Origin of the sequence: Sporichthya sp., assembly GCF_013815995.1 — a bacterium.
Lineage (GTDB): Bacteria > Actinomycetota > Actinomycetes > Sporichthyales > Sporichthyaceae > Sporichthya.
In genome coordinates this window covers 1-45,404 of sequence record NZ_JACDFE010000006.1, presented here as the reverse complement: position 1 = coordinate 45,404, position 45,404 = coordinate 1, and the positions used below count along the sequence as shown (strand labels likewise).

54 protein-coding genes, 1 tRNA gene and 3 pseudogenes are annotated in these 45,404 nt (G+C 69.2%); 21 read left to right on the top strand and 37 right to left on the bottom strand.

Annotated features, from left to right (window positions below):
* Positions 1-123 precede the first annotated feature (123 nt).
* Both H0X00_RS01725 and H0X00_RS01720 read right to left on the bottom strand, forming a co-directional pair.
* Complete coding sequence (locus H0X00_RS01725; RefSeq protein WP_293766949.1) at positions 124-306, bottom strand: RGCVC family protein; 183 nt, start codon at positions 304-306, stop codon at positions 124-126.
* 85 nt (positions 307-391) lie between these two features.
* The gene (locus H0X00_RS01720; RefSeq protein ID WP_293766947.1) at positions 392-1,282 is read right to left on the bottom strand and encodes an alpha/beta hydrolase; all 891 of its coding nucleotides are present in this window, start codon (positions 1,280-1,282) and stop codon (positions 392-394) included.
* A 170-nt stretch (positions 1,283-1,452) separates the two neighbouring features.
* Here H0X00_RS01720 and H0X00_RS01715 point away from each other — a divergent pair, with 170 nt between their 5' ends.
* From H0X00_RS01715 to H0X00_RS01695, 5 genes are all read left to right on the top strand, one after another.
* Positions 1,453-2,109, top strand: a complete 657-nt coding sequence (locus H0X00_RS01715) for a TetR/AcrR family transcriptional regulator C-terminal domain-containing protein (RefSeq protein ID WP_293766945.1) — start codon at positions 1,453-1,455, stop codon at positions 2,107-2,109.
* A gap of 59 nt (positions 2,110-2,168) precedes the next feature.
* Entirely contained in the window at positions 2,169-3,491 is a 1,323-nt protein-coding gene (locus tag H0X00_RS01710) for a cytochrome P450 (protein ID WP_293766942.1), read from the top strand.
* Between the two features lie 246 nt (positions 3,492-3,737).
* On the top strand, positions 3,738-4,319 hold the full coding sequence (locus tag H0X00_RS01705; RefSeq protein WP_293766940.1) for a hypothetical protein: 582 nt from the start codon (positions 3,738-3,740) through the stop codon (positions 4,317-4,319).
* Between the two features lie 89 nt (positions 4,320-4,408).
* On the top strand, positions 4,409-4,930 hold the full coding sequence (locus tag H0X00_RS01700; RefSeq protein ID WP_293766938.1) for a hypothetical protein: 522 nt from the start codon (positions 4,409-4,411) through the stop codon (positions 4,928-4,930).
* A gap of 7 nt (positions 4,931-4,937) precedes the next feature.
* Positions 4,938-5,447: a hypothetical protein gene (locus H0X00_RS01695; RefSeq protein WP_293766935.1), complete on the top strand. Its 510-nt coding sequence runs from the start codon at positions 4,938-4,940 to the stop codon at positions 5,445-5,447.
* Positions 5,448-5,468: 21 nt separating this feature from the next.
* On the opposite strand, the gene H0X00_RS01690 is transcribed toward H0X00_RS01695, so the two are convergent.
* The gene (locus H0X00_RS01690; RefSeq protein ID WP_293766933.1) at positions 5,469-6,836 is read right to left on the bottom strand and encodes a cystathionine beta-synthase; all 1,368 of its coding nucleotides are present in this window, start codon (positions 6,834-6,836) and stop codon (positions 5,469-5,471) included.
* 212 nt (positions 6,837-7,048) lie between these two features.
* Between H0X00_RS01690 and H0X00_RS01685 the strand changes: the two genes are divergently transcribed.
* Entirely contained in the window at positions 7,049-8,035 is a 987-nt protein-coding gene (locus H0X00_RS01685) for an SGNH/GDSL hydrolase family protein (protein ID WP_293766931.1), read from the top strand.
* Here H0X00_RS01685 and H0X00_RS01680 read toward each other — a convergent pair.
* Positions 8,032-8,310 carry a hypothetical protein gene (locus H0X00_RS01680; RefSeq protein WP_293766929.1) on the bottom strand — a complete coding sequence of 93 codons (279 nt, stop codon included), beginning with the start codon at positions 8,308-8,310 and terminating at the stop codon, positions 8,032-8,034. The two genes, H0X00_RS01685 and H0X00_RS01680, sit on opposite strands and share 4 nt — an antisense overlap.
* A 319-nt stretch (positions 8,311-8,629) precedes the next feature.
* On the opposite strand from H0X00_RS01680, the gene H0X00_RS01675 reads away from it, so the two are divergent.
* A complete protein-coding gene (locus H0X00_RS01675) occupies positions 8,630-8,860 on the top strand; it encodes a DUF4287 domain-containing protein (RefSeq protein ID WP_293766926.1) in 231 nt (76 codons plus the stop codon).
* Positions 8,861-8,944: 84 nt separating this feature from the next.
* On the opposite strand, the gene H0X00_RS01670 is transcribed toward H0X00_RS01675, so the two are convergent.
* The 3 genes from H0X00_RS01670 to H0X00_RS01660 all read right to left on the bottom strand — a co-directional run bounded on the left by H0X00_RS01670 (position 8,945) and on the right by H0X00_RS01660 (position 10,707).
* Positions 8,945-9,745 (bottom strand): Bax inhibitor-1/YccA family protein, encoded by an 801-nt coding sequence (locus H0X00_RS01670; RefSeq protein ID WP_293766924.1) that lies wholly within the window; start codon positions 9,743-9,745, stop codon positions 8,945-8,947.
* A gap of 157 nt (positions 9,746-9,902) precedes the next feature.
* Positions 9,903-10,172, bottom strand: a complete 270-nt coding sequence (locus tag H0X00_RS01665; RefSeq protein WP_293766922.1) for a hypothetical protein — start codon at positions 10,170-10,172, stop codon at positions 9,903-9,905.
* Between the two features lie 202 nt (positions 10,173-10,374).
* A complete protein-coding gene (locus tag H0X00_RS01660; RefSeq protein WP_293766920.1) occupies positions 10,375-10,707 on the bottom strand; it encodes a hypothetical protein in 333 nt (110 codons plus the stop codon).
* Positions 10,708-10,991: 284 nt separating this feature from the next.
* Here H0X00_RS01660 and H0X00_RS01655 point away from each other — a divergent pair, with 284 nt between their 5' ends.
* Both H0X00_RS01655 and H0X00_RS01650 read left to right on the top strand, forming a co-directional pair.
* Positions 10,992-12,068: a DUF1524 domain-containing protein gene (locus tag H0X00_RS01655; RefSeq protein WP_293766918.1), complete on the top strand. Its 1,077-nt coding sequence runs from the start codon at positions 10,992-10,994 to the stop codon at positions 12,066-12,068.
* A 158-nt stretch (positions 12,069-12,226) separates the two neighbouring features.
* Positions 12,227-12,811, top strand: a pseudogene (locus H0X00_RS01650) (substrate-binding domain-containing protein); the annotation flags it as partial.
* A gap of 145 nt (positions 12,812-12,956) precedes the next feature.
* Here the strand turns inward: H0X00_RS01650 and H0X00_RS01645 are convergent.
* The 14 genes from H0X00_RS01645 to H0X00_RS01580 all read right to left on the bottom strand — a co-directional run bounded on the left by H0X00_RS01645 (position 12,957) and on the right by H0X00_RS01580 (position 27,093).
* A complete protein-coding gene (locus tag H0X00_RS01645; protein ID WP_293766916.1) occupies positions 12,957-13,118 on the bottom strand; it encodes a hypothetical protein in 162 nt (53 codons plus the stop codon).
* Positions 13,119-13,286: 168 nt separating this feature from the next.
* Positions 13,287-13,529, bottom strand: a complete 243-nt coding sequence (locus H0X00_RS01640) for a hypothetical protein (RefSeq protein ID WP_293766914.1) — start codon at positions 13,527-13,529, stop codon at positions 13,287-13,289.
* A gap of 327 nt (positions 13,530-13,856) precedes the next feature.
* Positions 13,857-14,984, bottom strand: a complete 1,128-nt coding sequence (locus H0X00_RS01635; RefSeq protein WP_293766912.1) for a phosphotransferase family protein — start codon at positions 14,982-14,984, stop codon at positions 13,857-13,859.
* 1 nt (position 14,985) lies between these two features.
* A complete protein-coding gene (locus H0X00_RS01630) occupies positions 14,986-16,026 on the bottom strand; it encodes a hypothetical protein (protein ID WP_293766909.1) in 1,041 nt (346 codons plus the stop codon).
* A 62-nt stretch (positions 16,027-16,088) separates the two neighbouring features.
* Positions 16,089-17,678 (bottom strand): NAD(P)/FAD-dependent oxidoreductase, encoded by a 1,590-nt coding sequence (locus H0X00_RS01625; protein WP_293766907.1) that lies wholly within the window; start codon positions 17,676-17,678, stop codon positions 16,089-16,091.
* 41 nt (positions 17,679-17,719) lie between these two features.
* Positions 17,720-18,418, bottom strand: a complete 699-nt coding sequence (locus H0X00_RS01620; RefSeq protein WP_293766904.1) for an ABC transporter ATP-binding protein — start codon at positions 18,416-18,418, stop codon at positions 17,720-17,722.
* Positions 18,415-19,221 carry an ABC transporter ATP-binding protein gene (locus H0X00_RS01615; RefSeq protein ID WP_293766901.1) on the bottom strand — a complete coding sequence of 269 codons (807 nt, stop codon included), beginning with the start codon at positions 19,219-19,221 and terminating at the stop codon, positions 18,415-18,417. The genes H0X00_RS01620 and H0X00_RS01615 overlap by 4 nt, the downstream gene beginning before the upstream one ends.
* Entirely contained in the window at positions 19,212-20,669 is a 1,458-nt protein-coding gene (locus H0X00_RS01610) for an ABC transporter substrate-binding protein (protein WP_293766898.1), read from the bottom strand. The genes H0X00_RS01615 and H0X00_RS01610 overlap by 10 nt, the downstream gene beginning before the upstream one ends.
* A 51-nt stretch (positions 20,670-20,720) precedes the next feature.
* Entirely contained in the window at positions 20,721-22,670 is a 1,950-nt protein-coding gene (locus tag H0X00_RS01605) for an ABC transporter permease (protein WP_293766896.1), read from the bottom strand.
* Positions 22,667-23,176, bottom strand: a complete 510-nt coding sequence (locus tag H0X00_RS01600; protein ID WP_293766894.1) for a hypothetical protein — start codon at positions 23,174-23,176, stop codon at positions 22,667-22,669. The genes H0X00_RS01605 and H0X00_RS01600 overlap by 4 nt, the downstream gene beginning before the upstream one ends.
* Positions 23,173-23,520 carry a hypothetical protein gene (locus tag H0X00_RS01595; RefSeq protein WP_293766893.1) on the bottom strand — a complete coding sequence of 116 codons (348 nt, stop codon included), beginning with the start codon at positions 23,518-23,520 and terminating at the stop codon, positions 23,173-23,175. The genes H0X00_RS01600 and H0X00_RS01595 overlap by 4 nt, the downstream gene beginning before the upstream one ends.
* Positions 23,508-24,923, bottom strand: coding sequence for a hypothetical protein (locus H0X00_RS01590; protein ID WP_293766891.1), 1,416 nt, complete (start codon positions 24,921-24,923; stop codon positions 23,508-23,510). Before H0X00_RS01590 ends, H0X00_RS01595 begins: the two co-directional genes overlap by 13 nt.
* A complete protein-coding gene (locus H0X00_RS01585; RefSeq protein WP_293766889.1) occupies positions 24,920-25,795 on the bottom strand; it encodes a hypothetical protein in 876 nt (291 codons plus the stop codon). The genes H0X00_RS01590 and H0X00_RS01585 overlap by 4 nt, the downstream gene beginning before the upstream one ends.
* 458 nt (positions 25,796-26,253) lie before the next feature.
* Complete coding sequence (locus tag H0X00_RS01580) at positions 26,254-27,093, bottom strand: hypothetical protein (protein WP_293766887.1); 840 nt, start codon at positions 27,091-27,093, stop codon at positions 26,254-26,256.
* 132 nt (positions 27,094-27,225) lie between these two features.
* On the opposite strand from H0X00_RS01580, the gene H0X00_RS01575 reads away from it, so the two are divergent.
* The 3 genes from H0X00_RS01575 (at position 27,226) to H0X00_RS01565 (ending at position 29,180) form a co-directional block, all read left to right on the top strand.
* Positions 27,226-27,906, top strand: coding sequence for a TetR/AcrR family transcriptional regulator (locus H0X00_RS01575; RefSeq protein WP_293766885.1), 681 nt, complete (start codon positions 27,226-27,228; stop codon positions 27,904-27,906).
* A 298-nt stretch (positions 27,907-28,204) separates the two neighbouring features.
* Positions 28,205-28,603, top strand: coding sequence for a site-specific integrase (locus H0X00_RS01570; RefSeq protein WP_293766883.1), 399 nt, complete (start codon positions 28,205-28,207; stop codon positions 28,601-28,603).
* Positions 28,604-28,646: 43 nt separating this feature from the next.
* On the top strand, positions 28,647-29,180 hold the full coding sequence (locus tag H0X00_RS01565) for a hypothetical protein (protein ID WP_293766881.1): 534 nt from the start codon (positions 28,647-28,649) through the stop codon (positions 29,178-29,180).
* Positions 29,181-29,446: 266 nt separating this feature from the next.
* Here the strand turns inward: H0X00_RS01565 and H0X00_RS01560 are convergent, their stop codons facing one another.
* The gene (locus tag H0X00_RS01560; RefSeq protein WP_293766879.1) at positions 29,447-30,058 is read right to left on the bottom strand and encodes an ABATE domain-containing protein; all 612 of its coding nucleotides are present in this window, start codon (positions 30,056-30,058) and stop codon (positions 29,447-29,449) included.
* 102 nt (positions 30,059-30,160) lie between these two features.
* Between H0X00_RS01560 and H0X00_RS01555 the strand changes: the two genes are divergently transcribed.
* The 5 genes from H0X00_RS01555 (at position 30,161) to H0X00_RS01535 (ending at position 34,181) form a co-directional block, all read left to right on the top strand.
* The gene (locus H0X00_RS01555; RefSeq protein WP_293766877.1) at positions 30,161-30,730 is read left to right on the top strand and encodes a TIGR03086 family metal-binding protein; all 570 of its coding nucleotides are present in this window, start codon (positions 30,161-30,163) and stop codon (positions 30,728-30,730) included.
* Positions 30,731-30,744: 14 nt separating this feature from the next.
* Positions 30,745-31,332, top strand: a complete 588-nt coding sequence (locus H0X00_RS01550; RefSeq protein ID WP_293766875.1) for a peroxiredoxin-like family protein — start codon at positions 30,745-30,747, stop codon at positions 31,330-31,332.
* Positions 31,333-32,271: 939 nt separating this feature from the next.
* Positions 32,272-32,898, top strand: a complete 627-nt coding sequence (locus H0X00_RS01545) for a DUF305 domain-containing protein (RefSeq protein WP_293766872.1) — start codon at positions 32,272-32,274, stop codon at positions 32,896-32,898.
* A 103-nt stretch (positions 32,899-33,001) separates the two neighbouring features.
* Complete coding sequence (locus tag H0X00_RS01540) at positions 33,002-33,835, top strand: F510_1955 family glycosylhydrolase (RefSeq protein WP_293766870.1); 834 nt, start codon at positions 33,002-33,004, stop codon at positions 33,833-33,835.
* Positions 33,836-33,872: 37 nt separating this feature from the next.
* Positions 33,873-34,181, top strand: coding sequence for a thioredoxin family protein (locus tag H0X00_RS01535; protein ID WP_293766868.1), 309 nt, complete (start codon positions 33,873-33,875; stop codon positions 34,179-34,181).
* A gap of 13 nt (positions 34,182-34,194) precedes the next feature.
* Here the strand turns inward: H0X00_RS01535 and H0X00_RS23590 are convergent.
* The 4 genes and pseudogenes from H0X00_RS23590 to H0X00_RS01520 all read right to left on the bottom strand — a co-directional run.
* Positions 34,195-34,406, bottom strand: a pseudogene (locus H0X00_RS23590) (hypothetical protein); the annotation flags it as partial.
* A 147-nt stretch (positions 34,407-34,553) separates the two neighbouring features.
* A complete protein-coding gene (locus H0X00_RS01530; protein WP_293766866.1) occupies positions 34,554-34,793 on the bottom strand; it encodes a hypothetical protein in 240 nt (79 codons plus the stop codon).
* Entirely contained in the window at positions 34,790-35,002 is a 213-nt protein-coding gene (locus H0X00_RS01525; protein WP_293766863.1) for a hypothetical protein, read from the bottom strand. The genes H0X00_RS01530 and H0X00_RS01525 overlap by 4 nt, the downstream gene beginning before the upstream one ends.
* Positions 35,003-35,286: 284 nt before the next feature.
* Positions 35,287-35,775, bottom strand: coding sequence for a hypothetical protein (locus tag H0X00_RS01520; RefSeq protein WP_293766860.1), 489 nt, complete (start codon positions 35,773-35,775; stop codon positions 35,287-35,289).
* Between H0X00_RS01520 and H0X00_RS23585 the strand changes: the two are divergent.
* Both H0X00_RS23585 and H0X00_RS01515 read left to right on the top strand, forming a co-directional pair.
* Positions 35,740-36,198 (top strand): annotated as a pseudogene (locus H0X00_RS23585) (CopD family protein); the annotation flags it as partial. The gene H0X00_RS01520 and the pseudogene H0X00_RS23585 overlap by 36 nt on opposite strands.
* Positions 36,199-36,736: 538 nt before the next feature.
* On the top strand, positions 36,737-36,955 hold the full coding sequence (locus H0X00_RS01515; protein WP_293766858.1) for a hypothetical protein: 219 nt from the start codon (positions 36,737-36,739) through the stop codon (positions 36,953-36,955).
* Positions 36,956-36,971: 16 nt separating this feature from the next.
* Here the strand turns inward: H0X00_RS01515 and H0X00_RS01510 are convergent, their stop codons facing one another.
* Positions 36,972-37,943, bottom strand: coding sequence for a M56 family metallopeptidase (locus H0X00_RS01510; RefSeq protein WP_293766856.1), 972 nt, complete (start codon positions 37,941-37,943; stop codon positions 36,972-36,974).
* The gene (locus tag H0X00_RS01505) at positions 37,940-38,365 is read right to left on the bottom strand and encodes a BlaI/MecI/CopY family transcriptional regulator (protein ID WP_293766854.1); all 426 of its coding nucleotides are present in this window, start codon (positions 38,363-38,365) and stop codon (positions 37,940-37,942) included. Before H0X00_RS01505 ends, H0X00_RS01510 begins: the two co-directional genes overlap by 4 nt.
* A gap of 41 nt (positions 38,366-38,406) precedes the next feature.
* Between H0X00_RS01505 and H0X00_RS01500 the strand changes: the two genes are divergently transcribed.
* On the top strand, positions 38,407-38,589 hold the full coding sequence (locus tag H0X00_RS01500; protein WP_293766853.1) for a hypothetical protein: 183 nt from the start codon (positions 38,407-38,409) through the stop codon (positions 38,587-38,589).
* A gap of 661 nt (positions 38,590-39,250) precedes the next feature.
* Here the strand turns inward: H0X00_RS01500 and H0X00_RS01495 are convergent.
* The 3 genes from H0X00_RS01495 to H0X00_RS01485 form a co-directional block, all read right to left on the bottom strand.
* Positions 39,251-40,000 (bottom strand): hypothetical protein, encoded by a 750-nt coding sequence (locus tag H0X00_RS01495; protein WP_293766852.1) that lies wholly within the window; start codon positions 39,998-40,000, stop codon positions 39,251-39,253.
* Entirely contained in the window at positions 39,997-40,647 is a 651-nt protein-coding gene (locus H0X00_RS01490; RefSeq protein WP_293766851.1) for a helix-turn-helix domain-containing protein, read from the bottom strand. The genes H0X00_RS01495 and H0X00_RS01490 overlap by 4 nt, the downstream gene beginning before the upstream one ends.
* Before the next feature lie 258 nt (positions 40,648-40,905).
* Positions 40,906-41,049, bottom strand: a complete 144-nt coding sequence (locus H0X00_RS01485; protein WP_293766850.1) for a hypothetical protein — start codon at positions 41,047-41,049, stop codon at positions 40,906-40,908.
* Between the two features lie 273 nt (positions 41,050-41,322).
* Here H0X00_RS01485 and H0X00_RS01480 point away from each other — a divergent pair, with 273 nt between their 5' ends.
* Positions 41,323-41,961, top strand: a complete 639-nt coding sequence (locus H0X00_RS01480) for a tyrosine-type recombinase/integrase (protein ID WP_293766847.1) — start codon at positions 41,323-41,325, stop codon at positions 41,959-41,961.
* An 8-nt stretch (positions 41,962-41,969) separates the two neighbouring features.
* Here H0X00_RS01480 and H0X00_RS01475 read toward each other — a convergent pair whose 3' ends face one another.
* From H0X00_RS01475 to H0X00_RS01450, 6 genes are all read right to left on the bottom strand, one after another.
* The gene (locus H0X00_RS01475) at positions 41,970-42,173 is read right to left on the bottom strand and encodes a DUF433 domain-containing protein (protein WP_293766846.1); all 204 of its coding nucleotides are present in this window, start codon (positions 42,171-42,173) and stop codon (positions 41,970-41,972) included.
* 161 nt (positions 42,174-42,334) lie between these two features.
* A tRNA-Leu gene (locus H0X00_RS01470) sits at positions 42,335-42,418 on the bottom strand.
* Positions 42,419-42,434: 16 nt separating this feature from the next.
* Positions 42,435-43,241: a uracil-DNA glycosylase gene (locus H0X00_RS01465; protein WP_367186388.1), complete on the bottom strand. Its 807-nt coding sequence runs from the start codon at positions 43,239-43,241 to the stop codon at positions 42,435-42,437.
* Positions 43,242-43,329: 88 nt separating this feature from the next.
* Positions 43,330-44,274: a Ppx/GppA phosphatase family protein gene (locus H0X00_RS01460; RefSeq protein WP_293766844.1), complete on the bottom strand. Its 945-nt coding sequence runs from the start codon at positions 44,272-44,274 to the stop codon at positions 43,330-43,332.
* 164 nt (positions 44,275-44,438) lie between these two features.
* Entirely contained in the window at positions 44,439-44,939 is a 501-nt protein-coding gene (locus H0X00_RS01455; protein WP_293766843.1) for a DUF501 domain-containing protein, read from the bottom strand.
* A gap of 14 nt (positions 44,940-44,953) precedes the next feature.
* The coding region (locus H0X00_RS01450) for a septum formation initiator family protein (protein ID WP_293766840.1) at positions 44,954-45,404 on the bottom strand (451 nt) is incomplete at its 5' end.

The window sequence follows — 45,404 nt, the reverse complement described above, 5'->3', positions numbered from 1 at the left end:
GACCGCCCAGCACAGGCCTTGGCAATCTCAGACCCGGCGGGGCGGACACCTGTCGACCCTCGGGTCTGACCGCGCCTCGAGCGCCTCGGTGCGCCCCGCCACCCGGCCTTGTTCAGCAGGCTCCTAGCGACGGTCGTAGCTGCGCGCCACGACGTCAGGACCCACCGGGCAGGTGCACGGCCGCGCCAGCGCTTCGGACAGCGTGACGCGGCAGTACCGGGCGGCCACCACGTCGTGCTGGGTGTCGGTGTGGCCGCAGTGGCACAGGTCGGTCGCCTGGGTCGGGCTGGATGTCGGCGTGGTCATCTGAACTCCCGCTGGACTGGTCAGAACCAGGTCCGCGTGCCTGGGGCACCGCACCTCACGTGTTCTGCAGGCTACGCCTGCCCGATCAGAGGTGCTTGACGAGGAAGTCCCGGGCCGGGCCGGACGCGCCTTCGAAGCCCGAGACGTAGGCGTCGAAGTGCCCGCCGGGCAGGAGCACCAGTTGCTTCGGCTCCAACGCCTGCTCGTACGCCTTCAGCGCGAGGTGAGCTGGCGTCAGGTGGTCCTCGCGCGCGACCAGCATCAGTAACGGGGTCGGGCTGATCCGGGTGACGTAAGAGACGGGCTCGTACTCGCCGAGCATCTCGACCGTCCGCAGCGTGACCTCGTTCTTCCAGGACGGGGCGCGCTTCTCCCCCGTCGTGGTGAACCAGGCCCAGGAGTCCGCGGTCGGTAGCGCCGAGGGCGCCATCGGGTCCTCGGCGACCACCGGCACGTACATCGGCGGCTCACCGGCGAAGCGGGCGACACGGTCGGCGTCGAACATCGCCCGGAAGCCGGCGCGCAGATCCGCGCGCACCAGCTCACCGATGTTCGCCGAACCGCTGGCCAACGGCACCTGGGACACGACGGCCTTGATCCGCCGGTCGATCGCGCCGAGCACGAGCACGTGCCCACCGGAGTAGCTGGAGCCCCAGACCCCGATCCGGTCCGAGTCGACCTCGGGCAGGGTGGCGGCGTAGGTGATCGCGGTCCGGTAGTCCCGCACCTGCGCCCACGGGTCGGTCTCGCAGCGGGGCTCGCCGTCACTGGCGCCGTAGTTGCGGTGGTCGAAGACGAGTGCGTTGATGCCCGCGGCGGCGAAGACCTCGGCGAAGGCGTCCAGGTACATCTCCTTCACCGCGGAGAATCCGTGCGCCATCACCACGGTGGGGCCGGGGCCAGGCGTGGCGGCGTAGAACCAACCGCGCAGCGTGACGCCCTCGGCGTCGAATTCGATGTCACGTCGACCGGTCATGTCGCCTCCGAGGATGGGCACCGTTGCTCCGTCGCCACCCTGACACGACGAAGCCCCCGGCCGCGATGGCCGGGGGCCTTCACATCGTGGGGCCGAGAAGGCCAGGACATCCGCCCGCGGGTATACCCGGGGGATGTGGTGCCGGAATCCAGTCGCGCCATACTTCAGAGGTGGCCGGCATCGTCGAGAACGACCGCGCCCGGCTGTCCCGGGAGGCGATCGTCGCGACCGCGATCCGGCTCATCGAGGCCGAGGGCGAGGCGGCCGCGTCGATGCGGCGGATCTCCGCCGAACTCGGCGTCGCTGCGATGTCGCTGTACAACCACGTGCCGAACAAGGCCGCCCTGCTGGACGCCATCGGCGAGCACGTCCGGGCCCAGATCCTGCTGCCCACCGACCCCGACCTGGCCTGGGAGCAGCGCGCCCGGGTGCTGATGCGCGCGTTCCGCGACGTCGTCGAACAGTACCCGCGCTGCATCGAGCTGATGATGGCCCGCGCCCCCGCCTCCCTGGTCGGACTGGAACCACTGGAGTACGCCCTGGAGATGGCCGAGCAGGCCGGCTTCACCGGCCGGGACGCCCTCCGGGTGGTCCGCGCCTTTGTCGCCTACGCGGTCGGCGCGACCACCACGGCCGGGCACCGGGCGCGCGCGATCGAAGCGATGCAGTTGGAGGCCGGCGGGGAACTGTCCGAGCCGCCCGGGATCGAGAAGTTTCCCCGGATCAACAACCTCGGCCTGGACCTGTTCGCGGTCGACGAGTCCGACTTCGAGTTCGGGCTCGACCTGATGATCCAGACGGTCACCCAGTTGCGCGCAGGTCGTTGACCTTGGACCACCCTGGACTTACAGTGTAAGTCCACTAGGACCCAGGCAGGGAGGCCGCCATGGCGGTCAAGTCGGCAGTTCGGTGGGGCGTGCGGCACGGGTTGGCGCAGGTCGCCATCAAGAAGGGCGCGAAGCGCGGCGACGCGCACGGGCGCCTGGTCACGGGCGGCAGCGGCATCGACCCGCACCCCATCTACGACGAGATGCGCGCCAAGGGCCCGGTCGTGATGGGCGCGTTCGCGATGGTGACCGCCCGCCACGGCGTGATCAGCGAGATCCTCAAGAGCGACGACTTCGGCGCCGGCCTGCCCCTGGAGGCCCTGCCGCGCCCGCTGGCCGCGATCGGCAAGTGGGCCCGGGACCCGCGCAATCCCGGGCCGGTCGACCCGCCGTCCCTGCTGGTGATCGACGGCGTGGACCACATGCGCCTGCGCAAGCTGGTCAGCCGGGCATTCACCGCCCGCGCGGTGGAGGCGATCGGCACCGACATCGAGACCGTCGCGAGCGAATTGCTGGACCGCCTCGCCCGCGAGCACCCTGGCGGCGGCCGCGTGGACCTCGTGACCGAGTACGCCCACCTGCTGCCGGTGCAGATCATCGCCAAGATCCTCGGCGTCCCGCTCGCGATGCAGGACCAGTTGCTCGCCTGGGGCGACGACCTGGCCGCCAGCCTGGATATCGGCCTGCCCTACCGCCAGTTCCGCCGGTCGGAGAAGGCGCTGTCCGAGCTGAACGACTGGCTGCGGGAGCACTGCGCCCAGCTGCGCCGGAATCCGGGCGACGACCTGCTCAGCCGAGTCGTGCTGGCCGGTCAGGACGATGGCACCGAACTTCGCGACCAGGAGCTGACCGCCCTGGCCGGGCTGGTGCTCGCGGCCGGGTTCGAGACCACCGTCAACCTGATCGGCAACGGTGCGGTGCTGCTCTTCGAGCACCCCGAGCAGCTCGAGATCCTGCGCGCGGACCCGTCGCTGTGGCGCAACGCCGTCGAGGAGACTTTGCGTTTCGACTCACCGGTGCAGAACACAGCCCGTCACGCCGTCCGCGACACCACGGTGGAGGGGGTGCCGATCTCCCGGCACGTCCTGGTCGCCTTGATGCTGGCCGGCGCCAACCGCGACCCGGCGGTCTTCACCGACCCGCACACCTTCGACGTGACCCGGGCCAACGCCAAGGACCACTTGGCCTTCTCCGCCGGCCCGCACTACTGCCTGGGCGCCGCCCTGGCCCGGATGGAGGGCGAGATCGGGCTGCGCAAGCTTTTCGACCGCTTCCCCGACCTGGCCGCTGACGGACCGGCCCGCCGCCGTCCGACCCGGCTGCTGCACGGCTGGGCGTCGGTCCCGGTCCGGCTGGGCAGTGCGGTCGCCGCCGCTGCCTGAGCTCTGCCAAGCCAGCCTGAACTCAGCTCAACAGCACTCTGCGTCACCGCCGCCCGCCCGGGACGTATCGGGACGTTCCTGGGCGTTAATGAACATTTCCGACAGCTCCGCCGAAAAGTACTCGGCTTTGGGCGAACCTTTCCCTTCCTCGAGTGATCCTGCGTAGGCCACACCGTTCACAGGAGAGCCCTGGGATCACACGCCCCGGGCCGCTTCTGGTCGCTTCTCCCGCGAAGGACCTCCGGCATGAGTCGCCCGCCCTACCGGCCGACCCCCACCCAGGTCACGCAGCCCCGGCGCTCCCGCGTCCGCCGCGCGGCCCGGATGACGGTCGGCGTCACCCTCCTCCTGGCCGTCGCGACCGGCGTCACCGTCGGCGCCGCCGCCTACTCCAAGAATTCCGCCACCGACAGCGCCGCGGTGGCGCCGACCTCGGCGGAGTCCTCCACCGCGGACGTCCGGGACACCGACGTCGCGAGCAACGACCAGGAAGCCCGGGACCTGGCCGAGATGGGCCAGTCCCGCGAGGTCATCCCCGGCGTCTCGGTGAAGATCGGTGAGCTGCGGACCTACACCGACCCGACCGGCCTCCGCGCGACGACGCTGCCGCTCCAGGTGGTCAACACCGGTGCGCTCACCCGGTCCGTCGACATCACCATCGTGGCGATCTCGGACAAGGGCGAGGTCATCACCACCGACATCGGCACCGCCGCGAACCTGCGGCCGGGCCAGTTCGCCGAGGTCCAGGTGCTGGAGCTCGTCGACAACGCCATGGCCGAGCAGCTCGCCGGCGCGACCTTCCGGATCGAAGAGGCCTACGCCTACTAGGCCGGTCCGCTCCTGCTCCACCCTTCGGCGAGCCCACCGGCGTGGACTGGCTCTGCCCTGCCATGATGCGCCCGAGCATCGGAGGGCACATGGGGCAGTTCAGGCGCATCGGCAGCGGCGGCGTGGTCGCGGCGGTCGTGCTGGGCGCGATCCTGGCGTCCGGCGCCGGGGACTCGCGCGCGGCGGATAGTCCGGACGGGGCCCCGCTGACGATGCAGTTCGGCGCGGTCACGGTGCAGAGCATCCGGCTCAACGTCGGCGTCCCGGCAGCCAGCACCGGTGACCGGCTGATCTTCTCCCACACCCTTACCAAGGACGGGAAGACCGTGGGCCTGTCCGGCCTCGAGTGCGCGCTGACCTCGGTGACCACGTCCAAGCCCAAGGGCGCGAAGAAGCCCGTCACCAGCGCCCGCTCGCACTGCGTGGCTACGATCGTCCTGACGGACGGTCAGATCGCGGCCCAGGGCCTGACCGACCTCACCGACCCCGGGGGCAACTTCGAGCTGGCCGTCACCGGCGGCACCGGCAAGTACTCCGGGGCCGCCGGAACGCTGCGCAAGGCCGGCGGCAAGGACAAGGGCACCTACACCGTCGACATCATCACCGGCTGAGCTCTCGATGAAGAAGCAGTTGATCACCATCGTCGGTGTGGCCACCGCAGCCGCACTGGTCATCGGCCCCTTGGCGCTCGCCCGCAAGGACGACGCGACAGTGGTCGGGCCGACGCCGCGGGTGTTCGACGCCAAGGAGCAGGACAGCAAGGACCGCGACATCCGTCCGGTCGGGTCGGCCAGCCTCGGCGACGAGTTCTTCCTCAGCCAGTCCCTCTCCGAGGGTGGCGCCCTGGTGGGCAGCGCGGACACCACCTGCACCTTCGTCCGGGTGGTGCGCGAGGCCGGTGCCGCCACCCCGCTCGCGGTCAGCGTCCAGTGCGGCGGCGTCGCCAAGATCGGCCCGGACGTGCTGACCTTTCAGGGCCTGAACTCGTTCATGCCCAACTCCCCCACCCAGAGCCGGTTCGCCGTCACCGGCGGCACCGGCGCCTTCGCCGACGCCAAGGGCGAGGTCCGGGTCACCGAGACCGGCCAGGGCACCAGCGCGATCGCCGTCGAACTCCTCGACGCTTGACCCAACGGATGACATCCGTTGTTAGGAGGCGAGGTAGCCCAGTAGGTCCTGTCGGGTGATCACGCCGCGCGGCTTGCCGTCGACCAGGACGACCAGGGCGCCGGCGTGCTCGAGCTCGTGGACGGCCACGGAGACCGGTTCGCCCGAGCCGATGATCGGCAGCGGCTTACTCATGTGCTGCTCGAGGCGGTCGGACAGGGACGCGGCGCCGGCGAAGAGCTTGTCGAGCAGGTCCTTCTCCCCGACCGAGCCGACGATCTCGGCAGCCATCACCGGCGGCTCGGCGCGGACCACCGGCATCTGCGAGACGCCGTACTCGCGGATGACGTCGATGGCCTCGCGCACGGTCTCGTTCGGGTGCATGTGCACGAACTCCGGGACCGGGCTGCCGGCCTTGCGGGCCAGCACCTCGCCGACGGTGACCTCGCCGCCCGCGGAGATGAAGCCGTAGTCGGCCATCCACTCGTCGTTGAAGATCTTCGACAGGTAACCGCGCCCGGAGTCCGGCAGCAGCACCACGATCACGTCGTCCGGGCCGGCCTTCTCCGCCGCCCGCAGCGCACCGACGACGGCCATCCCGCACGAGCCTCCGACCAGCAGCCCCTCCTCGCGGGCGAGGCGGCGGGTCAGCGTGAAGGAGTCGGCGTCGGAGATCGCGTAGATCTCGTCCGCGATGCCCTGGTCGTAGGTGCTCGGCCAGAAGTCCTCGCCGACGCCTTCGACCAGGTACGGCCGGCCGGTGCCCCCGGAGTACACCGAGCCCTCGGGGTCGGCGCCGATCACCTTCACTGCGCCGTTCGAGACCTCCTTGAGGTACTTCCCGACCCCGGAGATGGTGCCGCCGGTGCCCATGCCCGCGACGAAGTGCGTGATCCGGCCGTCGGTCTGCTCCCAGATCTCCGGCCCCGTCGTCTCATAGTGCGAGCGCGGGTTGTTCGGGTTGGAGTACTGGTCGGGCTTCCAGGCGCCGGCGATCTCGCGGACCAGCCGGTCGGAGGTTTGGTAGTACGAGCGCGGGTCCTCGGGCGCCACGGCGGTCGGGCAGACCACGACCTCGGCGCCGTACGCGCGCAGGGTGTTGATCTTGTCGGTGCTGACCTTGTCGGGCACCACGAACACGCACTGGTAGCCACGCTGCTGGGCGACCAGGGCCAGCCCGACGCCGGTGTTGCCGGAGGTGGGCTCGACGATCGTGCCGCCCGGGAGAAGTGCCCCACTTTGTTCCGCGGCGTCGATCATCCGGGTGGCGATGCGGTCCTTCACCGACCCGCCGGGATTGAAGTACTCGACCTTCGCCAGCACGGTCGGAGCCAGTCCCTCGGTGACGCGATGGAGCTTTACCAGCGGGGTGTTCCCCACGAGGTCGATCAGTGACTCCACGTAGCGCACGCGCTTACCTCCAAGGCCGATCGGCCGATTGATGGATCACCCGAACGTCTCGACCTTCGTCAGGACTGTGCAACGGAATGTCAATTGCCCAACGTCACCCTAGGCCCGGCACCCACATTGGTGACCCGGAGCACAACGGGTGGCACATCACCAGTTGAGGACCGGACGAACGATCGAGCCGGGGGGCTCTTCGCACGTCGAGGAGGTGCGCGATGACGCGTAACTTGGGCACGCGGCTGCTGCAGGCAGCCGCGCTGGGAACGACCGGGGTAGCACTCACCGGCGGTGCGCTGGCCGGTGTGCTGATGACCGAGGCCAAGCTGGCACGGCACTGGGTCGGCAAGCCCAAGGGCGAGCCGGCGTTCGCCGACGGCCTCTACGGCTCCGGCCCGGGCCGCCAACTCACCATGGCCATGCTCGGTGACTCGATGGCCGCCGGTCTCGGCGTCGCCACTCCCGAAGAGACTCCGGCCGCGCTGATCGCCCAGGGCCTGTCCGAGCGCGCGAACGCTCCCGTGCGGCTGACCAACGTCGCCCTCGTCGGCGCCCAGAGCACCGACCTGGACCGTCAGGTCACCCTTGCCCTCGCCGCCCGCGCCGACGTAGCGATGATCATGATCGGCGCCAACGACGTCACCCACCGGATCCAGCCCTCGCTGTCCTGCGCGATGTTGCAGGCCGCGGTCCGCCGGCTCCGTGAGGCCGGCTGCGAGGTCGTGGTCGGGACCTGCCCGGATCTGGGCACCATCGAGCCGATCGCCCAGCCGCTGCGCTACCTGGCCCGGCGCTGGAGCCGCCAGCTGGCCGCAGCCCAGACCATCGTGGTCGTCGAGAACGGCGGCCGGACGGTCTCGCTCGGCGACCTGTGCGCGACGGCCTTCGTGTCCAATCCGCGGGAGATGTTCTCCGACGACCGCTTTCACCCCTCGGCCGCGGGCTACGCCGCCGCCGCGATGGCGGTGCTGCCGTCGGTCTGTGCCGCGCTCGGCTTCGTCCCGGCGGCCGAGATCGTCATCGACCCGACCCGCGAGGAAGAAATGCTCCCGGTGGCCATCGCGGCCGTCGAGGCCGTCGACCGCCCGGGCACCGAGGTCGCACCGGTCGGGGCCGTTCGCTCCGACGGTGGCCGTCGCTGGGCGCTGCTCAAGCACCGTCGCCGGCACGAGCTGCCCGAGGACGCGACCGCCAACGCCGCTTAGGCCTCGGCGCGGACCCGCTCCGCTTGGCCTGTGAGGGCCTCCAGCACGGCCGCCAAGGGCTGCCGCGCGGCTTCCCACCAGATCTGCGTCGCCGGGTCCAGACCGGCGCCGGCGGCGCTCAGATCGTGGGCGGTGACCGCGACCTGGTCGGCGACCGCGAAGACGCCCAGGATCGGCACGGTGCGCTCCGCGGGCGGCGCCGAGGCGTCCCGGCCGGTGATGCCGGCCGCCGCATCGGCCAGCGCCTGGGCCAGCTCCCGACCGGCTGGGGCCACTCTGTTAAGGCGGCTCTCAGGTAGACGTCGTAATCGGTCGGCGACGTCGGTCAGGGCGTGACCGAGGGTGTCCAGGGCATGGCCATCTGCCTCCTCCGAATGGCCCCGTGTGGTCACGGAAACCGAGGGTATGACTGCCATTGCGCCCCGCCCGCCGACGGCGCGGGCGGGGCCGCCTAATTTTCACGGGAAAAGCCCCAGTCGACCGGCGCGCAAACCTTGTGCGTCCGGGCGGTGACAGGCACCCTGGTACCACCGGCAAGCCCAGTTCGTTCGTACGTTCGGTCTACCCCGATTACGCGACGTGAGAGGCGGTCCCATGTCCCTACACCACTCCGAGGAGACGCACCAAAACCTGTTGGCTCGAGTTCCCGAGCGCACAGGTCGCGAACTTCCCGAGTGGTTCCGCGAACTCGAGGACGGCCCGTCCTTCCTCCGGTTCGACGACAAGGTGACCTGGCTGCAGGACGAGCATGGCATCGCCCACGGCCACGCAACCGCGATCGTGCACGAGCACGATCTGAAGCGCGCGCACCGCTCGTTCCTCTAGAGCAGTTCGAAGCGGAGCGAGCACCCACAACGCGAAGCGGCCCCCGACCTTCAGGTCGGGGGCCGCTGTCGTTTGTCGCTGTGATCAGTCGCCGCGCAGGCTGCTGAGCAGGCGCAGCATCTCGATGTAGATCCACACCACGGTGACGGTGAGCCCGAAGGCCGCGCGCCACGCCTCGATCTCCGGCGCACCGGCGCGGACGCCGCGCTCGACGAGGTCGAAGTCCATGGCGAGCATGAACGCGCCGAGGCACACACCGATCGCACCGATCGCGACGCCCATCGGGCCGCCCCAGGTGTCGACGCCGCTGCCGAACGCGCTGAACACCAGGTTGAACAGCAGCAGGCCGACGAAGGCGAGCATCGCCGCGAGAACGACCTTCTGCATCCGGGCGGTCACCCGAACCCGGCCGCTCTTGTAGAGCCCCAGCATCACGGCGAAGACGATCGCGGTGCCGGCGACGGCCTGGATCGCGACGCCTTCGAGGTTCGGCCGGCTCGCCTCAAGCGCGTGTGAGAACGCCCCGAGGAAAACGCCCTCGACGGCCGCGTAGGCGATGATCAGCGGCGGGCTGGGAACCTTCTTGAACACGTTCACCATCGCCAGGCCGAAGCCGATCAGCATCGCGACGATCGCCAGGCCGAAGCCGAGGTCCGCGGCCCAGGCGAGAACGCCGGTGCTGATCGCAATCACCAGCAGCAGGCCGGTGCGCGCGACTACGTCGTCGACGGTCATGGGACGGGACGACGGCGGCGCCGGGGGACCCGACGGCGCCCTCGTGTAGCTGATCGCCCCCGGGGCGGGCTGCGGGTCGTCACGGAACGTGGCGTAGCCGTTCCGGCTGAACACGTCCTGGCGGGAGAGAACCGGGTTCGAGCTCTGCATGAGAGGGGCACCTCCGTGGGCCCGCAGGGTGCTGGGCTGTTTTCCCAGCGTAGACGCCTGCTAGCACGTCAACGCGGAGCCACCCTCAGGGGTTCCGCGGCGGACCTGTGAGCTGAGCCTCAGGGCTGCGACGTTTGGGGCTCTTCGGGGGCCGGCCTCACGGCTGGGCGGCGCTGGCGGCGTCGGCCTGCGCGATGAGTAGGGCGGCCAGGCGGCGGGCCTCGTCCGGGAGCAGGTAGCTGGACAGCTCCAGGTAGCGCCCGGCTTCGTCGGTGTCGGCCTGGTCGGTGAGGCCGAGGACCACGTAGTGGGTCTCTTCCTCGGTGTCCGGGTCCATCTCGTGGCCGCCGACCGTCAGGTACGTGCGGTGATCGTCCTTGGGGATCAAGGCAGCGCTGTAGTCGGTCGGGCTGACGATTTCGCTCATCTGGGCCTCACCCGCTGTCAGGCGTCCTTGTTCGACCGGGGCTTGATCAAAAAGTGCCATCTACCTGCACGAATACGCGTTAATGGGTATCACAAAATTTCGATGATCGTGCTCGCGCCACGCCGCAGCGTGAGGTAGGTGCGCCGGAAACGCAGGAAGGCCCCGGACCTGGTCCGGGGCCTTCCTGGTGTCTGTTGCTTTCTCAGCCGGTGCGCTGCTGGCCGATCAGGCGCCGCTGCGCCGTGTCCCAGCGCGCCCAGGCCTGGTCCAGGCTGACGGCCATCTCTTCCAGGCTCAGGCCACCGTGCGTGCTCTCGCCGGCCTGGGTGGTCTTGGTGATCGCGCCCAGCACGTGCACGACCTCGGAGTACGCCATGGCGGCGTCTTCCAGGTCACGCGCGTCCTGCAGCGGGTCCTCGGGCTTGCGCTGGCCGACGATTTGCGCCGCCGGTGCCGGCGTCACAGCCTCGGATACCTCGGCCACGAGCTCGCCGCGGGACCGGCCCCTACCCAGGATCCTGGTCTTTCCGCTCATCTGAAGCCCCCTTCAGGCCGGCTGGCGCCGGTACCCATCGTGACGTACTCGGCACTCTTCGCCGCGTACTTGACAGTGGTGTCGCGAAACGGGGTGTCTGCGCTTCGCGCGCCAACCGCTCCCCAACGGTCGAATGCGCACGAGCTGCGTTGCCCCAGGTGTCCAGATTGCTCCTGATTCACCCTTCACGGATCCGCCGTCCGGGCACAAGGGCACTCATCCGTTCGGACCACTCTTGGCGTCACGACGCGTTATCGCGACCTGCGGCCCCGATCATGGGTCCCGTGACCCGACGCCGCCCGACCCTCGCTGCCCTCGCCCTGGCGGGAGCCGTGTTCGCCCTCGGCGCGTGCGGCTCCGATTCCGGGTCGGTGACCGGCGCCGCGCCTGCTCCCCCGACCGCGATCGCCACCCCCGAGCGGACCCTTGACGTCACCGAGGTCGAGCCCTCGGCCACCTCCGCGTCCGACGTTGAGTCCACCGCGACCGCTGTGCCCACGGACGACGAGCCCTCCGCCGACGACACCGCCGCCCCGGCGCCGACCGCCCTGGAGCCGACCTCCTCGGCGGCACCCGGCTCCGGCACCGCCCGGGCCCTGCTGGCGACGCTCGCGGTGAAGGGCCGCGCGGCGCAGACCGGGTACGAGCGTGAGGAGTACGGCCAGGCCTGGGCCGACGTCGACCGCAACGGCTGCGACACCCGCAACGACATCCTGCGCCGCGACCTGCGCTCGTTGGTGTTCAAGCCCGGGACCCGGGACTGCGTCGTGGCCTCCGGCCTGCTCGAGCCCGAGCCCTACACGGGCGCCCGGATCGACTTCCTGCGCGGAGAGACGACCAGCACCGCGGTGCAGATCGACCACGTCGTCGCGCTCGCGGATTCCTGGGTGAGCGGCGCGTTGGGCTGGGATGAACGTAAGCGGATCGCGTTCGGCAACGACCCGCTGAACCTGCTCGCCGTCGACGGCCCGGCCAACTCCCAGAAGGGCGCCGGCGACGCCGCCACCTGGCTGCCGCGCTCGTCGTACCGCTGCACCTACATCGCCCGCCAGATCGCGGTGAAGGCGAAGTACGAGCTGTGGGTCAAGCCGGCCGAGCGGGACGCGATGTCGCGCATCCTCGACACCTGCCCTGGGGAGAAGGCCCCGTCCTACGGCCCGGTCGAGCTCCCGCCGCCGGGCCTCGGCTCGGCCGCGCCCGCTGCACCGGTCGAGACGCCCAAGCCCGCGGCGGGCACCGACCCGCGCTTCCCGTACTGCACGGACGCGAAGAAGGCCGGCTACGGCCCGTACGTCGAGGGCGAAGACCCCGAGTACGGCTGGTACCGCGACGCCGACAGCGACGGGATCGTCTGCGAGTAGCCGGGCTAGGCCGGTGACTCGGCGGGGGCCAGCAAGGTCGTTTGAGCGTGCTGGGAGCGAACGAGAAGCGCCGGTGGACCGGCTCTGGCGGAGGCGAATGAGACCAAAAGTGAGACCGGCCTTCCGCGCCCCGATGAGCGGCCGGGACCCGTGGAAGCTTTCCGGCCCTGCGGGCGCTCGCCGCTCACGACGCCGACGGCGCCGCGATCCACCTGCGCCACCACACCGGCGAATACAACGCACCCTTCGCCCGCGCGCTCCTACGCGGACGCGACCCTCACCTGCTCAGCCTGTGGCAACGAGAACAGGGCATCCTCGTTCCGCGCGGCAACCCCCAGGGCATCGGCTCGCCCGCCGACCTGCGCGACCGCCGCGTCGCCAAACGCGAACAAGGCGCAGGTACCCGGGTGCTGCTCGACCAGGTCCTCATCGAGGCCGGCATCGCCCCGGAGAATGTGGGCGGCCCCGAGTTCCACTCCCACCTCGAGGTTGCCCTGGCCGTGGCCTCCGGCATCGCCGACGCCGGCATCGCACTCCGCGCGGCCGCCGTCGACCTCGACCTCGACTTCATCCCGCTGACCTGGGAGCACTACGACCTCGTCCTGCCCGGCGACGCTCTTGGCGCCGCCGAACCCATCATCCGAGCGGCACGGCTCGCGAGTACCCGCACCGCCATCGCCCAACTCCCCGGCTACACCGCCGACAACCTCGGCTCCATCGCGCCAATCACCGCAGCCGACTGACCCGCGCGCGATCCGGCCGACCAGGTTTCTCAAACCCGCACTGATCCGTGAATGAACCTCAGCCAGGCGCGCGGCAGCTCCCGGGCGCAGCCCGGGTCGTTCTGGCGGGGTGCGGGTCCTTCCTCGGCCCGCGGGTGAGGGTGGGTCAGCTGGCGTGGTCGAGGGCCACGGTGTGCCCGAGGCGTTCGAGCTGTGCCACGAGCCGGCGGGTCTGGGCCTGGCGATCGACGGGTTTGGTGAAGTAGTCCGGGCCCAGGTCGCGGTAGGGCTCGTCGCGCTCGAGGGCCTCCCGCACCCGGTCGCCCATGAGCTGGATCCTGTATCTGGTGCAGTCGACGTCTGCGGACGAAACAGTCCACAGTGTGCTCCGCCCGCACCCTGAAAGCACCTGACGGACAACGCATTCACGTCACCGACACCCTCGCCCGCCAGGCGGCCGAGCGGATAGGCCGGGCGCTCTGGGACTGAGCAATCGTCAGATGTCGATGCAGTACGCCAGGAATGACGCCGGGACCGCCCACGCGCCCGTCTCGGTCGTGGCGCTGGTGTCGAGCACCGTGCGGGTGGCCAAAACGCCCAGGTGCTCACTCGCGTTGACGGTGACCGCTTCGCCGGCCCAGCGGCCGGCATCGGTGTACTTGCCTTCGATGGCAACGGGGGCGAGCCTCGGGCCGATGAAGTCGATCTCCTTACGGGATGGCGTGCGCTGGTACAGCACTTGGTCGAACGAGGCGAACGCGCCAGGTGCGGCCGCCTCGGCCGAGCGGCAAGTTTCGTGCGCGACGTTCGGGCCTGTTCGCCGCGGTCCAATCGTCGAGGGCGGTGGCCTGCGGGAACATGCCTGTCGCGGTCCATGACTGTCCGAGAGGATCCGCCACGACCAGATACCGGTTGTGACATCGGCGTGACATCGATTGCCGGGCAGGCGGGGACGTACTGCAACTTGAAACCCCAGCGAGCACCTCGACCCGAAGCGGTCCGTGTTGGTGGCTGCACCACGCCCTGGGGTTGTCGCACGGCTCCGGGGTGCCAGCGCCCGGCTGTCTCAGTTCTGGGCGCGATTCAGTTGGAGCGCGGTCACATCGCCTTGAGTCGACTCGAAGCCCATCACCTTGGCCAGGGTCTGGACGAGCGGGTTGTTGTCGACCAGGTCAGAGTCCGGGGGCAGGGCGCCGACCTCGATCATGACCGCGCAGTAACGGACGAAGATCAGTGCGCTGCGCAGCCCCGCGTAGCGAACGTGGAAGTCGAGGTCGCGCACCCGGTAGTCGGTGATCGCCTGGTAGATCGCGACGGTTTCGGCGGCGTCCGGGATACCGGCCGGCAGCGGGATGCCGTAGCCCTCGGAGAACATCGTCTGGGTGAAGATCCACCAGCCCAGGTCGAGTTCACGGCTCCCGAGGCAGGCGAGTTCCCAGTCCAGGACCGCGGCCACCGACAGGTCGTCCCCGATCAACAGGTTCCCCGGCCTGGCATCGCCCCAGTTCAGGACCACGTCTGGCTCGACCGAGGGGAGGTTCTCCCGGACCCAGGCGAAGGTCGCGTCGATCACCGGATGCGGCCGATCACCTGCGCGGGCCCAGTCGTAGTAGTTCTCGAAGTACGCGACCGATTGGGCCAGCGGCGAGGAGGCCAGCCCTGGGCGGTCCAGCTGCTCCAGTCCGCACGCCTTCCAGTCCACCGCATGGACAGACGCGAGAGCCTGCAGGCCGGCCTCGAACATCAACCGGCGCTCGTCCGCCGACAGTTCGGTCACCCATCCCTGGGCCATGTACGGCGGGTCGTCGGCGGGCACCCGGCCGTGCACCCGTTCCATGACGAAAAACGGCTCGCCGAACACGTTCGCGGCGGTCTCCAGCCACGTCATCCGCGGCACCGGGACGGCGGATTCCTCCGCCAGGGTCTTGATGAGCTGGAACTGACCGGCGAGGTCGTAGTTGGGGAACAGCTGCGGCCCGCTGGGCGCGAACCGGGCTACGAACTCGCGTTCCTCCCGGCGGCCGGACGCGGTCCACGACGCCCGGAAGAAGATCGTCTCGTTGGAGAATCCGCTCGATCCCGGCGTCGACAGCTCGCTGACCTCAAGTTCGCCCGCGTCGGGGAGCTTGACGGCCAACCAGGACGTGAGGTGCGAGCGGGTCTGCTCGAGATCTCCTCGGGTGAGCAGTGCCATCTCAGCGTCCTCCGGACGATGTGGCGGCGAGGGCGTGCTTGCGCCGGCGGCGCGTCCGGAAGAGGGCCCGGTCGGCGAAGTCCTGACACTCGCCGTACCCGGGGGAACCGTTGATCGTGTCCCACCGCATCAGGGACCAGTCGGTCCGCCACAACATGTCGTAGTGCAGGACGTTGGTCGGTCGTCCTTCGGCATGGACCGAGCGCCCCTCGGCGTCCTGCATGTCCATGACGACCCGCTGGGCCACCCCATCGGGGTCGCGGTAGGTGGTCCGGCTTCCGGAGACGCCGGTGCTCAGGGTCCCGTCCATCACGAAATGGCCGTAGGTCAGGGACTCCGTCGTCTCGAGGTCCTCCCCCAGTGACTCGCTGGAGAACATCGACGCGACGAAGGACACGCTGCCGTCGTCGGCGTGGCCGAGGTCGAGACCGCCACGCAAGCCGGGCGGAAAGGCATGGCGGACCCCCCAGGACCGGTCGCGGATGTGCGGTGCGTCCACGGGGATCTCGTCGCCGTCGATGACGATCGTCCCTTGTACGTGGGCGAGCTGGTCGTAGTGGAACGATCCGAACGACACCGAGTCGGACGCCCCGAAGTCGTCGGCCTGCGCCTCGGCCAGCGCGCGGTAGGACAGGTTCAGCGAGACCTCACGCTTCTCGTAGCGAACCTCGTAGGTCTCCAACGGCTGCGGTGAGGCGACCGACAGGGTCGTGTCGGCACCGTCGTTGAGGGTGAAGTTGAAGTGATCGCCCTCGGTGGGATGGGTGTAGAACGGGAACCAATCGAAGTAGAGGCAATCGTGCTGCTCGTCGCCGTTGCCATCCCAGATGGCGACGCCGCCGGCTGACAGATTCATGTGGGGTCGGTGCCAGTAGTAGAGCCAGCCGTTGATGTTGCGCTCGGGAACCATGAACCCGAACCACGCCGACTCGTTCCACCGTGGATGGTCGGACCGGGGATGCCCGTGCCAGGACTCGACGGCGGCATCGAGTCTGGGCCGGCCCGGGGCGGCGCGAATGATCGACTGCTCGGTCAAGGGCATGGAGGGCTCCTCGGATTCATGCTCTGGTCGGGTCATGCGACGGTCGAGGGTCGGGGGCGACCTCAGGGCTTGCGACGGCGAAGCGGGTGGTTGCGGGTTGCCTTGAGCAACGTGTGCGCGGCGGTGCGTCCCGGCCAGCCGTTCGTCCCCGACATCGGGTGGGCGCCGTGGCCGGTGTGCCAGAGACCGTCGATAGGTGTCCGGTAGCCGGCGATCGACGGGCTGGGCCGCCACGGGCCGCTCTGCGAGGGGATCAGGTCGACCGCGCGCGAGGAGCCGCGGTACGCCCAGGGCTCGTTGAAGTCGCGAGGGCTGCTGGCGTGGGCGGCGATCACACTGCCGCGGATGTCGGGCGAGTACTCCTCGAGGTGATCGATGACGCGCTCGAGATAGTCCGCCTTGGCCTGCGGCCAGGTCTTCCCTCCGGACAGCTCGTAGGGCACCGCACCCACCCAGACGAAGATGCTCTCCCCCCGGCTGCCCGGGGGAACCAGGCTCCGATCGAGCACGGAGGGAATCGCGATGTAGAACGGGATCTCGTCGGCGAGTTCGCCCACCTTGATCTTGTTCATCAACCGCTGGACGTAGTCGACGCTGGGCGTGAAGCTCAGCCCACCGAGGTGCTCATCGCCGATGTCGTGCTTGGGAAAGGTCGGTCGGCAGTCCACGGCGATGTCGCCCTTGAAGTGGCTGATACCGCTGGAGAGCACCTGCATGCGGTTGACCTCGTCCTGCGTCCGGGGGGACAGGTCAGCCGGGCCTACCAGTTTGGTGAAGAGCGAGGTGGGGTCGATCGCCGCCATGACCTCCTTGGCCCGCACCTGCTCACCGGACATGAGGGCCACGCCGGTGGCTCGGCCGCCCTCGACCAGGATCCGCGCGACGGGAGCGGAAGTGCGGACCTCGCCGCCCTCGGAGCGGACCGCCGCCGCCAGCGCTTCGGAGAACGCCCCGGCGCCGCCCACGGGTCGCTGCAGGGGGAAGAGGTGCAGGAAGGCGAAGTACATGAAGATCGAGGTGTTCAGCGGCTCGTCGAGGGGGCGGAACGCGCCGGTGACGACGTTCATGGCGAAGAACGCCTTGAGTTCCTCGCACTCGAAGCCGTCCAGGATCTGCAGGGGGGACGACAGCAGGATCCGGGCTCCCGGCAGGAGATTCTTCCGGGCTTTGGCCAGGCGCAGGAGCAGGCTGGCGACCGTCTTCGGGCTCGGCCGGGTGGGGTGGTCCAGCAGGTAAGGGATCGCCGCGTAGGTGATGTCCATGACCGGCTTCATCCAGCTCGCGTAGTACTCGGCGTCGCGCTGGGACAGCTTGGCGATGGACTGGCACGTGCGATCAAGGTCGCGGTACAGCGAGAACGACGTGCCGTCCGGACCGAGGTGGGTGTTGTGCGGGTCCGGGTGCATCCATCGCAACCCGTGCCGGGCGAGATCGAGCTCATCGACCACCGAGGGCCGGATGTGCCGGAAGGGGAACTCGATCGCGTAGGTGTTCATCAGGAATCCCGGGGCGCCGGGCACCTCGTCGGTCACCACGAACCCGCCGACCTTGGGATTCGCCTCCAGCACCACGACCTTCTTGCCGGCCTTGGCGAGATACGCGGCCGAGGTGAGGCCGTTGTGTCCTCCGCCGACAACGATGACGTCGTACATGGGAAAGCTCCGCTCTGGTGGGTTGAGATACGGCTGCTGCCTCAGAGTCCGACGCCGACGTAGGCCTTGAAGACATCCGCGGCGTCGAGTTCACTCGGCTCGCCGGCGAAGGCAATCTCTCCGCGGTTGATCAGGTAGACGAAGTCGGCAACCTCGAGGGCTCGAGTCACGTACTGCTCGACGAGCAGCAGGCTCGCCCCGGACTGGGCGAGCATGGCGAGGAATTCGAAGATCTCATCGACGATCTTCGGTGCCAGTCCCATCGAGACCTCGTCGAGCAGGATGAGGCGCGGGGATTGGATGTAGGCGCGGGCGAGGGCGAGCATCTGCTGCTCGCCGCCGCTCATCGTCCCCGCCAGCTGGGACAAGCGCTCCCCCAGCCGCGGGAACGCGCTCACGGCCCGCGCGATCGCGTCCGACTCGTTTCCGGCCACCGACTGCAGGACCAGGTTCTCCCGGACGGTGAGGCTCGGGAACACTCCGCGCCCCTCCGGGACGTGACAGACGCCGCGGCGAACGAGCTGATGCGGCGACGAGCCCGTCACGTCCCGCCCCTCCAGGTGGATCCGTCCCGCGCTGGGTTTCAGCAGGCCGGAGGCCACCCGCAGCAGGGTCGTCTTCCCGGCCCCGTTGGCCCCGAGGAGGGCGACCACACTGGACGGCGGGACCACCAGATTGATGCCGCGCAGCACGGTGGTGCCGCCGTATCCCGCAGCCAGGTTCTCCAGCACCAGCGTCACGCGGACCTCCCCGCCAGTGCCTCTTCGACAGCCTCACTGCCGAGGTACGCCGACTTGACGATGGGACTTCCCGCGACCTGCGACGCTGTGCCGTTGAAGATGGGCTTGCCGAAGTCGAGGACGTAGATGTAGTCGCACACCCTCATCACGAGCGCCATGTCGTGCTCCACGCAGAGGATGCCCACCCCCCGCTCATCGACCAGGGTCCGGAGGGTCTCGCCGAACCGATGGGTCTCCGCCTTGTCGAGTCCGCTGCTGGGTTCGTCGAGCAGCAGCATGCCGAAGCCGCTGGCGATGACCCGGGCCAGCTCCACGAGCCGGCGCTGGCCGGTGGAGAGATCGGCCGGGCGCCGATCCGCGAGTGCTGTGATCCCGCTCAGCTCCATCGCTTCGGTCGCGGCAGTTCGCACCTGGCGGCGCTCGGCCGCACCGCAGCGCAGGAAGCGCAGCGGGTTCGACCCCGCCATGCCTGCTTCTCGCCCAAGCGCCACGTTCTCCCGCACGGTCAGCGAATCGAACAGCTCCATCCGCTGGAACGTGCGGCCGAGGCCGCGTTGCGCTCTGGCCTGGGGCGGGAGTTTGCTGATGTCCTGGCCGTTGAGCCGGACGTGGCCGGACGTCGGACGGTTCAGGCCCGTGATCGCGTTGAACGTCGTGGTCTTCCCCGCGCCGTTCGGGCCGATGAGCCCGGTCAGGCGTGCGGCGGGCGCGTGCAGGGACACGGTGTCGACGGCCACCAGGCCGCCGAATCGCACCACCAGGTCCTTAAGCTGAAGACCGGACTCCGCCGGGGTCAGAAGCATGACATCCGCCCGCCCTTCGGAGCGCGGAAGCCACCCTCGGACACCGAGACGATGTAGTAGCAGTTGGTCGGCGGAGTGGGCTTGCCCGCGGTGAAGGTCAGCGGCGGTGCGGCGCCGTTGAGAGTCTCGTTCTTGATCAGCCCGAGGCCCTTCAGCACCGTCGCCGAGGTGACCGTTTGGGTCCGCGTGTCGGTGTGGACCTTGCCCATCGCGGCCGCGAAGAGCTTGCCGGACACCCAGCCCATCACGGTCGACTGGTCCAGCGCCGTGCCCGGTGCGTACCGGGCCGCGTCCTGGTTGAACTCCTTGCCGGCGGGCGTATCGGTGGAGTTGAACGGAATCACGGAGGTGCCGAGCCACAGGGTGTTCTTCTGTGCGTTGGGGTCGGCCGCAACCTGGGGGTTGATGGCGAGCGCCGGCGTCACGATCGCCGGCCGGTAGCCGAGCGCCGCACAGCTACGCACGATCCGGGACACCGCGGATCCATCCACCGCGGTCAGCAGGGTGTCCACGCCGTCGTTCTTCATGACCTGGCACTCGGCGGTGTAGTCGGTGGCGGTGATGGAAACCGCCTTTGCCGCCCCCTGTGCGAGCCCACCCCATTGGGCGATCTGATCCCAGTTCCCGGCGATGGCGCTACAGATGTTCGCCTCCACGCAGTACATCAAGCCGGCTCGGCGTCCCTTGAATGCCTCCCCGGCCTCCTTGATCCCGCCGGCGTACGACGCGAAGGCTCCCCCTCCTTGCGGGAAGAGATAGGGGCTCTTGGTCCAGGTGACGGAGTTCAGGTCGCCGCCGATCACGGGCACCTTGAGTCGCTCGGCCGAGCTCTGCAAGGCGGTGTCGGGGATCGGATCACCCGCCGCCAGGATGGCCACGGCACCCTTGTTGTTCACGAGCTCGTTCATGTTGGACTGCACGCGCGCCGGATCGGACCCGTCGTCCATGCTGTAAACCTGCACCGGGTGGCACTGCACACCACCCCGGGCGTTCACGGCCTGCGCCCAGATGTTCAGTCCCAGCCGCAGATTGCCGAGCGCCGCGCCCACCACGCCGGAACTGACCAGGGTCTGTCCGATCACGATCGGAGCGAGCTTGGTGGTGCAGGGCGCGTTGGGTCCGCTCGCCACCTGAGGGGTGGAGCCCTTGGCGGCCGCGGACTGCCCGCCCGCGGAGGCTGCGGCTTCGGGAGCGGAGTTCGTCGCCGCAGTGCCCTGGGCCGCAGCGCCCTGGGGCGTCAGGGCCGCGACCGCCGGGCCGCTTTCGGTCGTCGCCGCGACGACCGTCTCGCCGGTCGAGGTTGCCCCCGCCGGCACCGCGACACCCGCAGCGCCGCCCTCCGCGCTGATGATGCGGTCGTCGGCGACGCGGGTACCGCACCCCGCGACCAGCACGCCGACAACGGCTGCCACTGCGAGCATCTGACGACTGCGGATGGTGTTTGACATCGAAGTCCGTACCCTTGGGAGAAGAGGAAGGTGAACCGCACGGCCGTGGACCTAGCGAGTGACCGGCACCCGAGGTCCGTGAACGGGTTGTGCTTTGTCTGACGGGCCGTCATGTGCTTCCAGCCGTCGAAGCCGGGCCTCGGCGGGCCCCCGAAGGCGATCGCTCGATCGCTCCGCGAGGCGGGTGAAGGGCACGTCCCATCCACCCTGAGCATTCGCGGCTGCGAACATGGCCGCCAAACCGAACGCCATCTGGAGCATGGTGTTCATGTCGGGGTCGCCGATGTAGTTCGGGATGACGTAGAGCAACACCGGCGCCACGATCGCCGCCGACATGACCCGGCGACCGGAGATGGCCAGGACGGCCAGGATGACCAGAGAGTTGACGTAGTTGAACGTCGACGCGCTGACCGAGCCGAAGAGCGAGCCGTACAACGCCCCGCTGATTCCGGCCATGAAGCCCGAGATGCAGAAGACGATGACGCGGGCGACGTTGACGGAGAGTCCGAGCGTCTGCAGCGCGACCGGGGAATCGGACAGGCCGCGCAGCACCCGACCGAGCCGGGAGCGCTCGATGACCAGCACGGCGATCACCGACGCGACGGCTACCCCCAGCAGGAGGTAGTAGTAGGTCTCGTCATCGCTGAAGCCCGCCGGGCGCTCGGTGGCCAGGCTGCCGAAGCCGAACATGTAGCTCTTGCCGTAGCAGAACTGCGCGAGCATGATCCCGAAGCCCAGCGTGGCCAACGCGAGGTAGAGGCCGGACAGGCGGATCGCGGGGATGGCGATCAGCAGCGCGGGCGGGATGCAGAGCAGCCCACCGATGATCACGGCGAGCGCGAAAGGCATGCCATAGCCCTGCATATGGCCCAGCCCGATCGCTCCGATGGCGGCAAACCCGAAGTGGCAGAGCGAGATCTGTCCGGACGTACGGACCAGCAGGTGGAGCGAGACGAACAGGGTGACCTGGGTGAGGGCCTGGTTGTAGGCGGGAAGGTGCGCACCGACGAACCACAGCTGCGGGATTGCGAGCGCGACGAGCAATGTGGTCCCGTACCCGGCCGCTCGGAACGGGCGGGGGACGCGGCTCGGCGGAACGGCCTTCGCTCGGATCTGACGGCCCGTCTCGACGAGTTTGCGCCGCGGAATCACCAGCAGACCGATGAACAGGACGATGAACGGTGTTGCCAGGTCGAGTCCCTGCAGATCCGGGTAGGCGGTGATCTCCTTGCTCACGAGCTTCTGGAGCAGCCCGACGACGATCCCGCCCACGATGCACAGCGGTAGGCTTTGGAAGCGCGCGATGGTGGCGGCCCCGAACGCCTGCACCACCAACAGGGTCAGGACGTTGACGTCGATCTGGGCCTGCGTGGACGCGAACAGGACGCCCGACATCGCCGCGAACGACGATCCGATGATCCACGCGTACCGGCGAACCCGGGTCGGAGAATCGCCGGTCAGGTCCAGCAGGGCTGGATCGTCGACGACTCCGCGCATGGCCGTTCCCAGCCGGGACAGTCGGAAGAACGTCACCAGGGCGCCGGCCGCCGCGAAGCCCAGCAACAGGATGATGACCTGCTCGTAGTTCACCTTGGTGCCGGAGACCGAGAACGCTTCCCCCTGGGGCAGGAAGGGGTCGAAGACCCGGCTCGTGCTCCCGTAGATCAGCGTGATGAGCGACTGCAGGGCCACCAGCAATCCGACGGTCCCGACGATCTTGAAGGCGGTGGGGACGCCGCTGAAGGCCACGGCGAGACGCTCCAGGACGATCCCCATCAGCGGCCCGAAGACGCACACCACGAGGGCGGCGGCCACCGGCCAGGGCAGGTCGGCCTGCTGGCGCAGCGAGTAGAAGACGTAGGCGCCGGCGGCACACACGGCGCCGTGGGCGATGTTGAACACACCCGAGGTCTTGTAGGTCAGGACCAGACCCATCGCGGAGATCCCGAAGACGGCCCCGGAGGTGACCCCGAAGATGATGTACGGGATGTACTCGTTCATTGCAGGCACACCTTGCACTCGTCGAGTCGCCGAGCGGCGGCCTGAGCGCGGTCGAGGTTCACGATCGGCTTGCCCGCCACCATGGGGCAGGTGGACCGGTGGACGAGGGTCATCCGCTCACCGGTCACGAGGTCGTCGGAGTGGGCCGGCGCGACAGCAGCGGGTCGCGCCGCCCGGGACAGGGCCGGCTCACCCGTCGTGGGCAGAAGCTTCCGGGTGAGGCGCAGGTCCGCCACGAACTCGCGTTGGGCCCGGCGAACCTCACGGAAACCCACCAGGAGCCACCACGACATTCCCAGCCCGAGGATGACGCCCGCGCCGATCGCCACCATCAGCCAGCTCTGCTGATTGTCGAAGTCCGCCTCGCCACTGACCCCGACCCAGGCGATCCCCACCCCGACCAGGCCGACGAGGGTCACCGCCGAGGACAGCAGGCTGTCGGCCTTGCGCCAGGGCGTCTCCTGGGCGAGGTAGCGCGGGACCGCAGGGACGGCGACCTCAGTCACGAGCCCGCGCCCGCGTGGCTGGGCACCGGTCGGTCGTAGGTCGCGGCCTGGACACCGTCCACGGCCAGTCGCAGCTCGAGCTTCTCCTCGCGCAACTGGGCACCGAGCGAACGCAGTTCACGCCACTCGTCCCGCAGATCGGCGGAGATCCAGAGGACCGCGCCCACGCCGAGGAAGAAGATGCCGGCCATGCCCCCGGACACGATGTAGGGCATCTGCTTGGCCAGGTGCTCCGTACCGCTCGTGCCGATCCAGCCAAGCAGGAGCGAGACCAGGCCGATCACGGCCGCAAGCACGGCTGCCGAACGATCCCACTGGGCGCGGATGTACTTCAGGAACCCCATCGGAAACGCACTCCCATCACGCGAAGGGCCGTGGCCGCCAGGAAGGCGAGCAACCCGGTTGCGACCAAGGCGAGGTAGATGCCGGCTGCATCGAAGTCGAGGGACACCGCGTTCCCCGCAGGGATCAGCCCGGAGGACACCGGCGTGGAGTTGCCCGCAACCGACCCGAGGCCGGGGACGGCGCCGGCCGCGGGCGGCAACCCGCCGCCGATCCCGATGCTGTCCACCCCGGTGGAGGGCAGGCCCAACGCCGGCGCGTCCGAACTCAGTCCGTCCGCGGTGAGAGCGCCCGCGCTGGGAACCAGCCGCAGATCGACCTGGGCCACCGTGAGGCCAGAGCTGAAGGTGACCGGCGTTTCCCCGGAGTAGTAGATGTTTGGCGGCGGGGAGGGCAGGGTCGTCGTGAACTGGAAGGCGGGCGCCACAATCCCCGACTCGGTCAGCTGGGAGGCCTGGAACGCCATCGTGACGCCAGCCGCTTTGAAGGCGTCGAGGACAGCCGGTGCGTCGAGGACGTACTTCTGGTCGGCGCCTTCGGCCGGGAGGGTGAGGACGAAGTACCCATCGACCAAACCGATGTCCGGCTCGGCCAGGGTCTGACCGGCCATGGGCAACGGGACGGGGGGGAAGGTCGCCGGCGGAACGTTGGGAACCCCCGGAATGGGAACCGGCAACGGCACAGTTCCTGGCGTCGATTCGGGAATGGTGAACGAGAGCCCGGGAACTGAGATTCGGCCGATGCTCAGCGAGGCCGTGCGCACCAGCTTTCCGGTGCCGGCATCCGCCATCGCCTCTGCGTGGGAGCGGTACTGGGACAAGGTGAGGGCACCGCCGAGTTTGAGAGCGTTCCCGGCGGTGTCGGCCAGCGCTCGGACGCTGCCGTCGTCCAGGCGATCCACCCGGGCCAGCGACGTGAGTCCGGAGGCTTCCTGGCCGGCGACGGCAGAAGCGATGGTGTTCCCTGCATTGCTTTCGGCGTGCAACTGCACGCCGGGGTAGCTGGTGTTCGCGGGCGGCCCGCCCTTGCCGGACGATGCGATCAACGGATAGGGCGGCACCGGGAGCCCGAAGATCCCGCCGAGCACACCCGGCACGCCCGGGATGACATCTCCGAAGTACGGGAACGCCGCGTTGGCGTCGCCGATGCCGACGCTGGACTGGTGGGCGGAAGCCTGGGGCCCGATACCTTCGATGATCAGCCCCGCCGGTATGGAGGGGTTGGTCAGGGTGGCGTCGATGCCGACTGCGCGCGCCAACCCGTCGTAGGGAGCGTCCGCTCGGGCGGCCGGCGCTGAGCCGAGCACGATCGATCCAACGGCGACCAGCACCAGGCCCGTGGCCGCGGTAGTGGTGGCGGCGCGGCCCGCGGCAACCTGCTGGCGTGCGGCCATCCAAGGCTTCACCGGGAGTCTCCCATCTCGACTGCGGTCGGCTGAAGTTCCTCCGCGCGTCGACTTGAAGCCAACCAACCGGTGCCGGGCACCGCCATCGTGACCATTCGTTCATCACCGGCGATCGCTGCGGAGTCTGAATCGGCGTCAGATGGGGGCTTCGCCGGCCCGATCGACTCGTCCAGGGCCAGGAGTGCTCGCTGCGCGGCAATGCTGCGGAGCAACAGGTAAGCGGTCAGGGCGATCCATACCCCGAAGAAGGCGAACGGGAAGTAGAACGGGAGCCCACGCCAGGAGAACGGGCCCGATTTCCAGTTGAAGGCCAGTGCCCCCAGTTCAACCATCGTGAGCATCCAGAGGCTGAAGTAGCCGTACCACCGGGGGAACGGCGACGCTGGGACCGTGCTCGGTCGCAGACTGATCACGATGAGGGCGATCCACGGGAAGACGAAGTACTGATCCGTGGTGATCAAGGTCAGCACCGCGAACTCGTGGATGACCGCCGTAGCGTCAGGGTCCCGGCCGGGGGTAAACGCAGCCACACCCAGCAGGAGCGGTGGAAACACCAGGAACAGCGACGTCAACGACCCGCCGATGATCGTGGCCCAGGTCCACACCGGGAATCCCTGTTCGTGACGCCGGATCTGCGCACCGATCACGATGAACAGCGGCACCATGAACCCGCTGGTGTAGGACGAGATCGTCGCCCCGATCTTGATCTCGCCCGCTCTCGATTCGTACCAGCGCTGGAGCTCCGCACTGTCCATGTCGGCGTTCGGCGGCGGAACCATGTGCAGAAGGAAGACGAAGCTGAGCCCGAAGATCGCCCCGAAGCCGATCGCCCACCAGATCATCGCCACTTGGCTTCGCAGCGAGAAGCTCACGAGCAGCTCTCCCTCGACATCGAAGACGCGGCTCGCACACCGTCAGCACTAACCGGATGGTCCGTCAGCTACGTCGCCGACCCCTTCGGGTCGTTCCCGCCACGATGGCCGCACATACGGGTCCGGTCAATCGTGAACAAATTGCCACCTGCACGCCGCTGAGTCCGATGGAACGCATGGTCACCATTGCCGCACGGGCTCGGCGAACCTAGCGTCGACACCGGACGGAAGAGACAGTCGGCATCCACTCTCGAACGACGCACCCCGACAGCGGTGACCAGCCCGCGCGGCAGCGAGGAGGCGGGCGAAGAGGTGTGGGAGGTATTCGCGCAGGAGGTCAGGGATCTGCAGGTCGCGCCGCCGGCCGACGGTCCCCCGAGCAGCGCCTATGTCACGTGGGTCTTCGAGATCCTCGCGTGCGCCGTCGCCGACGAGCGTGAAGCCCAGGACGAACCCGGTCAGGCGCAGAGCGGCGCGTACTCCTCGACCTGCGACGGGTCGAATTTGACGGAGAACTCACCCCAGCCATAGGCAGCATCAAGGCTCATCAACATCTCGGCGGTTCCGATTGCTACCACCTTGGCCCGCTGGGCGCAGTCCCGGGCGCGAGCGGGATGAGCCGTCAGGAAGTCTCGGATCCAGCTCCCGGCGGCGGCGGTTGCGGCCTGCCCGATGCGGATGTCCGGCCACAGGACGGCGTGAAGCCGCAAGTCTGCAGCCGCCACCGAGCTGCTCAGCGACGCCATGACGCTGTTGAAGGTCCACTGATCGACGATGAAGTCCTCCCACGCGTCGCCAGAGGCGCGAGCGAGAGCGGATTCCAGAGGGCGGAGGTGGTCCTTCACGTCCACTCCGCGCAGGCCGACCTGGGAGAAGGATTCGACGAGGACGTTGGTCCTCGTAGTACGGATCAGCGCCTCGTTGATCAGGTAGGTGCGCGTCCGGGCCGAATCCGATGCGAGCGCCATCCTCAGGTTGAGATCCGCGAAGATGCGGTGGAGTTCGCTCACCGTCACCAGACGGAACAGATCCCCGGTGTCCAGGGACGTGCAGTCGAGGCGGGGCGTCTTCAGGACCAGGCTCCGGCTGGATCCTTCGGCCCGCTCGAGGAATCCCTTGTGCCGAAGGGTCTCCAGCATGCGGTGGGCCCCGGAAGGTCCCCCCAGCTGGCATGCGTCCGACACCTCACGGGCCGTGGGCGGGTAACCCCGACTCGTGGTGAAGTCGCCGATACAGCGCAGGATCTCGCCCTGACGACCTGTCAGTGTCGGCGTCATTACCGTCACCTCGCTGCTCATCGGGAAACCGTGTCCCATGGAAGCTAAGGCACACCGCCTTGCTAGTCAAGGGATACTCTTTCCCTTAGAGGGGTACGATCATCTTTCAGGCGAGGCCTCATCGGCGGGCGAGTCAGGAGCTGTGAGCGACCCATGACCGCTTCAACCGGGGCACCCAGCCGTGCGACGGTCCCGCCCCCTCCGCGCAAGCAGCGGCGACGACCGGAGGAGGTTCGCGAACTCATCCTGGAATCCGCGCGCACGTTGTTCGCGGCGAAGGGATACGCGGCGACCACCAAGAGTGACATCGCCCAAGGCGCCGGCGTCTCGCTCTCGGTGCTCTACCGGCACTTCGACAGCAAGGCCGCCATCTTCTCCTCCGCGGCGCTCCAGCCCTTCATGACGTTCCTGGACAACCTGACCGCGGTGTGGCTGACCCAGCGAGAGGGCCCGACGGGCGACGAAGCAATGATGCGGTCGTACATCGGTGATCTCTACAAGCAACTCACCACCCAGGGCGAGGTCCTGGCCGGCCTGATCTCGGCGTGGAAGGAGGTCGATGACGAGACGCTGGCAGAGTTGCGCCTCTCGGTCGACCAGATGTTTCACCGGATCCAACTCATGGGCGAGCTAGAGGCCCGCCGTCGCGGGTGGTTCTCCCCGGACGGGCTGGACAGCGTGCTGCGCATCCTCGTCGGCATGGTGTTCGGGCTGGTGACCTTCGACTGGATGCTGGTCAAGCCAGGTACCGACCCCGACAAGTTCGTGGACGACATGGTCAAGATCGCCTTGTGGGGCCTCGCCCGTCAGCCCGCACCAACCACGACCTACTGACGTGGGCCGACGGTCCGAGAGGGTCTGCCGCACGACCAGGTGACAGCTTGGGTCCGGCGCCCCGGCGGCCTGGTGTGGACATGACGAGCTCGTACTCGATGGAGGTCAATCATTCCGGGGCGGGCAACCGCGGGCACGGCGACGAGACGAGACGGCTGAACTTTTCCGGTCGTTGAGCGAGTAGCCGATCCCGGCTGGACTACACGTGCCTGATCGCGCACCCGGTAGAGCTGCCCTCGCCGGTGCGGTGTTTCGGTGATGCCAGCCAGCAACTTAGACACCTGACGGACCATCATGGATGGTTTCGCCGCTTACCACCACGCGGCGCGCGACCCGCCTCATGCATATTCCCCGCACGCAGGCCCGCGCCGCCCAGGCCGCCGAACGACTGATCGCGGGCGACACCTGGACCGACCTCGACCTGGTGTTCGCCCAACCGAACGGGCGGCCGATCCAGCCCCGCGCCGACTGGGAGGCGTGGAAGGCTCTGCTCGCCCGCGCCGGAGTCCGGGACGCCCGGCTGCACGACGCCCGCCACACCGCCGCCACGCTGCTGCTGGAACAGGGCGTCGACATCCGGGTGGTCCAGGAGATCCTGGGCCACTCCACGCTGGCCGTGACCAAGCGGTACACCCACGTCACTGACACCCTGGCTCGCGATGCCGCCGAGCGGATGGGCCGGGCGCTGTGGGACTGACGGCCGGTCGGAGATCGTCGTCGGCGGCTGAGAAGGTGCTCGCATGGTCGCCCACGTCTTCGTCGATGAGACCAAGCAGCGGGGCTACCAACTCGTCGCCGCCCACACCGGAGCGGCAGACCTGACGGACGACCTACGCCAGTTGGTACGGGGGCTCGTCCTCAAGGGCCAGCGCCGCGTACACATGACGAAGGAGTCCGACCCGCGCAAGCGCGTGATCGTAGCCGCGATCTGCGGCAGCGCCATCACGGCGACGGTCTACGACGCGTGCCGGCGGTACTCCCACGAACTCGACGCGCGGGCAGCCTGCCTGGGCGCGCTCATCGACGACCTCGCTCGGGGCGGCGCGACCCGGCTGCTGATCGAACAGGACGACTCGCTCCTGCGCTGGGACCTTCAGCGGCTGATCGAACTCACGCGGACGGCGAACTGCGGCGACAGCCTGCGCTACGAGCACCAGCGCGGCCAGGCCGAACTGCTCCTCGCGATCCCCGACGCCATCGCGTGGTGCTGGGCCAAGGGCGGTGACTGGCGGCGCCCGATCGAACCCATCGTCACCGACGTCCGCCGGGTCTAGACAGCGCGAAGCCCGGCTCACCAACCGTCCGGATGGCTGCCGGGCTCACTTCCTGAAGCTCAGCGCAACAGGCGATCACCAGTGTACGCCGAACGTTCGGGCCGTCCACAGGATTGGGCCGTCCGGCGACCCTCGTGCGCGCCGGCGGACAGGGGCGAACTGCAACCCCAACTGCAACCCGTCAGTGCTGCGCCGGGGACGCGCACCGATGCGGTCGACGTGACATCCGGAGGCCTACGCCGAGGCCCCGGTCTCGGCGGCTAGTCCTAGTCCGGAGCCGTGGAACGTCGGCCGGTCTGAGGTCGGTCCTGGCCGGATTTGGCAGCGGCCCGATGCCGCGTGACCCGTGCGCGGGTGCTGCACTGCGGTGAGCAGAACTGCTGGCGCGGGGCGGGCACGAAATACCCGATGCAACCGGGTCCCCCGCAAGACCGGACCTGACCGGTGGCCACGACCTGCAGCGCGTCGTCGCACAACGCTGCCCGGATATCGGAGTCGGCCCCAGCCGCCCGGCGGCGCCTCACGCGCATGCCGTTGGTCTGGTCGTCCGCGATCTCCATCCAGATCGGCGCGCTCCGCGAGCATTCGTTGATGTGCCGAAGGGTGCCGGTCGAGATGTGACCCCAGCCGGTGGCCGCGTCGAACAGCGACCGGATCTGCTGCCGGTCCTCAAGCAGGGCCCGGCGCAGCGATTCAGATGCCCGGAGCGTGTCCCGGCACCCATCCTGCGCCAACCGTTCCGCCACCGCATCCAGCCATTGCCGCAGACCATGGCGGGATTCCATTACGTCGACGGTGCGTCCCCCCGTGACCCAGACCGTGTTGACGAAATCGACGGCCAAGGAAAGGCCGGCGATCGGCGAGGGGGGGTCGCTCACATCAGGATTCTCTCGGGTCGGCCCGCAGCCGTTGCCTGTAGTGCATCGACGGCCTATTGTAACGGTACAAATCGTTTTTCCCGTTACTACGGAGGTTTCGAAGTGGCCGAACTGGAGCTGTTGAAGAGCGCTGATGCACGGTTGCTGGGGCTGGTTGATCTGCTGGACGACGAGGATCTGGGCCGGGCCACCCCATGCACCGGGTGGGACGTCCGCGCGATGCTGAGTCACACGTTGCAGACGATGGCGCTGTTTTCCGCGACCTTGGACGGAGGCCGCGGTCCGACCGAGGCTGAAGTCTTCGGTGGCGACGACGTTCTCGATGGGGACGCGAAGGGCGCGGCGCGGCGCATCGTGGATCGCTCTCACGCCGCATGGGGCGCGGTATCGGACTGGGACGCCCCGGTGACAATCGTGCTCGGCACCGTGCCGGCCGCGCAGGCCATCGCGGTCATCACCTACTCGACCCTGCTCCACAGCTGGGACCTCGCGGTCGCGATCGGGGAGAAGGTCGAATTCAGCGAGGAGGAGGCGCAGCTCGCCGAAGCGGTCGGCTCGCAACTGGTGCCGATGATGCGACCGAAAGGCCGGTTCGGGCCGGAGGTGCAAGCGGCTACCGGGGCGACCCCGACCGAGCGAGTCGTCGCGTTCAGCGGGCGGCATCCGCTGTGAAAGGGAAAGCTCTGATGGTCAATCAGAAGAGCCGCCGGATTGCGCCCGGCGCGGACGTCGGCACCCGGAAGCTGATCAGCATCTACGGCGAGCCCGTGCTGGTTCCGGACCCGAACATGCTCGTGCATCTGCAGTTCCGGCGCTTTGCCGGATGCCCAATGTGTCATCTGCACCTGCAGGCCCTCCGCGCACGCTATGCCGAGATCGAAGCCGCCGGCATCCGTGAAGTCGTGCTGTTTCACTCCTCGACAACCTCGCTACTCGCCCACCAGAGCGATCCGCCCCCGTTCGCGGTGGTAGGCGACCCAGAAAAGCGCCTCTATCGGGAGTTCGGCGTCGAGGCGTCCTGGCGAGCTCCGCTGCACCCGGGCGCATGGCGGGCGGAAGTGCGTGGTCTGCTGGCCAAACGGAGAAAGTTTGCCTTCGACTTCAACGGTGGCCCGCGCGGACTCCCGGCCGACTTCCTCGTGGCACCCAACGGCAAAGTGCTGGCCAGCAAGTACGGAGTTCACGGCTACGACCAGTGGTCGGTGGACGAGATCCTCAAACTGGCCGCCGAGGCGTCGTCGGCCGGGACGGACATTCGCTCAAACCCAGGCTGACGGCGACCATTTACGACGCCGCCAGGCGGTACCCGACCGACCGAGCCGCCCGAGCCGCCTGTCTGACTGCACTGGTCGAGGACCTCGCCGCCGCCGGCAGCGACACGCGGGTAGTGATCGAGCAGAACGATTCCTTGGTGAGCTTCGACAGTCAGCGACTCATCGAGGCTGTCCGGGCCGCCGACGCGCGAGAGTCCATCCGCTACGTGCACTCGCGGGCCCACACCGAACCGCTACTCGCCCTGCCGGACGTTGCTGCGTGGTGTTGGGCCGTTCCGGTGACTGGCGCCGGCGGATCGCCCCGATCCTGGGCGCCGTCCGCTCAGTCTGACCAGACCCAGGAAAGCGCGAAGCCCGAGCGCCACGTCCGTCCGGACGGGTCTCGGGCTCACTTCCTGAAGCTCAGCGCAACAGGCGATCATCCAGTGTACGCCGACCGCGCGGGACGTCCACAGGATTGCGCAGAACGGCGGCGGCAGCGGCCACCGCGGCTCTCCCAACTGCAACCCACAACTGCAACCCACAACTGCAACCCACAACTGCAACCCAACGGGCTCGGGCGACGGCCTTGCGCCCCTGTCATTTGGTATCTGCGCAGGTGAGAGACGGTGCCCGGGACGGGATTTGAACCCGTACTCCCTTTCGGGAAGCGAGGTTTAAGGTCGCCCCGATGGGTTGTGATGATCCGTCAGAGTCCGTTTCCGCAGGTCAGGAGCCTCGGCGGACTTACGTGGATCAGGCCGGACGCGGCCGTACTGCAACTGGAACTGCAACTGAAAGCCCGCCAGCGACCTCGGCGCCACCGACGCCCAGACGCAACCGAGCGCGGCATTGAACACGGCCCATAGTACTAATATCCGTAGTATGTAACCGCCCGGCCGCCGGCGCAATCTCGGCCGGGTGCGTCAGCCACACGACCAGACGAAGAAGAGAGGGCCGATGAGCTTTACGCGACGACTGCCCCGAACGGCCGCCGCAGCGCTCGTCGCCTTCACGGCCGCCGCTGTGCTGACCGCTTGTGGCGGTGGCGGTGGCGAAGGCGTCACCGCGCAACCCGTTGCTGACTCCAACTTCAACGTCGCCGACGTCAACTTCGCTCAGTTGATGCTCCCGCATCACCTGCAGGCGGTGAAGATAGCTTCGCTGGCCGCGACGCGCGCGAAGGACCCGAAGGTCAAGAAACTGGCCGCGGCGATCGTGGCGGGGAAGGCGCCCGAGGTGGAGGCGATGCAGATGTGGCTCGCGAATTGGGGCGCGCCGCTGATGGCCGGGATGCCTGGCATGGACTTCACCCAGATGAGCCCCGAACAGCTGGCCGAGATCATGCCGGAGGCGCTGCCGCGCCTGGCGAGCGGCGGCGAGATCGAGCGGCTGACCGCAGCCAAGGGGGCACGATTCGACCGACTGTTCCTCACTCTCATGCTCGAACTCCACCGTGGTGCCCTCGCGATCGCGGGCAGTGCGCAGGACGCCGGAAGCAACCCCGCGGCGACCGCGCTGGCCTCGGACATCGAGTCCGCCCAAAAGGCGGAACTCGCCCGCATTCAAAAGCTCCTCGACGCCTGATGCGACGTCTGGACGCGACACGATGAGGTGGGTGCCCGGGCGGGCCCTGGTCGCTACCATCGGTACGGCCCTGGTCGTACTCCTCGGCACGGCGGTCACGCTGGTGGTCACCAACGGCGATTCGAAGGACACCGCGGCCGGGCAGCAGCCCCTGTCCGCCGACGACTACCCCGAACTCGGTCTGGAGCACGTGCACGCACTCGGCGTCGATCCCGCCGACGGCGTGCTGTATGCCGCCAGCCACTTCGGGATCTTCCGGATACCCGCAACCGGCAAGGCAACCCGGGTCGCCAATCGCTACCAGGACACCATGGGCTTCACCATCACCGGCCCGAACACCTTCCTCGGCTCCGGGCACCCCGACCTGCGGGAGAACCTGCCCTCTCGCCTCGGCCTGATCGAATCTACCGACGGCGCGAATACCTGGGTTCCGCTCAGTCTGAGCGGCAAGGCCGACTTCCACACCCTGCATGCCGTTCACGGCCGCGTCTACGGCTACGAATCCGGCAGCGGCACCTTCATGGTCTCGCCCGACCGCGTGCAGTGGGAAACTCGGAGCACGCGCCCGATGCGGGATTTCGTCGTCGATCCGCAGGATCCGGAGAACATCCTCGCGACGACATCCGACGGCCTTTTGCGCAGCACCGACGGAGGCCGAACCTGGGCCGCCGTGGCGGGGGCGCCCACCTTGGTCGTCGTGGCCTGGGCAAGCCCAGACACCCTCTACGGCATCGACACTGACGGTGCAGTGCACCATTCCCGTGACGGCGGTGCGGGCTGGACCGAGCGCGGCACAATCGCGGGCGAGCCCGAGGCGTTAACGGTGGACGTACGCAACGGCGCGCAGACCCTCTACGTCGCAGCCGAGCGCGGAATACTGCAGAGCACCGACGGTGGGACAAGTTTCACCACCCGATACGCCGACCGGTCGTCGTGAGCCGCGCGCTCGGGACGACGCGGTGCTGGGATGGCCCATGAAGGTTCAGGTACTGCACGTCGCGGATTGCCCGAATGCGGAACTCCTCGCGCGGCGAGCACAGGAGGTGCTGGCCGCACTTGCGGACGTGACGGTGTCCCTACAGCTGATCGTGGATCACGCAGACGCGGTAGTCCTCGGGATGCACGGTTCGCCGACGCTGCTGGTGGACGGCCGCGACCCGTTCCCCCGGACCAACATCGAGCCGAGCGTGTCCTGTCGCTTGTACCGGGACGAACACGGTGACCTGCGCGGCGCCCCCAGCATCAACGATCTGCGACAGGTCCTCCTAGCAGGCCTGCCGTAGCCGCCGGCTGCGGTCAGACGCTCAGCGCCCGGAAGCGTCGCAGACGCTGGCTGTTGCTCACGACGAACACCGAACTCAAGGCCATCGTGGCGCAGCGATGAGGGGGTTGAGGAAACCGCCCGCAGCCAGCGGAAGGGCAGCCACGTTGTAGCCGAAGGCCCACACCAGATTGCTTTTGATCGTCCCCAGCGTGGGCCGGGCCAGCCGGATCGCGTCCGCGGCGGCACCTTGGAACGGCCGCGCCACGAGGCACCGCCGGCCACCAACCCGGTCGAGAAACCTGTGGCGAAAAACGCCAACGTAGACATGAAAAGCGATAACTCCCCGTGGGGGCGGATTTTTCGGACCGCACACCGATCGGTGGTTAGCGGGTCAGTCATTCCCGACATGGGCATCGGTGTCGCGGGACGCGGGTTGGGTGGCGCGTAGGGCAGCCAATTGCGCTCGGGCCGCCTCGATCTCCGCCTGCTCGGAGCCCCGGCCTGCCGTTACGTCCGGCGCCGAGGGCCGCGTCGTGGCGCACCGGACCTTGCGCATGGGCCGGATGCAGAACACGTAGGTCAGGCCGATGGCCGCCAGCAGGGTCGCGACAGGCAGGACAAGCGAGTTCATCGGGGCGAGGCCTTGGGATTGGCGTCGCGCTGCGCCGCCTGCAGCTGGTCGATCTCGGCGCGAAGCCGGGCCAACTCACCGCTGTTGGCAGGGACCTGGGCAGGCGCGGTCTGCGACGAACCGCCGCGGCCGCGCATCATGAACCACATCATCGCCCCCATACCGACCGGACAGGCCAGGATGGCCAGGCTCCTGAGCAGCTCTACCATGATCTTCTTCTCCTGTGGGTTTGGCGCCCGCGCCCGCGAAGGAACCTTCGTGAGCGGTTACTACTAAGGTCAATAGTATCAAACTGACGACGAGGGTGCGGTGCGTACCTTTACCAGGAGGGTCTCGATCACGGCGCCCAACTGAGTTGCGGTGCTTCGACCGATCCCGCGAGCAGCGTTCCAACCCTGACGGTCCATCACGAAAGAGGTGGGCACGGCGCCGCGGGGGCGACGGCAGTCAAGATTCCAGCTGTCCTGATGTATACTACTAAGCAATGTAGTTGCTAGTTGCGATATTGCGGGTCGCGGCCGGCCGGAACCGGGGTGATCCGGTCGTCGACCGCCTCAGAGGCTGATCGGTCGCGCTCCCGGGGAGGCGATCGACCGGGCGAGCACTCGACGGCGGCGCCGGAGTCGAGCGCCGGGTCGGTGGCGTGGGCCTCGGTGTCAACGTCACGACCGTGCCGGTCATAGCGGCCAGGTCGTTGAGCCAGCGTTGTCCCTCCAGAGGCAGGGCTCCTCCCGACGGGCGTGCGACCGGCACCCGGCCCGATGCCTTGGGCCTGGCTGCGCTGGTCCTCGGACAGGGCAGCCTGTGGCGAGGAGCCAGCAGCCTCTCGCTGCAGGAACTCTTCGACGGGCGGGCCGGTCGTGCGGCGTTGACCGAGATCGTGGCGTTCGCGGTCGCCGGCGGTCTTGCGGCGGCGCGGCGCGAGCGTTGGGCAGGAATCCCGCTCATGGCTGTGGTGCTCGCCGAGGGTCTGCGCGCCCACGCTGCGACAGCTGCACCTGGATGGGGAGCCCTGCTCACCGCGGTCCACGTCCTGGCCGCCTCGATCTGGGTCGGTGCGCTGACCTTCGTCGTGATCGTGATGGTCCGCTGGCGCCGGCTGGGGTGGAGCACGCACGCACGGGCGGTGCTCGGCGCGTACGCCCGGCTGGCGCTCTGGTTGTTCGCGGGCGTAGTGGTCAGCGGAACCCTGAGCGCGTTGCTCCTGGTCCCGTGGTCGGCGTGGACCACCACCGCCTACGGCCGCGTGTTGCTGGTTAAGGTTGCGCTCGTCGGTGTGGTCACGGTCCTCGCGCTGGTAGCCCGACGCCACCTGAGTGCTCGGTCCGCCCCGGCCACGCAGCGTTCACCACGTGTCCGAATCCTCGGTGCGGAGACCGGGGTGCTGGCGCTGGTCGTGTCGCTCACCGCATTCCTCGTCTCCCTGCCGACACCACGCGCCCTCGGAGGTTCCGCGCTGCCAATTCCGCCACCTCCTGTCGGCTTGTCCGTTCCCCTCGGTGCTCGCGCCGGAGCCATCGGCGTGAGCGCGACCGCGAGCGAGGGACAGCTGGTCGTGCGCCTGTCGGCACCGCGTCTCGGTAACAGGGCCGTCGACACCGCGGACCGGAACCATTACGACCTATCCGGCACCCTCACCACGGACGCGGGCGCGGAGCAGCCGTTGGCCTGGTTGAGCTGCGGACCCGGATGCTTCGTCACCGCGATCCGCTGGCCCGACGGCGTCAACACGGTGCGCCTTCGGGCCCGAGCCGAAGGATGGCCCGGAGGAACCGTGCAGCTGACGCTGCCATGGCCCGCTCGCCCCGGGGGTGACGAGCTGCGCGCCGTCGTAGCGGCAATGCGCAAGCTGGGCAGCATCGTCATCGAGGAGCGCGTCACCAGCGACACGAGCGCGGGGGCCCGCCCCGGTGATGCGGCTACGCGGAACCGCCGCGGAGTTCTTGGAGAGCGAACTCTACGGATCGGGGGTCGCGTCCCAGGCCGTCATCGTGGGCAGGACAACCGACGGAGACATCATCCTGCGTGTCGGCTTTCCCGCGGAGCTGGTCCAGGCCGAACTGGTGCTCGACGGCGAGCACCGCATCCTGCGGGAAACCCTGACCGCGCCGTATCACCTGATCACGCGCACATTCGGTTATCCCCGCGGCGTCAAGCGGTAGCGCAACCGTCCGAGCCTCAGGCCGTCCGGTCGAGCGTCGGAGCGGAGCAGTAGCCCGCGTGTGTTGCGGCCCAGGCCGGAGTCGCCGCGATCGCGATCGGCATGGCCGCGGTCACCACTACCGCCGCGCCGATCGCCGCGCGGTGCGCGAGGCCGAGACGGTGCGCGGGATTGACCAGCCGCCGCACGCGCGCCACTGCGGCGATGTCGGCCGCGCCCATCGCCATGGCAGGGACGGATCCTTCCGCCAGGTGGACCAGTGCGCTGGCCACGGTGAATCGCCCGGCACCGACCGCGGCGTCGTCGTCGTCGGCGATCATCTCCAACAGCCGCGCCTGTTCGGCCTGGGCCCAACGCAAGCCCGGCATCAGCGGCATGGTTCCCGCCAGCGCGGCTGCGCCGGCGAGGACGAGGTGGTGCCGGCCCCGCAGGTGCGCACGCTCGTGGGCGAGCACGGCCGCTAGTTCATCAGGACCCAGGGCGGACACGGCGGCGGTAGTCAGCACGATAGTTCCCTCGCGCCCGGGTACGCAGTACGCCGCAGCAGTGGGGTGATCCACGATGAACGCGTCGAGGGTGCAATCGCGATGAGCAACTAGGTGCAACCGCGTCAGGTGCTCGCGGCGAAGCCGCCGGGCGTCGCGCAATCCCGTCGTCAGCAGGTAGGTCACGCGTGCGGCAAATCCCAGCGTGGCGGCGAGCCCGGTCGCGTGCAACACCGCGCCTTCGAGGGTGTCGTACTGGGCGCGCAAGGCCATCAGACACGTGTGGAGCACCTCAGCGGGGTTCGTGGTCACGATCGCCCGCAGCGGGACAACAGCAGTGATTCCGGCAAGCAGCAACGCCAGCACGACGGACCCAGAGAGAGCTTGCCACGCGGCGACACCCAGGCGCGGTGCGCGCTGAGGCCAGGCGCACCGCCGCAGCAGCGCCGCTCCGGCGGTGCCCGCACCGATCGCATAGGCGAGCAGGACCAGGCTGTCCGTCATCGAGCTCCACCCTTGCGCCGGGATCGAGCAGGTAACCCACCAGAGGATGCTGCCGGAGCTTGGTCAAGGGCGGCGCGGAGGCGGTTCAGTTCCGCCGGAGTCATCTGCTCCACAAAACGCAGCAGGGGCGCGGTCCGATCCTCGCTGTCGGCGAGGACCGCGGCGATCAACTCGGCGCTGTGCTCGGCGCGGCTACGGACCGGGGTGTAGCGGTAGGCGCGGCCATCGGGAACCCGGCTCAGGACGCCCTTGGTGTGCAGGTTGTCCATCACGGTCATGACCGTCGTGTAGGCCAGCTTGCGGTCGAGGGACAGATCCTCAAGGACCTCGCGCACCAAGGCAGGACGACCCCATGCCCAGAGCCGGTCCATGACGACGGCCTCCAGGTCTCCTAGCTGCCGCACCACGTCGACCGTCCCCACCCTCGTCACCAAAGTCAACTATCGCACATCGTAGTCCGGATGTGCAGTCGGACGCCGGCGGCCAGGCGCCGCCGGAGCGCACAGTTTCACACAGCTACTATCACCACAACCTGGTCGACATCTTCCGCGCACGCGCCGCGGAGGCCGCCTCCGCGGCGATGCACGAGCACCTCGAGCACAACGAGAGCATCGCCCTCCGCGCGTTGGACCTCGACCGCAGCTGACGCAGGCGGACGCGACCGTACGGCACTCTCACCACTCGGCGCTGGAACGTGCCCGCCGACCCACACGACCACTCGTCTGCGACGACCCGTCGTCGCGAGAACTGCTACCACCGGCGCGATCACTACGCCTGCTCATCGCACTTAATTCGGCGTTTCCGCAGGTCAGCAGTGTGCCCAGGACGGGATTTGAACCCGTACGACCTTTCGGTCAGCGAGGTTTAAGGTCGCCTCGATGGGTTTGTGATGGTCCATCAGAGTCCGTTTCCGCAGGTCAGGAGCCTCGGCGGACTTGGGTGGATCAGGCCGGACGCGGCCGTACTGCAACTGGAACTGCAACTGCAACTGCAAGCCCGCCAGCGACCTCGGCGTCACCCACGCCCGGGCCGCGCCTGGGACGCAGATCAACACCGGGACGACCTCCACATCGGGACGTCGCCGCGGGGAACCGCTCGATTACAAGGCGCACGCCGAGCACCGCACCGGGCCTCTTGAGCGTGTGCCCTGGGGTCAGAAACTGCCTCTCCGCCCGCGTGAACCACCACGGTCGCCGGATTTCAACGTCAGATTTAATGTCACGGGACCGGCAGTTCAGCGCTCTGCTTCGAGGGATCGCGCGCCCGGAAACGGCGGCAGACCCGACCTCATCCAGGCGGGGTCGGTGTCACAACCCGACGATGCGGGCAAGCACGTCCATGCCTCGGTCGGCCCCGGGTACGGCGGCGGTGAGTTCGGGTCGCCGCCGGAGATCGGTGAGCGCGGGACGGAGGTGGTCAAGGTCCCGGCGCCGCAGGGTGGTTGGCAGGTTGTCGCTGCGCTGCACCATCGCGGCGAGCACGGAAAAATCGGTGAGGTGCCGATCACGGTGCTGGTCGAGCCGGTTCCGGTAGGCGGCCGCTTTGATCACCAGCGCCCCAGCCAGGTTCGGCCGTGGCACCTCGCCGACGGTGCCGGCGACATCGACGGTGACCAGCTCGGCGCGATCGAGCGCCTGCTGTCCCCCGGGCGTCTGCACGGTCGTGCCGGCAGTTGCTCCGCGTCGGCCGGCCGCACGCGCGCCCACGTTGGTCGGGATGAGCACGTCGATCTGCGCCGACGATTCCGTCGCCACATGCGCCACTGGCTTGGCCCATCGATGCTGGTGCCCGTCGGGTGATTCCCCGGCCGTGGCCCAGCCGAGGTCAATCAGTGCCTGGGTGAACTGGGCCAGGATGTTGGGCTGGGCCCGGATGTCGAGCACGGCGTCGGCGTCCTCAGTGGGCCGGTTCGGCGTGAAGCCCCGCTCGGCGCAGTACAGATGCACCATCTGCCCACCGACCAGGCACCAGCTCCGGCCCAGGCACGCGGTCAACTGAAACAGCGTCAGCCACGCCTGCTCCTGCGCCGCCGTCATGGGCGGCATCACCACGGTCACGATAGGTGCCGCAGGAGCCGCTCGACGGCCGCGGCTTCTCGGGGCCCGTCGTGGTCGGCCAGATCGGCGAGAACCACGGGCAGTGGCAGCGGGCGCGAGACCGCACGGTCCTCGTCGAGCACGTGGACAACCACGTTGGGTTCGCCGCGGGCCGAGAGCAGATACTCCTCAACCAGGTCGTCCAGGTCCCGCGCGACGACGTAGCCCTCGACCACGGAGGCCGCCGCCAGCCCACTACGAACGTCACTGAGCCCCGAGAGCACGATCCGCTCGTCGTCCCGCAGCGCCGGCAGATCGGCAGCCGCCGCAGACCAGCGCTGCACCAGAGCCCGGGAAGGGAGCCAGGAACGCAACAACGCCGCTGGGTTCGAACTCGAGAGCAGCAGTTCACGCTTGCGCCGCAGCCGTGACTGCTCAGGCTGGGTCACGCCGTCCCCACTCCCGCCAGCGAGCAGGTCCAGGAACGCCCACGCCACCCGTCGCGACATCGGACGCCCGAGCCGATCAGAGCGCGCCAGTTGTGCTTCCTCCAGAACCCAAGCTCGCCCCACCCGGCGAGCCCGCAGGTCGCCAACGGCAATCCGCTCCCGCACCCGCCGCTCACTCACCCCCAGCCGGGCAGCCGCCTCCCCCACCGAGATCTCCATAGCACAACCATACCGCTTTAGGAATAGAAGCGCTATGAGCTGCCCGATGCCGCTGATCTGAGCAGGCCGGGGTGCCGCGGTGAGCCGCAGCTCCAACGGCCGCTCCTCGATCTATCAGGGAGCCGACGGCCAGTGGCACGGCTGGGTTACGGTCGGGATCCGACCCGACGGCGCCGCCGACCGCCGCCATCGCATGGCCGGCACCCGCGCGGAGTTGACCGTGAAGGTACGCGAGCTGGAACGGCTGCGCGACGCGGGTCAGCTCGGCGCCCTGGGACCGGCGCCGACGGTGGCCAAGTGGCTGCGGGTGTGGCTGGACACCATCGCGCCGCGGACCGCGTCCACGACGACCATCGAGACCGTGTACCGGCCCCGCATCGAGCGGTGGATCATCCCCCGCATCGGCGGGCACCGGCTCGACCGCGTCCGCCCGGAGCACCTGGACGCCCTGTACCTGGAGTTGGCCGCCTCGGGCCTGTCGAGCAAGAGCGTCCTGATGGTCCATCAGATCCTTGGCCGCTCGTATCGCATGGCCATGCGCCGCGGCATCGTCGGGCGCAACATCACCACCCTCGTCGACCCGCCCCGCCACCGCGAGCCGGAGATGTCGCCCCTGACAGCTGCTGAGGCCCGGCGCATCCTCGCCGCCGCGGCCGAGGTGCCGAACACCGCCCGGTGGTCGGTCGCCCTGGCCCTCGGGCTGCGCCAGAGCGAAGCGCTGGGCCTGCGCTGGCAGCACGTCGACCTCGACCGTCAGCAGATCCGGTCTTCCAGCTCAGGCAAGAGCCGTACCAGCACGGCTGCGACCAGCCCGCGGCCTGCGCCGAGAGCCGGCACCGGGACCGGTGCGGGTCGGGCTGCACCGCCCACGCCCGGCACTGCCCCCAGCGCCGCGGCGGTGAGTGGGGATTCCACGAGCCCAAGGGCGGCAAGACCCGCACCCTCGTCCTGCCGGCGCCGCTGGCCGACCAGCTCGTCCGGCACCGCGCCGCTCCGCAGGCAGCACGGGCAGTTGGGCCGCTGTGGCACGACCTCGATCTGGTCTTCACCCAGCCCGATGGCCGGCACCTCGGCCCGGAGCAGGACTGGCGGGCCTGGAAGGACCTGCTCAAGGTGGCGGGCGTACGCGATGCGCGACTACACGACGCCCGCCACACCGCAGCCACCCTCCTACTGGAACAGGGCGTCGACATCCGGGTCGTGCAGGAGATCCTGGGACACTCCACCCTGGCGATGACCAAGCGCTACACACACGTCACCGACACCCTCGCCCGCCAGGCCGCCGAGCGGATGGGCCGGGCGCTGTGGGACTGACCAGGGGCTCAGGGGCCAGCGGTCCCAGCGGCGAAGCCCAGTACCTCGACCACGTCGGCGGGGATGAGCTGCGGGAAGTCACGGACAAGGTCCGCCGGCGTCTGTCCCTCGGCCAGGTAGGCGAGCACGGTCGCCACCGGGATCCGCGTGCCGGTGATGCAGGGAACACCACCCATGACATCCGGGTCCCGGCTGATCCGTTCGAAGGCCATAGCTGAGGCTACGCCGGTCGCGTTTCCGCAGGGTCTGAACGGCGGCGGCCGCGTGCGGTGCCCCGCGGCCTGCAACTGAATTGCAACTGGGATTGCAACTGGGGCCCGTCGACGGCGGGGCCCGGACTCCTCGAAATCGGTATCACTGCAGGTCAGCGCGGTGCCCGGGACGGGATTTGAACCCGTACTCCCTTTCGGGAAGCGAGGTTTAAGCTCGCCGCGGCTGCCAGTTACGCCACCCGGGCGGGGTGTCCCACCACGCTACCGAGCGAGAGCGGCCGCGCGCCCCAGAACCGCGTCGAGCATCGGCTCGGTCAGTCGGCCGGTGAAGGTGTTCTGCTGGCTTGGGTGGAAGGAGCCGAGCAGCTGCAGGTCGCCGGCGGGGCCTTCGAGTGGCACCTCGACGCCGTGGCCGAACTTCGGCTTCGGCCGCGGGATCGCGATGCCGTGCGCGGCGAGGGTGGCGAGCGCCGCGTCCCAGCCGAAGGAGCCCAGGCAGACCACCACGCGAAGGTGCGGCAGGACGAAGTCGAGTTCGCGGTCGAGCCAGGGCCGGCAGGCATCGCGTTCGTCGTTGGTCGGCTTGTTCAGCGGCGGAGCGCAGCGGACCGCGGCGACCATCCGGGCGTGAATGAGCCGCTGGCCGTCGCCGGCGTGCGTCGAGGTCGGGAGCGCGGCCAGGCCGACCCGGTACAGCGAGGCGAAGAGCCAGTCCCCGCTGCGGTCACCAGTGAAGACGCGTCCGGTCCGGTTGCCGCCGTGCGCGGCCGGCGCGAGGCCGACGATCAGCACCCGCGGCTCATCCTCGCCCCAGCCGGCGATCGGCCGGCCCCAGTACGCCTCGTCGGCAAAGGACCTGCGTCGCTCCAGAGCGACCTGCTCGCGCCACTCGACCAAGCGCGGGCAGGCCCGGCACACGGACTGACGCGCCGTCAGCTCTGCCAGGCCCGGCGCCATCGCGGCCAGCTCGGCGACCGCGGCCGGGTCAGACGCAGCCGGGGTGTCGGCGGAAGCCGGGTCGTCCGGCCACCCGGTCCCGGGCGCGACGAACGGCAACCTCTCCGCGATCACCGCAACCCCGCTACGTCGGCGATCGCGCAACTGAGCGACAGGGTTGAAACGTCTGATGCGGCCGCCCTCCACCAGCCCCAGCTCATCAGCGGGCGATGGAGGCGGCGATGCCGTCGAGGATGTCGTGCTCGGAGACGACCAGGTCCAGGTCACCGAGGCGGGTGACGATGCGGTCGACGACCAACGCTCCGGCACCGATCACGTCGACCCGGCCGGGGTGCATGACGGAGATGGCGGCGCGTTCCTCGCGGGTCGCGGCGAGCAGCCGGGCGGCGATCTCGTGCACGGTGACGGCGGGGATGCGGGAGCCGTGGATCGCGACCGGGTCGTAGGTCTCCAGCCCGAGCGCGATCGCGGCGATCGTGGTGACGGTGCCGGCCACCCCGATCAGGGTCTGCGCCTCCTTGAGCGGGACCACCTCGGCGGCCAGGTCGATGGCGGCGTCGATGTCCGCGGTGGCCGCGGCGATCTCAACGGCGTTCGGCGGGTCGCCGTGCAGCCGACGCTCACGCATCCGCACGCAGCCGACGTCGACGGAGCGGGAGGCCTGCACCGTGCCCCGGCCGTGAACGAGATCACCGAGGACGAACTCCGTGGATCCGCCGCCGACGTCGACGACCAGGTAGGGCCGGGCCAGCCCACCGCCCTGCGGGTCATTAGCCAGGCCATCGGTGGCGCCGGCGAAGGACAGCGCCGCCTCCTGCTCGCCGGTGATCACCTCCGGCTCGATGCCGAGGATCTCGGCGATACCGATCCGGAACTCCGCGGCGTTCTCCGCATCGCGGGTGGCGCTGGTGGCCACGAACCGGACCCGGTCCACGCCGGCCTCCCGGATAGCCTCGGCGTAGGTGCGGGCGGCGGCGAAGGTGCGTTCGAGGGCCTCCGGGGCCAGTCGCCCGGTGGCGTCCACGCCCTGCCCGAGCCGGACCACCAGCATCCGGCGGTCGACGTCGACCAACCCGTCGGGCGTGAGGTCGGCGATCAGCAGCCGGATCGAGTTCGTCCCGCAGTCGATCCCCGCCACCCGCATCGAGCACCCCCGCGACGTCCGAAGAAGCGAGCGCTATAGCTCACCCTCCGTCGGACGCTACGCGACTGGCGTCGGCGCGCGAAGGGGACGTCCGAAGGAGCGAGCGCTATAGCTCACGCCGCTTCGGACGCAACGCGGCAGGAGGCAGCGCGCGACGGGCGGCGCTACGCGATGGGAGGCGCGACGACGCAGGGGCCGCGGGACCACCAGGCGCCGAGCAGCTCCAGGGCCTCGTCGCCGAGGGGGTTCACCCCGGGGCCGGCGGCGAGGGCGTGGCCGGTGAGGACGTGCAGGCACTTCACGCGCGTCGGCATCCCGCCGGCGGAGACGCCTTCGATCTCCGGAACCTCGGCGATCTCGCTGCGGCGCTTGAGGTAGTCCTCGTGCGCGGCCGTGTAGGCGGCAGCCAGCTCCGGGTCGGAAGCCAGCCGTGCGGTCATCTCCCGCATCAGCCCGCCGGCCTCCAGGGTGCCGATCGCGGCGCTCGCCGAGGGGCAGGTCAGGTAGAACGTGGTCGGGAACGGGGTGCCGTCCTCGAGCCGCGGGCGGGTGCGGACCACGTCCGGCAACCCGCACGGGCAGCGGTGCGCGACGTCGACGGCGCCCCGCGGCGGGCGGCCGAGCTGAGCCTCGACCGCCCCGGCGTCCTCCGGTGCGAGGCCCACGGTTACGGCACCACCTACTGCGGCGCGGACTGCCCGGTGGGCAGTTCCTCGACCGGCCGGGCGGCCTCGTTCACCGACTCGAGCATCCGGCCCCACCAGGCGCCGTCGGCCTCGGCCTTGGCGGCCTGCTGTTGCTCGACCAGCAGCGGGTCGGTGACGCGGTAGGCCAGCTCACCGGGCATGACGAAGTGCAGCCGCCGCCGCGCCTCGCGCTCGATGGCGTACGGCTCGTTGGCCGTGGCCACCGCCTTGTCCAGTTCGGCGACCCGTTCGGTGCCGGAGGCCACCTGCAAGCGCAGGTCGGAGATGTTCTGACGCTGGGCCACGTAGCGCTGCGCCGGGATGGCCACCGTCATCGCGACCACGAACAGGACCGCGGCGAAGACCGCAACCCGTCGGGTGAAGTAGCTGCGCGGTCCTGTGCCCGGCGCCTGAACCGGCTCGGGGCCGGGCTGGGCCGGGAAC

Coding starts and splice junctions, on each gene's coding strand:
- H0X00_RS01725 (WP_293766949.1), bottom strand. CDS start 306: ATGACCACGCCGACATCCAGCCCGACCCAGGCGACCGACCTGTGCCAC.
- H0X00_RS01720 (WP_293766947.1), bottom strand. CDS start 1,282: ATGACCGGTCGACGTGACATCGAATTCGACGCCGAGGGCGTCACGCTG.
- H0X00_RS01710 (WP_293766942.1), top strand. CDS start 2,169: ATGGCGGTCAAGTCGGCAGTTCGGTGGGGCGTGCGGCACGGGTTGGCG.
- H0X00_RS01705 (WP_293766940.1), top strand. CDS start 3,738: ATGAGTCGCCCGCCCTACCGGCCGACCCCCACCCAGGTCACGCAGCCC.
- H0X00_RS01700 (WP_293766938.1), top strand. CDS start 4,409: ATGGGGCAGTTCAGGCGCATCGGCAGCGGCGGCGTGGTCGCGGCGGTC.
- H0X00_RS01695 (WP_293766935.1), top strand. CDS start 4,938: ATGAAGAAGCAGTTGATCACCATCGTCGGTGTGGCCACCGCAGCCGCA.
- H0X00_RS01685 (WP_293766931.1), top strand. CDS start 7,049: ATGACGCGTAACTTGGGCACGCGGCTGCTGCAGGCAGCCGCGCTGGGA.
- H0X00_RS01675 (WP_293766926.1), top strand. CDS start 8,630: ATGTCCCTACACCACTCCGAGGAGACGCACCAAAACCTGTTGGCTCGA.
- H0X00_RS01670 (WP_293766924.1), bottom strand. CDS start 9,745: ATGCAGAGCTCGAACCCGGTTCTCTCCCGCCAGGACGTGTTCAGCCGG.
- H0X00_RS01665 (WP_293766922.1), bottom strand. CDS start 10,172: ATGAGCGAAATCGTCAGCCCGACCGACTACAGCGCTGCCTTGATCCCC.
- H0X00_RS01660 (WP_293766920.1), bottom strand. CDS start 10,707: ATGAGCGGAAAGACCAGGATCCTGGGTAGGGGCCGGTCCCGCGGCGAG.
- H0X00_RS01645 (WP_293766916.1), bottom strand. CDS start 13,118: ATGGGCGACCGGGTGCGGGAGGCCCTCGAGCGCGACGAGCCCTACCGC.
- H0X00_RS01635 (WP_293766912.1), bottom strand. CDS start 14,984: ATGGCACTGCTCACCCGAGGAGATCTCGAGCAGACCCGCTCGCACCTC.
- H0X00_RS01630 (WP_293766909.1), bottom strand. CDS start 16,026: ATGCCCTTGACCGAGCAGTCGATCATTCGCGCCGCCCCGGGCCGGCCC.
- H0X00_RS01625 (WP_293766907.1), bottom strand. CDS start 17,678: ATGTACGACGTCATCGTTGTCGGCGGAGGACACAACGGCCTCACCTCG.
- H0X00_RS01615 (WP_293766901.1), bottom strand. CDS start 19,221: ATGCTTCTGACCCCGGCGGAGTCCGGTCTTCAGCTTAAGGACCTGGTG.
- H0X00_RS01610 (WP_293766898.1), bottom strand. CDS start 20,669: ATGTCAAACACCATCCGCAGTCGTCAGATGCTCGCAGTGGCAGCCGTT.
- H0X00_RS01605 (WP_293766896.1), bottom strand. CDS start 22,670: ATGAACGAGTACATCCCGTACATCATCTTCGGGGTCACCTCCGGGGCC.
- H0X00_RS01595 (WP_293766893.1), bottom strand. CDS start 23,520: ATGGGGTTCCTGAAGTACATCCGCGCCCAGTGGGATCGTTCGGCAGCC.
- H0X00_RS01580 (WP_293766887.1), bottom strand. CDS start 27,093: ATGAGCAGCGAGGTGACGGTAATGACGCCGACACTGACAGGTCGTCAG.
- H0X00_RS01575 (WP_293766885.1), top strand. CDS start 27,226: ATGACCGCTTCAACCGGGGCACCCAGCCGTGCGACGGTCCCGCCCCCT.
- H0X00_RS01570 (WP_293766883.1), top strand. CDS start 28,205: ATGGTTTCGCCGCTTACCACCACGCGGCGCGCGACCCGCCTCATGCAT.
- H0X00_RS01565 (WP_293766881.1), top strand. CDS start 28,647: ATGGTCGCCCACGTCTTCGTCGATGAGACCAAGCAGCGGGGCTACCAA.
- H0X00_RS01550 (WP_293766875.1), top strand. CDS start 30,745: ATGGTCAATCAGAAGAGCCGCCGGATTGCGCCCGGCGCGGACGTCGGC.
- H0X00_RS01545 (WP_293766872.1), top strand. CDS start 32,272: ATGAGCTTTACGCGACGACTGCCCCGAACGGCCGCCGCAGCGCTCGTC.
- H0X00_RS01535 (WP_293766868.1), top strand. CDS start 33,873: ATGAAGGTTCAGGTACTGCACGTCGCGGATTGCCCGAATGCGGAACTC.
- H0X00_RS01530 (WP_293766866.1), bottom strand. CDS start 34,793: ATGAACTCGCTTGTCCTGCCTGTCGCGACCCTGCTGGCGGCCATCGGC.
- H0X00_RS01525 (WP_293766863.1), bottom strand. CDS start 35,002: ATGGTAGAGCTGCTCAGGAGCCTGGCCATCCTGGCCTGTCCGGTCGGT.
- H0X00_RS01510 (WP_293766856.1), bottom strand. CDS start 37,943: ATGACGGACAGCCTGGTCCTGCTCGCCTATGCGATCGGTGCGGGCACC.
- H0X00_RS01490 (WP_293766851.1), bottom strand. CDS start 40,647: ATGGAGATCTCGGTGGGGGAGGCGGCTGCCCGGCTGGGGGTGAGTGAG.
- H0X00_RS01485 (WP_293766850.1), bottom strand. CDS start 41,049: ATGCGGGGGATGATCCACCGCTCGATGCGGGGCCGGTACACGGTCTCG.
- H0X00_RS01475 (WP_293766846.1), bottom strand. CDS start 42,173: ATGGCCTTCGAACGGATCAGCCGGGACCCGGATGTCATGGGTGGTGTT.
- H0X00_RS01460 (WP_293766844.1), bottom strand. CDS start 44,274: ATGCGGGTGGCGGGGATCGACTGCGGGACGAACTCGATCCGGCTGCTG.